At 41.1% G+C, this 56916-nt stretch carries 66 protein-coding genes and 1 pseudogene (1 of these 67 only partly in view); 42 read left to right on the top strand and 25 right to left on the bottom strand.

Annotation, left to right across the window (positions count from 1 at the left end; genetic code table 11):
• A pseudogene (locus D0T51_RS12310) lies at window positions 1-117 on the top strand (ATP-binding protein); the annotation flags it as partial.
• Window positions 118-436: 319 nt separating this feature from the next.
• Here D0T51_RS12310 and D0T51_RS09420 read toward each other — a convergent pair.
• The 22 genes from D0T51_RS09420 to D0T51_RS09525 form a co-directional block, all read right to left on the bottom strand.
• The gene (locus tag D0T51_RS09420) at window positions 437-694 is read right to left on the bottom strand and encodes an antitoxin VbhA family protein (RefSeq protein WP_163728431.1); all 258 of its coding nucleotides are present in this window, start codon (window positions 692-694) and stop codon (window positions 437-439) included.
• Window positions 695-705: 11 nt separating this feature from the next.
• Entirely contained in the window at window positions 706-3813 is a 3108-nt protein-coding gene (locus D0T51_RS09425) for a type I restriction endonuclease subunit R (protein ID WP_163728435.1), read from the bottom strand.
• Window positions 3800-4966: an AAA family ATPase gene (locus tag D0T51_RS09430; RefSeq protein ID WP_163728437.1), complete on the bottom strand. Its 1167-nt coding sequence runs from the start codon at window positions 4964-4966 to the stop codon at window positions 3800-3802. Before D0T51_RS09430 ends, D0T51_RS09425 begins: the two co-directional genes overlap by 14 nt.
• A 1-nt stretch (window position 4967) precedes the next feature.
• Window positions 4968-6146 carry a restriction endonuclease subunit S gene (locus tag D0T51_RS09435; RefSeq protein WP_163728441.1) on the bottom strand — a complete coding sequence of 393 codons (1179 nt, stop codon included), beginning with the start codon at window positions 6144-6146 and terminating at the stop codon, window positions 4968-4970.
• The gene (locus tag D0T51_RS09440) at window positions 6143-7690 is read right to left on the bottom strand and encodes a type I restriction-modification system subunit M (RefSeq protein ID WP_163728443.1); all 1548 of its coding nucleotides are present in this window, start codon (window positions 7688-7690) and stop codon (window positions 6143-6145) included. Before D0T51_RS09440 ends, D0T51_RS09435 begins: the two co-directional genes overlap by 4 nt.
• A 51-nt stretch (window positions 7691-7741) precedes the next feature.
• Complete coding sequence (locus tag D0T51_RS09445; RefSeq protein WP_163728445.1) at window positions 7742-7957, bottom strand: helix-turn-helix domain-containing protein; 216 nt, start codon at window positions 7955-7957, stop codon at window positions 7742-7744.
• A 294-nt stretch (window positions 7958-8251) separates the two neighbouring features.
• On the bottom strand, window positions 8252-8806 hold the full coding sequence (locus tag D0T51_RS09450; protein ID WP_163728447.1) for a hypothetical protein: 555 nt from the start codon (window positions 8804-8806) through the stop codon (window positions 8252-8254).
• A 28-nt stretch (window positions 8807-8834) separates the two neighbouring features.
• Entirely contained in the window at window positions 8835-9767 is a 933-nt protein-coding gene (locus tag D0T51_RS09455; RefSeq protein ID WP_163728451.1) for a relaxase/mobilization nuclease domain-containing protein, read from the bottom strand.
• Window positions 9742-10236, bottom strand: a complete 495-nt coding sequence (mobC, locus tag D0T51_RS09460) for a plasmid mobilization relaxosome protein MobC (RefSeq protein ID WP_239056767.1) — start codon at window positions 10234-10236, stop codon at window positions 9742-9744. Before mobC ends, D0T51_RS09455 begins: the two co-directional genes overlap by 26 nt.
• Window positions 10236-11300, bottom strand: coding sequence for a DUF6371 domain-containing protein (locus D0T51_RS09465; protein WP_203583365.1), 1065 nt, complete (start codon window positions 11298-11300; stop codon window positions 10236-10238). The genes mobC and D0T51_RS09465 overlap by 1 nt, the downstream gene beginning before the upstream one ends.
• Window positions 11301-11519: 219 nt before the next feature.
• Entirely contained in the window at window positions 11520-12902 is a 1383-nt protein-coding gene (locus D0T51_RS09470) for a DUF3987 domain-containing protein (protein ID WP_163728454.1), read from the bottom strand.
• An 11-nt stretch (window positions 12903-12913) separates the two neighbouring features.
• Window positions 12914-13276 carry a helix-turn-helix domain-containing protein gene (locus tag D0T51_RS09475; RefSeq protein WP_163728457.1) on the bottom strand — a complete coding sequence of 121 codons (363 nt, stop codon included), beginning with the start codon at window positions 13274-13276 and terminating at the stop codon, window positions 12914-12916.
• Window positions 13277-13390: 114 nt separating this feature from the next.
• Window positions 13391-14095, bottom strand: a complete 705-nt coding sequence (locus tag D0T51_RS09480; RefSeq protein WP_163728460.1) for a mobilization protein — start codon at window positions 14093-14095, stop codon at window positions 13391-13393.
• The gene (locus tag D0T51_RS09485; protein ID WP_163728463.1) at window positions 14085-15617 is read right to left on the bottom strand and encodes a hypothetical protein; all 1533 of its coding nucleotides are present in this window, start codon (window positions 15615-15617) and stop codon (window positions 14085-14087) included. The genes D0T51_RS09480 and D0T51_RS09485 overlap by 11 nt, the downstream gene beginning before the upstream one ends.
• A gap of 112 nt (window positions 15618-15729) precedes the next feature.
• Entirely contained in the window at window positions 15730-16728 is a 999-nt protein-coding gene (gene rhuM, locus D0T51_RS09490; RefSeq protein WP_203583366.1) for a RhuM family protein, read from the bottom strand.
• A 37-nt stretch (window positions 16729-16765) separates the two neighbouring features.
• Window positions 16766-17866, bottom strand: coding sequence for a site-specific integrase (locus D0T51_RS09495; RefSeq protein WP_163728466.1), 1101 nt, complete (start codon window positions 17864-17866; stop codon window positions 16766-16768).
• Between the two features lie 3 nt (window positions 17867-17869).
• Window positions 17870-18781, bottom strand: coding sequence for a helix-turn-helix domain-containing protein (locus D0T51_RS09500; RefSeq protein ID WP_163728469.1), 912 nt, complete (start codon window positions 18779-18781; stop codon window positions 17870-17872).
• Window positions 18782-19028: 247 nt separating this feature from the next.
• Window positions 19029-20414, bottom strand: coding sequence for a tRNA uridine-5-carboxymethylaminomethyl(34) synthesis GTPase MnmE (mnmE, locus tag D0T51_RS09505; protein ID WP_163728470.1), 1386 nt, complete (start codon window positions 20412-20414; stop codon window positions 19029-19031).
• A gap of 79 nt (window positions 20415-20493) precedes the next feature.
• Entirely contained in the window at window positions 20494-22029 is a 1536-nt protein-coding gene (locus D0T51_RS09510) for a lytic transglycosylase domain-containing protein (protein WP_163728473.1), read from the bottom strand.
• A gap of 7 nt (window positions 22030-22036) precedes the next feature.
• Complete coding sequence (locus D0T51_RS09515; protein ID WP_163728476.1) at window positions 22037-22735, bottom strand: DUF5683 domain-containing protein; 699 nt, start codon at window positions 22733-22735, stop codon at window positions 22037-22039.
• Entirely contained in the window at window positions 22732-23610 is an 879-nt protein-coding gene (locus D0T51_RS09520; protein ID WP_163728480.1) for a ParB/RepB/Spo0J family partition protein, read from the bottom strand. The genes D0T51_RS09515 and D0T51_RS09520 overlap by 4 nt, the downstream gene beginning before the upstream one ends.
• 31 nt (window positions 23611-23641) lie before the next feature.
• A complete protein-coding gene (locus D0T51_RS09525) occupies window positions 23642-24406 on the bottom strand; it encodes a ParA family protein (RefSeq protein ID WP_163728483.1) in 765 nt (254 codons plus the stop codon).
• Window positions 24407-25100: 694 nt separating this feature from the next.
• On the opposite strand from D0T51_RS09525, the gene rpsL reads away from it, so the two are divergent.
• The 35 genes from rpsL to D0T51_RS09700 all read left to right on the top strand — a co-directional run bounded on the left by rpsL (window position 25101) and on the right by D0T51_RS09700 (window position 48151).
• The gene (gene rpsL, locus D0T51_RS09530; protein WP_163728485.1) at window positions 25101-25505 is read left to right on the top strand and encodes a 30S ribosomal protein S12; all 405 of its coding nucleotides are present in this window, start codon (window positions 25101-25103) and stop codon (window positions 25503-25505) included.
• Between the two features lie 174 nt (window positions 25506-25679).
• Window positions 25680-26156 (top strand): 30S ribosomal protein S7, encoded by a 477-nt coding sequence (gene rpsG / locus D0T51_RS09535; protein WP_163728487.1) that lies wholly within the window; start codon window positions 25680-25682, stop codon window positions 26154-26156.
• Between the two features lie 30 nt (window positions 26157-26186).
• Window positions 26187-28316 carry an elongation factor G gene (fusA, locus tag D0T51_RS09540; RefSeq protein ID WP_163728489.1) on the top strand — a complete coding sequence of 710 codons (2130 nt, stop codon included), beginning with the start codon at window positions 26187-26189 and terminating at the stop codon, window positions 28314-28316.
• A gap of 72 nt (window positions 28317-28388) precedes the next feature.
• Window positions 28389-28694 (top strand): 30S ribosomal protein S10, encoded by a 306-nt coding sequence (gene rpsJ, locus D0T51_RS09545; protein WP_005634728.1) that lies wholly within the window; start codon window positions 28389-28391, stop codon window positions 28692-28694.
• A 21-nt stretch (window positions 28695-28715) separates the two neighbouring features.
• On the top strand, window positions 28716-29333 hold the full coding sequence (rplC, locus tag D0T51_RS09550) for a 50S ribosomal protein L3 (protein WP_163728491.1): 618 nt from the start codon (window positions 28716-28718) through the stop codon (window positions 29331-29333).
• Window positions 29333-29962 (top strand): 50S ribosomal protein L4, encoded by a 630-nt coding sequence (gene rplD / locus D0T51_RS09555; protein ID WP_163728492.1) that lies wholly within the window; start codon window positions 29333-29335, stop codon window positions 29960-29962. The genes rplC and rplD overlap by 1 nt, the downstream gene beginning before the upstream one ends.
• Before the next feature lie 11 nt (window positions 29963-29973).
• Window positions 29974-30267, top strand: a complete 294-nt coding sequence (gene rplW / locus D0T51_RS09560) for a 50S ribosomal protein L23 (protein ID WP_163728494.1) — start codon at window positions 29974-29976, stop codon at window positions 30265-30267.
• Window positions 30268-30275: 8 nt separating this feature from the next.
• On the top strand, window positions 30276-31100 hold the full coding sequence (rplB, locus tag D0T51_RS09565; protein ID WP_163728496.1) for a 50S ribosomal protein L2: 825 nt from the start codon (window positions 30276-30278) through the stop codon (window positions 31098-31100).
• A 20-nt stretch (window positions 31101-31120) separates the two neighbouring features.
• On the top strand, window positions 31121-31390 hold the full coding sequence (gene rpsS, locus D0T51_RS09570; protein WP_163728500.1) for a 30S ribosomal protein S19: 270 nt from the start codon (window positions 31121-31123) through the stop codon (window positions 31388-31390).
• A 48-nt stretch (window positions 31391-31438) separates the two neighbouring features.
• Window positions 31439-31849: a 50S ribosomal protein L22 gene (gene rplV / locus D0T51_RS09575; protein WP_163728503.1), complete on the top strand. Its 411-nt coding sequence runs from the start codon at window positions 31439-31441 to the stop codon at window positions 31847-31849.
• A gap of 6 nt (window positions 31850-31855) precedes the next feature.
• Entirely contained in the window at window positions 31856-32605 is a 750-nt protein-coding gene (gene rpsC / locus D0T51_RS09580) for a 30S ribosomal protein S3 (protein ID WP_163728506.1), read from the top strand.
• 19 nt (window positions 32606-32624) lie between these two features.
• A complete protein-coding gene (gene rplP / locus D0T51_RS09585) occupies window positions 32625-33059 on the top strand; it encodes a 50S ribosomal protein L16 (protein WP_163728509.1) in 435 nt (144 codons plus the stop codon).
• A gap of 5 nt (window positions 33060-33064) precedes the next feature.
• On the top strand, window positions 33065-33265 hold the full coding sequence (gene rpmC, locus D0T51_RS09590; protein ID WP_163728513.1) for a 50S ribosomal protein L29: 201 nt from the start codon (window positions 33065-33067) through the stop codon (window positions 33263-33265).
• Between the two features lie 5 nt (window positions 33266-33270).
• Entirely contained in the window at window positions 33271-33528 is a 258-nt protein-coding gene (rpsQ, locus tag D0T51_RS09595; protein WP_163728517.1) for a 30S ribosomal protein S17, read from the top strand.
• A gap of 2 nt (window positions 33529-33530) precedes the next feature.
• Window positions 33531-33896, top strand: a complete 366-nt coding sequence (gene rplN, locus D0T51_RS09600) for a 50S ribosomal protein L14 (protein ID WP_163728519.1) — start codon at window positions 33531-33533, stop codon at window positions 33894-33896.
• Window positions 33897-33914: 18 nt separating this feature from the next.
• Window positions 33915-34235 (top strand): 50S ribosomal protein L24, encoded by a 321-nt coding sequence (rplX, locus tag D0T51_RS09605; RefSeq protein WP_163728522.1) that lies wholly within the window; start codon window positions 33915-33917, stop codon window positions 34233-34235.
• The gene (gene rplE / locus D0T51_RS09610) at window positions 34235-34792 is read left to right on the top strand and encodes a 50S ribosomal protein L5 (protein ID WP_163728525.1); all 558 of its coding nucleotides are present in this window, start codon (window positions 34235-34237) and stop codon (window positions 34790-34792) included. Before rplX ends, rplE begins: the two co-directional genes overlap by 1 nt.
• Window positions 34793-34798: 6 nt before the next feature.
• Window positions 34799-35068, top strand: a complete 270-nt coding sequence (gene rpsN / locus D0T51_RS09615; RefSeq protein ID WP_163728528.1) for a 30S ribosomal protein S14 — start codon at window positions 34799-34801, stop codon at window positions 35066-35068.
• A gap of 61 nt (window positions 35069-35129) precedes the next feature.
• The gene (gene rpsH / locus D0T51_RS09620) at window positions 35130-35525 is read left to right on the top strand and encodes a 30S ribosomal protein S8 (RefSeq protein WP_163728533.1); all 396 of its coding nucleotides are present in this window, start codon (window positions 35130-35132) and stop codon (window positions 35523-35525) included.
• A gap of 16 nt (window positions 35526-35541) precedes the next feature.
• Entirely contained in the window at window positions 35542-36093 is a 552-nt protein-coding gene (gene rplF, locus D0T51_RS09625; RefSeq protein WP_163728535.1) for a 50S ribosomal protein L6, read from the top strand.
• Window positions 36094-36114: 21 nt separating this feature from the next.
• Window positions 36115-36459 (top strand): 50S ribosomal protein L18, encoded by a 345-nt coding sequence (gene rplR, locus D0T51_RS09630; protein ID WP_163728537.1) that lies wholly within the window; start codon window positions 36115-36117, stop codon window positions 36457-36459.
• On the top strand, window positions 36459-36974 hold the full coding sequence (gene rpsE / locus D0T51_RS09635) for a 30S ribosomal protein S5 (protein ID WP_163728541.1): 516 nt from the start codon (window positions 36459-36461) through the stop codon (window positions 36972-36974). Before rplR ends, rpsE begins: the two co-directional genes overlap by 1 nt.
• A gap of 15 nt (window positions 36975-36989) precedes the next feature.
• On the top strand, window positions 36990-37166 hold the full coding sequence (gene rpmD, locus D0T51_RS09640; RefSeq protein WP_163728544.1) for a 50S ribosomal protein L30: 177 nt from the start codon (window positions 36990-36992) through the stop codon (window positions 37164-37166).
• A gap of 24 nt (window positions 37167-37190) precedes the next feature.
• The gene (gene rplO / locus D0T51_RS09645; protein ID WP_163728548.1) at window positions 37191-37637 is read left to right on the top strand and encodes a 50S ribosomal protein L15; all 447 of its coding nucleotides are present in this window, start codon (window positions 37191-37193) and stop codon (window positions 37635-37637) included.
• 3 nt (window positions 37638-37640) lie between these two features.
• Window positions 37641-38981, top strand: coding sequence for a preprotein translocase subunit SecY (secY, locus tag D0T51_RS09650; RefSeq protein WP_163728551.1), 1341 nt, complete (start codon window positions 37641-37643; stop codon window positions 38979-38981).
• Window positions 38982-38985: 4 nt separating this feature from the next.
• A complete protein-coding gene (gene map / locus D0T51_RS09655; protein ID WP_163728553.1) occupies window positions 38986-39771 on the top strand; it encodes a type I methionyl aminopeptidase in 786 nt (261 codons plus the stop codon).
• A 3-nt stretch (window positions 39772-39774) separates the two neighbouring features.
• On the top strand, window positions 39775-39993 hold the full coding sequence (gene infA, locus D0T51_RS09660) for a translation initiation factor IF-1 (protein WP_009318521.1): 219 nt from the start codon (window positions 39775-39777) through the stop codon (window positions 39991-39993).
• 13 nt (window positions 39994-40006) lie between these two features.
• Window positions 40007-40123, top strand: a complete 117-nt coding sequence (gene ykgO / locus D0T51_RS09665; RefSeq protein ID WP_082206710.1) for a type B 50S ribosomal protein L36 — start codon at window positions 40007-40009, stop codon at window positions 40121-40123.
• A gap of 33 nt (window positions 40124-40156) precedes the next feature.
• Entirely contained in the window at window positions 40157-40537 is a 381-nt protein-coding gene (gene rpsM / locus D0T51_RS09670; protein WP_163728556.1) for a 30S ribosomal protein S13, read from the top strand.
• An 11-nt stretch (window positions 40538-40548) separates the two neighbouring features.
• Entirely contained in the window at window positions 40549-40938 is a 390-nt protein-coding gene (gene rpsK / locus D0T51_RS09675; RefSeq protein ID WP_163728558.1) for a 30S ribosomal protein S11, read from the top strand.
• 123 nt (window positions 40939-41061) lie between these two features.
• Entirely contained in the window at window positions 41062-41667 is a 606-nt protein-coding gene (gene rpsD / locus D0T51_RS09680) for a 30S ribosomal protein S4 (RefSeq protein ID WP_163728601.1), read from the top strand.
• A 12-nt stretch (window positions 41668-41679) separates the two neighbouring features.
• Complete coding sequence (locus D0T51_RS09685) at window positions 41680-42672, top strand: DNA-directed RNA polymerase subunit alpha (protein ID WP_163728605.1); 993 nt, start codon at window positions 41680-41682, stop codon at window positions 42670-42672.
• Window positions 42673-42679: 7 nt separating this feature from the next.
• Entirely contained in the window at window positions 42680-43216 is a 537-nt protein-coding gene (gene rplQ, locus D0T51_RS09690) for a 50S ribosomal protein L17 (RefSeq protein ID WP_163728608.1), read from the top strand.
• Between the two features lie 407 nt (window positions 43217-43623).
• Window positions 43624-46620, top strand: coding sequence for a glycosyl hydrolase family 28-related protein (locus D0T51_RS09695; protein WP_163728610.1), 2997 nt, complete (start codon window positions 43624-43626; stop codon window positions 46618-46620).
• Window positions 46621-46666: 46 nt separating this feature from the next.
• Window positions 46667-48151, top strand: coding sequence for a glycoside hydrolase family 30 beta sandwich domain-containing protein (locus tag D0T51_RS09700; protein ID WP_163728615.1), 1485 nt, complete (start codon window positions 46667-46669; stop codon window positions 48149-48151).
• Between the two features lie 1012 nt (window positions 48152-49163).
• Here D0T51_RS09700 and D0T51_RS09705 read toward each other — a convergent pair.
• Both D0T51_RS09705 and D0T51_RS09710 read right to left on the bottom strand, forming a co-directional pair.
• A complete protein-coding gene (locus D0T51_RS09705) occupies window positions 49164-49955 on the bottom strand; it encodes an alpha/beta hydrolase (protein ID WP_163728618.1) in 792 nt (263 codons plus the stop codon).
• Window positions 49956-50098: 143 nt separating this feature from the next.
• Window positions 50099-50920, bottom strand: coding sequence for a lipopolysaccharide assembly protein LapB (locus tag D0T51_RS09710; protein ID WP_163728621.1), 822 nt, complete (start codon window positions 50918-50920; stop codon window positions 50099-50101).
• 183 nt (window positions 50921-51103) lie between these two features.
• Between D0T51_RS09710 and D0T51_RS09715 the strand changes: the two genes are divergently transcribed.
• From D0T51_RS09715 to der, 6 genes are all read left to right on the top strand, one after another.
• On the top strand, window positions 51104-52336 hold the full coding sequence (locus D0T51_RS09715; protein ID WP_163728625.1) for a HAMP domain-containing sensor histidine kinase: 1233 nt from the start codon (window positions 51104-51106) through the stop codon (window positions 52334-52336).
• Window positions 52337-52445: 109 nt separating this feature from the next.
• Window positions 52446-53033 (top strand): DUF177 domain-containing protein, encoded by a 588-nt coding sequence (locus tag D0T51_RS09720; RefSeq protein WP_163728648.1) that lies wholly within the window; start codon window positions 52446-52448, stop codon window positions 53031-53033.
• 12 nt (window positions 53034-53045) lie between these two features.
• Window positions 53046-53231 (top strand): 50S ribosomal protein L32, encoded by a 186-nt coding sequence (rpmF, locus tag D0T51_RS09725; protein WP_163728628.1) that lies wholly within the window; start codon window positions 53046-53048, stop codon window positions 53229-53231.
• Between the two features lie 112 nt (window positions 53232-53343).
• A complete protein-coding gene (locus D0T51_RS09730) occupies window positions 53344-54339 on the top strand; it encodes a beta-ketoacyl-ACP synthase III (protein ID WP_163728651.1) in 996 nt (331 codons plus the stop codon).
• The gene (era, locus tag D0T51_RS09735) at window positions 54320-55213 is read left to right on the top strand and encodes a GTPase Era (RefSeq protein ID WP_163728631.1); all 894 of its coding nucleotides are present in this window, start codon (window positions 54320-54322) and stop codon (window positions 55211-55213) included. Before D0T51_RS09730 ends, era begins: the two co-directional genes overlap by 20 nt.
• A gap of 121 nt (window positions 55214-55334) precedes the next feature.
• Complete coding sequence (gene der / locus D0T51_RS09740) at window positions 55335-56645, top strand: ribosome biogenesis GTPase Der (protein WP_163728634.1); 1311 nt, start codon at window positions 55335-55337, stop codon at window positions 56643-56645.
• A 77-nt stretch (window positions 56646-56722) separates the two neighbouring features.
• Here der and D0T51_RS09745 read toward each other — a convergent pair whose 3' ends face one another.
• Window positions 56723-56916: the 3' portion of a DUF4091 domain-containing protein gene (locus D0T51_RS09745; protein ID WP_163728637.1), read on the bottom strand. It continues 1573 nt past the right edge of the window; only the last 194 of its 1767 coding nucleotides appear in the window; the start codon falls outside the window, past its right edge — the gene reads right to left on this strand; its stop codon occupies window positions 56723-56725.

Here is a 56916-nt window from a genome sequence, read left to right on the forward strand (position 1 = left end):
ACAGGGAAAAGCTACCTGGCTTCGGCTCTTGGATATCAAGCCTGCCTGAAAGGATACAAAGTATTATATTCTAATACTTCCCGGTTGATGGGAACACTTAAAGCGGCAAAAGCTAAATTTATTCTGTTTAGTTCCATTGGATTGTTTTTCAGTGAAACATACAAAACGCACGCACGAATATACTTAAAATGTCACTTCCCGATACAGGATATGTATATATCATATTATCAGCTAAATAGCATTTTTGGCGGTACAAAGCTCAAAAAACAAGTGTATAGAATGTGTTGAGAACCAATTATTTAGCATTTTATCCGGTGCAAATGTACTATTTTTCTTTAATTTGCCAAGATGGCGCATGATTAATGTGTTGAAATACTGTACATTATAATAATTGAGCAAAATAATGGGCGAGGTGAAAACGGAGATTTAGACGTTTTTATAGCTTTTCATCTGTTCCGATCACTTTATCCGCATCATTCTTCTGCTTCCTTTTTGCCTGATAATACGCAGAAATTAACTCTTGCACTTCATCCATTGTTATCTCCCCTTCTATCTGTCTTCGAGCAATTTCAACCAAGTAGTTTGAGGCCTTCAAGCCATCGACTGCTTGCAGACCAATTGCCATGCTCCAGTTAGCGGCTCTTTCTCGCTTTTCTGGGTCGGGGTGTTGGAGGTATTCTTCGAAGTTGGTCATTTGTTTCTATATTATAGTTGCCCTCCCACACCTTTAAACTTCTCAACAAACATTGATATCTTTTGAAAGACACTTTGTTTTTTAGTCAGATACTGCGGATTTAATGGACTCATCTTTGGTAAAATAGCATTTAGTTCTGTTCCGTTTTCGCTTGCAAACTCCCGCTTTAAAGAAGTTGTGATGTAACGCTTTGCCGCTTCCTCATTCAAACTTTCTTCTGTAATTAGTTGCCCCGCCTCTTCTTTTTGTTTGCGTTGGGCATATTCGAAGAATGAATCTATTATATTAGCTTTATCTTGAATGACATCAAGGTTTGTATTGTTAATAAAATCAACGACTAAGCTCTCTTTTGCTCTATTTCCAATACTTGCGCGAATAATCCTACGAATTTCTTCTATCAATGAAACTTTATCTTTGGTCTTTTTATTATGCTCAAAAATAAGTTCAAGAATATAATCAAGGTTTATTTCTTGAGATTTAAGCAGATCTACTTCAAAGACTACATCATCCCAGTCGATTGTCGATTCTTCCGCTTCTTTACTGCTTTTCTCTCGTCTCAACCAATCACGTATATCATTGTATGTTGACCGATAATCCTGAACAGTTCGATTTGGCAACAATTCTATTTCTTGCATCGTGGCAATATCATCATCTGTCACATAATGAGTCTCTTTAAATGTTTCGATAGCTGCAGGGTCGTTTATGTCTATTTCTTGGAGTGCTTTGAGATTTGTAAATTCATCATAGTTCTGCAAGATGTTTTCTACACGCAAATACTCTCCAAATAGTTTTGAAAATTCCTTTTTGTCTTTCTCTGTAACGATTTCATCCGGATTTGGAAACTTTTCGTTCAACTCTTTCACCACTTCAAGATAGCCTCTGCGGGCTTCTCCTGTGGCAATATCCGTAAAACCTTCCAAATATTCTTTGTAGCTCTTTTCAAGAACTACATTTCTCGTACTACTATCTCCAAACAGAGTAATCGCATCAATTGTTGCTTGCTCCAAATTCCTGAAAGTGATAATATTACCAAAAGTCTTTGTCGCATCATAAATACGGTTGGTACGTGAGTATGCTTGCATTAAACCATGATAACGCAGGTTTTTGTCAACAAACAATGTGTTAAGAGTAGGCGCGTCAAAGCCTGTAAGGAACATCCCAACAACAATTAAAAGATCAACTTCTTTACTTTTTACTCGTTTGGCAAGGTCGCGATAGTAGTTTTGAAATTCTTTACTTTCAACACCATAACTAGTCTTGAACATAACGTTATAGTCACTGATAGCCTTAGCTAAAAATTCTTTGGAGCTACTATCCATTGCAGAAGGTTCAAAGGTTTCATCAATTATCTCACCTATGGCATTTTGTTCTTCATTGGCAGCAAATGAGAAGATTGTTGCTATTTTCAGCGGTTTTTCGCTCTCTCGTTGTAAACGATTCAATTCCTCATAATAACATTTTGCAGCATCAACACTACTGACAGCAAACATAGCGTTAAACCCTTTATTACTTCCTTGATTTCTATGGGTTTTTATCTTGAAATTATGTAAGATGTATTGAGAAATTTCTTTGATACGAGCAGGATGGAGCAAGGCTGCTTTGTTTTCTGCGGCACTTAACTTTTTCTCATCATGTTCTGATTCTATTTCCTTAAACTGAGGTCGAACATCATTGTAGTCTACTTTGAACTTCAGTACTTTCTCATCCCTAATGGCATCAGTAATTACATAAGAATGCAATTCACGACCAAATACACTTGTCGTAGTTTCTGCTCCCAAAGCATTTTCAGGGAATATGGGTGTTCCGGTAAAACCGAATTGATAGAACTTCTTAAACTTTTTCTTCAGATTTTTCTGGGCTTCGCCAAACTGAGAGCGATGGGCTTCGTCAAAGATGAAGACTACTTGCTTTTGATAAATGGGTAAATCACCCTCACTTTTCATCAGGTTATTCAGCTTCTGAATAGTTGTAACAATAATCTTATTGTCGTCTTTTTCAATATTTCTTTTTAAGCCCGCTGTACTATCCGACCCGTTTACGCTATCCGGAGAAAATCGTTGGTATTCCTTCATCGTTTGAAAGTCGAGATCCTTCCGGTCGACTACAAAAAATACTTTATCAATAAACTCAAGCTGTGTTGCTAATCTAGCAGCTTTAAAACTGGTGAGGGTTTTACCCGACCCCGTAGTATGCCATATATATCCGCCACCTTCTGCTTTCGACCATTTTTTTGATTGATACGAGCTTTTTATTTTCCATAAGATTCTCTCTGTTGCTGCAATCTGGTAGGGTCTCATGATAAGAAGTGTATCACTTGTATCAAAGACAGAGTAGGTAAGTAGCACATTTAAAAGAGTATTTTTCTGGAAAAATGTAGCCGTAAAGTCTTTCAAATCTTTGATTAGCGTATTATCCGCTTTTGCCCAATTCATAGTAAAGTCGAAGCTGTTTTTATCTCGCTTTACTGTGTTGGCAAAATAACGGCTGTCCGTACCGTTTGAGATAACAAAAATCTGTAGATATTTAAAGAGTGAGTTTTCGCTATTAAAACTCTCTTTGGTATAGCGATGCACCTGATTAAATGCTTCCCTGATAGCAACCCCGCGTTTTTTAAGTTCTACTTGAATCATAGGCAAGCCATTGACCAGTATAGTAACATCATAACGATTAGCATACATTCCTTCTTGTTCGAATTGCGAGATCACCTGCACCTTGTTCCGGGCAATATTCTTTTTATCTACTAAGTAGATGTTTTGGATATGCCCATCATCAAAAACAAAATCGTAGATATAATTATCGTGTATTTTCCTTGTTTTTTCAACAAGGTTGTCACTCGGTTTATCTAAATACTCTTCCACATAACGAGCCCATTCGCTATCCGTAAACTCCATGTTATTGAGAGTCTGAAGCTGTGTCCTTACATTGGCGAGCATAGCTCTGGCTGTAGTGAGGTTGGATGGATTTTCATAGCCTTGACTGATTAAGTCTCGTATAAATTCACGTTCAAGAGCTGACTCCGTTTGATAGACAACGGGCGGTTCACTTACCATTGAATACTTGTTATATTCATCCAGAACAATAAAATTGTTCGATTCTGCTATGGTTCTATATTGCTGCATTTCCTTCAGTTTCGTTATTGTTAATACTTGATCTAAAATGATATGTGGGTATTATTAGGTCATTTACTAAGTACCTTAATACTCTTTTGTCATTTTCTTCTATAATAGAACTCTCTTCACCATGATGTTTAGAATGACTGGAGAGATTAAGTATTCGACGATAATATGCACTACGTGCTTCTTGTGGCAAGAGTTCTTCCCAATTAGTGTATCCGAGAAACGTAGATGTTTTTTCTAAGATATTGCGAAGAAAATTAAAGTGATACTTTTGAATATCGCCAGACACCATTACCTTTTCTAATTCAGATAAAAGAAAAAGATGATAAGAAAATGGAGAGTCCTTAGAGTCTTCAAGCGAAAAAGTTCCGTCGTTCAACTTTTCCAATCTCCATTTTTTTGAATGTTTCACCTTATAACCATAACGTGAGTCAGCATTGTTAAACTCATTAAATAGCACATTGTAAAACAGAGGATTATGCGTTGTTATAATGAACTCTAAATTAGATTGGCTTGATTTGATTAATCCGGCTATATTTACAGCCAACTCAATTAAATGATTATCGTCTAATGAACTTACAGGGTCATCTATAAAAACGTATTTCAAGTCATTAAATTGATCGGTCTCGCGCTCTTCGATCTCTGCTACATTTAATACACTAATAATTTGCTCCAAAAAACTATAAAAAACACTCCATATAAAACAACTTTCCTCGCCCTTAGATATTTTTATATTTCCAGGATGTTCATCATTTCCACGTTCAAAAGAAAAACGAACCTCAGAGAAATCTTCACTGAAAAGAGGCGTTAATCTGTCGCTGGTATAATATTGGAAGTTCGCAACAATATTTGGCTCCTGCCCTTGATCCTCAAGTACCCATTTGGTAAAACTGTTTGGTTGTATTTTTAGTTTTCTGTCTGCGTCTGCATCCAAGTCATTATCCCAATAAAATAGATCTTCGGTAAAGGCGTTATAGTAAAGCATTTTGATTCCTGATTCATTCTCGCCTTCTGCATCTGCATCTTTTGGGGATATCAATTCTTTAAATTCACGCGACAATCGTGTTTTTCCTGTGCCATTAAAGGCGTAAATTAATTGAACTTTCTTATTAGCATCTTTAAGAGTTTGTGCTATTTCTGTTAATGACTGTCCCATATTATGCCTTTAAATTATCTTTGGGAAATGTTAGTAACATGTCTCGGTAATATTCATACTGCTTGTTTCGTAACTCTATCTCTTTAGGAAGACCTTCGCTTATTGAAGTAGTCAGCGTGTCGAATTTGTCAAGAATGAAAACAATACGCTCTTGTTCTTCTGGTGAAGGGACAGGAATTACTGCCGTACTTAAACCTTTAGCGTGAATTGCAGAAATTTTACCTGAAGATATATGTTTCTTAATTTGATCATGGAAACGTTTAGTGCGTGTAAAATAAGCGACATATTTAGGGTTTAACGGGCTTCTGTACGAGAAACAGGCATCATGGATAATAACACCTTTATCACCTAACCAAGCTGTTCCCTTTCCAAGATCTTCAATTGTCTCACCAGCTGCAACAATTACAACATCTCCCTTTTCTGCAACTCTCAATTTTTTAGTTTCAACTAACACTTCACTAAGAAATGATTTGCTTTCGTTTGCCCAAGTACCATAATGAGTATACATTTCACCATAATGTATGCAAGGAACACCCTCTAAAATCATATTGTTCCTTACGAATCGTTTGCCTCTTTGAAACTCTCCAATTTCTCCTAATGGTATCTGCTCAACTTTTTCCTCATCAAAATTGAAAAATTCTTCTCTATAATAATTATACTGTTTTTTACGAGCTGTAAGCTCTGCTGTAAGCTCTGCTGTAAGCTCTGCTGTAAGCTCTGTAAAAGTATCGAGAATACGAACGATTTCTTTTTGGATTTTGAGAGGTGGAATGGGGATATTAAAACGTGCTACATCTTTTGCATATACGTGAGGCACACCACCACCAGATTTTAAGTCATGAACTTTATCTTGAATATTTAGTAAAAAATGATAAACATAACGTGACAAAGCTTGTGATTCATCTGCTTTAATCGAAAAGGCATCTCCCACGAAAATTGGTTCATTCCAATACATTACAAAACCAGCATATGCACCAGACCCAGCAACTGTAATTGTTTCACCTTTGCGATTAAACTGGTCAATATAATATGCAGGCTGTTGTCCACCAGAAATAACGGGATATTGACCTTCATTTGAAGTACTCTTAGTAATCGAAGTGCCTCGTTTTAACTCTGCAACTTCTCCCAACTTCTTCCATTTCACCTCAACCCCCTCTAACAATTTCTCTATGTACCTCATGCTTCAATCTCCTTTATTATAGCATCAATATCAGCACGGAGCGTGTTTATTTTGGCTACGTTTTTTTCTATCTCTGCATTCAGTTGGACAATATCTACTTTCTCACGCATATCCTTCGCTTCCACATAGGAGCTAACGGAGAGGTTGTAATCGTTTTCAGCAATCAGTTTGTTGTCAATAGATTTTGCCACATGCTCAATATCCTCTTTGCGGTCGAACAACTTCATAATCTTTTCAATGTGTTTATCTTCAAGCACATTATTATTGGTTACCTTCTTGAAAAAATCTTCACCGCTTGCGTCTATAAACTGGGTTGTATTCTCGGTTTTATGTTTGGAAAGCACCAGAATATTTACTGCAATTGAAGTCCCATAGAATAAGTTTGGAGCTAAAGAAATTACAGTCTCTACAAAGTTATTATCTACCAAGTACTTTCTAATCTTCTGTTCGGCTCCACCACGATAAAAGATACCAGGAAAACAGACAATAGCCGCCCTACCTTTACTTGAAAGATAACTCAGTGCATGCAATACAAAGGCAAAATCAGCCTTTGATTTAGGAGCAAGCACACCGGCGGGGGCAAAACGGTCATCATTAATCAGCGTGGGATCATCCGAACCAATCCAGTTTACCGAATAAGGCGGATTGGAAACGATTGCGTCGAAAGGTTTTTCATCACCAAAGTGAGGATCTCTCAGCGTATCACCAAGCGCAATATTAAACTTGTCGTAGTTGATGTTGTGCAAAAACATATTCATACGAGCTAGGTTATAAGTGGTATGGTTTATTTCCTGACCCCAAAAACCTTCTTCAATAATATGATTGTCAAAGTGTTTTTTGGCTTGTAAAAGCAAGGAGCCCGAACCGGCAGCAGGGTCATAAATCTTATTCACGCTTGTCTGTTTGTGCATCGCAAGCTGTGCAATGAGCTTGGAAACGTGTTGCGGCGTAAAAAACTCACCTCCCGATTTCCCTGCGTTAGCGGCATAATTAGAGATGAGAAATTCGTATGCATCGCCAAACAGGTCTATCTGGTTATCCTCGAAATTTCCAAAATTGAGTTCTTCCACACCCTTCAATACGGCTGCTAAACGACTGTTTTTGTTTTCAACGGTATTGCCAAGTCTTGTGCTGGTGGTGTCAAAGTCGGCAAACAATCCCTTTATATCTTCTTCGGAAGGATAACCATTTGCAGAACTTTCAATTGCGTCAAAAATAGCTTTTAAGTCTGTATTAAGATTGGGGTTGGTATTGGCGGTTTTGGCTATGTTTACAAAAAGTTGACTAGGATAGATAAAATATCCTTTAGTCTTGACGGCGTCATCTTTTATTTCTGGTGTTATTACATCATCGGATAAGTTTGCATAGCCAATACTGTCATCACCACCTTCAATGTAATTAGTGAAATTTTCACTAATAAAACGATAGAAGAGTGCTCCCAATACAAACTGTTTAAAATCCCATCCATCTACAGCCCCACGTACTTCGTTGGCTATTTTCCATATTTTGTTTTGCAATTCAGCTTTTTGATCTATGCTTGTCATTCTTATATTTGTTTGTAAACCTTTTGATTTTACTTGTCTTTTTATCTCCTTTCAGACATTGTTATTGTTATATGAACGACTTTTAATCAATTCTATCATATCAACTTGTAATATTTCTGCAATTTGGTTCAACACTTCCAAACTCGGTTGCTTTCGATTACACGCATAGGCATTAATCGAACTGAAACTTTTGCCCAGTTTTTCGGCAAGCCAAGTTTGCTTAATTCCTTTTTCATCAAGTATTTCCTTTATTCTATTTAGCTCCATTAGATTGTTTTTCTTAGTGAAATATACAAATTGCTCGCACAAATATAGTGATTTATTTGCGATAAAAATAAAGCAAGGACAAATATCCTCGCTTTATCTATTCTCTTTTTCAGGCTGTTACTTGTTTTTCTTCAATTTGCAATTTCATGTAACACTCTTTATTATTCGTTAATCGCCCAATGACCACTATAGCCGTTCCCAATATAGGCAATGTTCTGTTATTTTCTCTTGAGGGCCTTGAGGTCCACCTTGGGGTTCACTTGTTTTTTTATAGGACCAAATTCTTAAGAACAACTATTTATTTTGCTTCAAATTCTCCGCGTCGCGTCTTAGTCGTTCAGCTTCTTGCTCTTTTAACCTCGCTTGCTCCAAACGCTTGGCTTCTTCCAATACTGCTTTCTCATGTTGTTCTACTTGCTTTCGGATAACTTTTACACTATCTCGCTTATAATCAAAGATAATTTCCAAATTCCCTATTCCATCCGGCGTTATTTCTCCTTGCATCTTAACATAGCGATATTTCAGGTCGTTATCTTTATAAGAGGCAATTCCCTCTCGCTGGTAGTATATCACAAACATACACACAAGCAAGGCGATACCCATACCGATTACACTAAAGAAAATTTTGTTCGAGCCAATACTGAATGTATGGTGGCACTCAGTCTTCACAGGTTTGCGAACCTCGTCTATTGCTTCTTGTAACTTATCAGTTAGCTCACTGATTGCAGATAAGTCTGGCAACTCTATTTCGGGTTGAACAACGGTAGGAATATTATCGTTCCCCTTTTTAATCAATTTCTTGATTTCTTCAAAAAGCGTGTACACTTCGTTTATCTCTATATTTTTCATGATCTTACTGTTTAATTTGTTAATACATTTACATTTGTCGTCCGAACTTTCGTCTCGGTTTCTTCTTTAATCGCTGTTGGCGAAGATATTCGGCTTCATTCTCATCGAAGCCGCTTCCAGGCTGAATATCAAACAATCCACCCAAAGCAGAACCGACTGATCCGATTGTTGATATAACGGCATTACTGGTAGAGTGAGATTGTTCCTGACTTTGACTTACCGACTGACTACGGGCGTTTTGTCCCAACTGATAATCAATTTTCGAATAACTAAACATCTTATCCACTTTAGAACCATTGAACAAATAACCATTCTTCTCAAACCGGACTCCCTGCACTTCATCGGAATTCCCTTTGGTCTTGAATTCGGTTTTTACCCCTTCTTTTTGCAGTTCATTCGTTAATTGTTGCCAGTTCTTGCATTTTGGCACCAATGTTTTGAGAGAATTGTATATCTCGTATTTGGTCTTATCCGGCTCTTTCAAGCGGTGTTCTTTTACGTTCTCTTTGCCGGTGGCGAAGTATAAACCATATTTCTCAGTCAGTTCCTTGCAGATCTTCTCACTTCGGAAACGGTCGTTGCTATCTGTAATCGTCTTGCCATTATTATCCACCCGGTTATAAACCAAATGGATATGCGGATGTTCCTTGTCGAAATGCCTCGCAATGATATACTGTGTGTTCACTATACCCATTTGTTTCATATAGTCGTAAGCAATCCGTCCCATCAGTTGATTAGATAGATTATCTTTATCTTGTGCGGAAAAATCCAGCGAGATATGACAAACCGGTTTTGATACACGGCTATTCAGGCTTGCTTGGGTCACGAAACTCTGAACGATGGAAGCTTTGCTCTTCACTCGAAGCCCGTCAAAATCGACAATCTCCGTATTCTTCTGTTTGTCCAGAATGTAATTGACCACACCCTTGAACGCTTTACCCTTTACTATTTTTGCCATCATCTTCAATCATTTCAATTACGTTATCAATCTTATCTGCCAGATAGAGGTATTCACTTCTTGTATTGATATATCCTTCGGCGTTTGCTCTTCTGGCAATCTGATTCAGGTTGTTTCCCATACCTGATAGCTTTCGGATATAATCGTTCAGTTCAGGTGTGAGGCGTGGACAAATTTTACTTCCAGCCATACACTGACGAATGAAATCACTTCGGCTAATTCCTGCCGATTTGGCTTTCGTCTTTAGCGAAAAGTACTCGCGAGAATCCATCTTAAAGCTGACCATATAGGTGCGCTTCTCGCCTAATCCTTTGGTAGGGCGACCACCTGTTTTTCTCGGTTTTTTATCTTCCATTTTTAATTGCTGTTTTACTATTAGACCAGCGGGATTTCCTCCCATTTTGGGGAGCAAGTGGCGTTTTGGTATGACCAAAACATAAACTTGCTCCGCTAAAAATCGTAGATTTTCCATTAGAGTCTAAATCCGGTCTTCTTACGAGGATTTACCCTGTTCTTTGAAGAATTGTCAAGCACTAACCCAAATTCTTCCATTAGTATTTTCAAGGCAGGATTACGTTTAATCATGTCTTGAAGAATTGCTGTCGGCTGTTTCGCCTCAAGTAGAAAATCGGCGATATCGTACCCCTCTTTCCGTTGCTCCGGCGTTGCTCGTTTCTCCAAGAAATCGAAAATTTCGACTTCTATGTTTAGGCTCTTCATTTTATCGGCTTTCACTTGCCAATCCTCCCATGCCCCCAAATCTGGAAATAGGATTGTCTTTCTGGCTTTAAGAACTTGTAAGTTCTCATCATTGAAGCAGCCATGCTTTCCTCCGGTAGCGATCCATTGAAACTGGGGCATATAGAAAGAAGAGATTAAAGCGGTCTTTTCGCTTTCTACAATTGCTACCGGCAGATTGGATTGACTGGCGAGTAGGTGTTCGCCAAAGAAGCATTGTTTCAGGTTGAAGTTTTCTTGCTTCAGGAGCGAGTGTACCCATGTGATATGATTGTATGGGTGCTTAACTCGCTTTCCGCTCTCCGGATCGTATAACATTACCTTTCCTGTGCGCACTCTTCCGGCAATATCCCTTTGCCAGAAAACAGTTGCTCCCTCCCAATGTTTGGCAGAACCGACCTTATACTTCATCATAAGCTTCATCGTTTCATCTTCTCCGAGCTGAGAAGACAGATATTGGTACAGCTTATTCTTCGGATAGCAAGACAAGGAAGATTCGACTAACTTCGAGTCAATATAGCTTGGCTCTTTTTCTTTCATAGGAGAAAAACTTCTTTGTATTGTAGGCTGATAATCCGAAAAGCTCTCTCGCCGCTCTGGGTTTTCTTCGAAATACTGCTTTGGTATGAAGTGGTACCCACATTTTTCTTCTCGGTCGCATCTACCCACATGATTTGGAAACGAAACCTTATTTTCGGTGTCGATGTAGCGAGAAAAGGACTTCTTTTGTTCACAAGTCGGGCAGGTGTGCCGCGTTGCGATTCCTTTATAGGGTTCTAATATATATCTATAGCTCATTATGTTTTTTACATTTTGTATACTTTCTGCATTTCTCGATAAACGGGACTGTTAATCAATGCTTTACTCTCGTTGAAATGTGTGTGTCGGTTTACACAACCTCGCACTTTAAGTATGGTAAAAGCATGAAAAAGCGGAAAAGTGAATTGTTTTACAAATTGTTATATACCTGAATGTCTTTGATTTAGAATCAAAAGTGTAGAGAATGTGGAAAATGCGCTAAAGCAATTTCCGGTATCGTCCATGTTTGTAGTTATCAAGCAAGCCATCCTTGAAATCACTAAGCATACGTTTGAAGCTATCTGCTGATATGGAAAACTGAGAAGCAACTTGTATTCCTTCCGCTGTAGAGAAGTCTGACGGAAGTGCATTATACAATCGCTGTTTGTCGGAGGGAAGCTGCTCCAAAGTTGTAGAAGAGGCAATAATTTGTTGAACCTTACGTGCAGTCTTCTGATAATAACCAACCAACTCGATAGCCCCTTCTACGCTGACTAAATCAATAGAATCTTTAGAGGCTTCTCCACAGAGCCAGCGAGCGACTTGCAAGATCAGGCAGAAGCGAATAGCATATATTTCCAACTTACTGTAAATACCCATCAACGTCTCGTTGATTTCTCGATTACATTGATCCGTATTCTCTCGTTGCCAGTCGTAGAGTCGCTTCCTAGCATCTTCTTGAAAATATAACTCAACAGGAATTATATCGCCATTGTCATCGGTGAGGTATTCCTGATTGATAAGTTTCTGCATCAGGTTATTCCAAGTAGGAATTACATGCCGAGATAACTGCTGATCGCTCCAATACTGCTTTTCTAAATTGTTTGGCAACACAAATAGAATGCGGTCTAAAAAACCGTTTTGATTACGCTCGCCTTTCGCCATCTCTCTCAACACTCCATGCTGAATGGTGCCGATTACGCCAATGAAGGAGTTTTTGACTGATACAGAGTTTTTGGATCCACGTCGATCCAAAATTATCGGCTTACCATTGTAAAGAGAGAGCCAGAACTGTTCCTCAGAACCCTTTGTGTAGCGATTGAAGTTCTTAAACCAAGAAGCTAGCTCGTCCGTGTATAAACAAATTCCTCGTTTGTTATTTTCGTGGATGAAGGCAAGGCTTTCGGGGGTTATATCTGAAACAACAAACTTTTTCAGAACGGGTTCGTTTGGCTGTTCGCTAATTCCTTTCTCCTCACGCTCTTTCCGACTGAGATAAAGAAGCTGTTCGTATTCCTTAATCTCTTTCTTAAACGTAACGGCATTCTTTGCGTCATGCTCAAACAAAGGATGAAAAGCAAAGCTAAGTGGATGGCTTTTGTTTACTCCCGGACGACCAATCAGGGCGATATAAAGAATCGCTCGTTCTGACCAGCCTTCCTTTAACTTGGCAACATGCGTATTCCCAATTCCAACTGATAGTACAAAACAAAGTGATGCTGCAATGTAATCAATGGGATAGTTGAGGCATTCTCCTGTCGCATAGATAATATCCTGAATCTGATGTGGGAGCACTTGAACCGGATAATCTGAGCCGTACATCTTCCCTTTACAATGTAGAGCTTCGTGGATGATACCCTCTGCTGTAATTTTATTTTCCATAATCGTTGGCTTTAAAAATTACGACGTGCAGGTCGGCGACGGATTCCTTGGTTGACACGGGCTTCAACTTCTTCTTTCAGTTCCTCTATGGTTTTTCGTTTACCTTGAGTAATCCATGCCATTAGTTCATCTTCAAAGAAGAACAGTTTCTTTCCTCGTTTATAGCAAGGAATAAGTCCTTTTCTCGCCAAAGCGTAAACGGTTGGTTTGGCTTTCATAATCAGCCGACACGCTTCTTCAATTTCTATCGGAACTCGCTTTTCTGTCGGTTGACTTTGCTTCGTCTCAACCAAGCTTTTCAGTTCTGATACTTCTTTAATAAGATAAGCAACCGCCTCGGGTAACTTATCGAAAGTAATGTTTTCGTTGCACATAATTCAATTGGTTTTTAATTGTTTCAGTGCAAATAAAAATGGTGTTTCAACGGTGATACGGATCACCAGAGAAACACCAGAAAAACATTTTGAGATAGTGGTTAATACTGTTCCTTACTTTGTATCGCCAGCTTTGTTTAGATTTTCCTGTATTTGAATTGTGCTATTTGGTTCGAATATCTTTAGTTTTTTCTTAATGGTTTTCAGTTCCAGATCTTTCAGTCTCTCTTCAAACACGGCTTTGAGGAATCGGGCGATTCCCCATTGGTCTGTTACGTCGAAGTGATTCCAGATATTCCAACCAAAGTGGCAAATATCAACAGTGGTCAGGTCTTTTACTTTTACCGGCTTGAAAGTGGGCGTATTTAAGTCGCTTCCGGCTGCGTAGATTTCTATGTTTTCACAGAGTAAGTCCATGTCGGCATCTGACACATAGAGGGCTAGTGTTTCTTGCGTGTACCTGATTGCTGTATTTAGCTTTTCAGTATATTGTAGGGTAAGTTCTTTTTGCTTTTCTGCCCGGATTTCATCCAAAGAGAGTTGTTTTACTGGTTCTTCCTTCGGCTTTGGCACTTCTTTTATTTGTTTGCGTTTAGGGAAAAGTAATTTACCTGTTTTATCCAATAAGCCTTTTATTGCTATAGTAAGAACACAATAGGATATTATCCCAAGTCCGGCAATAAGCCAGAAGATGGTGTTTGCCGAGAATGTATCAACCCCTTGAGCAACAACCGTAGCTCTCACAATAAGACCAATAGCAAAGCAACCAATCGCTACTGATAGGTAGATTATGATATATTCATGGTATTTATTCTTCATTATTATCTATTTTCTCTGGATCAAACATTTTAGTTATCTTCCTTTCCATTTCATCTATTATTGAGATTGCTTGTGCCTTCATTGTTTCTGACAATTTGGAATTTGTCATTTTGTATCGAAGATCTTCAAACATTGCATGCCGTTTCTCCATTTGGTCTTTAGATTTCTGTTGTTCTTCTATTTCTACTTGTTTTAGCATAAATATTGTGTAATTATCAATTTCTTTACACAAATGAATGAGATTAAGTGCTCTCTTTACTTCATCCAGTTGGTTTAATTCTTCATAAGCTTCATACCTTTTAAGAATGTTTAGATTTTCATATTCACGAAAATGGATGTAAAGATTTCTACGCGGACTATTGAGGCTAGACGTAAGTTCTTCTAATTTCTTCCTAAGAGATTCCTTTTTGTTTTCGTTGCCATCACGATCACCATTAATATCCATATTCATTAATTGCTGCCATAGGCTTTGGGCATTTTTCTCCTTATTATAGCCATAGAGATATGTTAATCCTGACACTTCTGTTACATATATCCTTCGTAAATGAAGTGACCTTTCTACTCTGGATTTTGAATTCATATATGCTCTAATAGAACAGGTTAGATCACAATGAATAAATCCAATCATCATGCGTAACATAATAAGTTTGTGAAGCGCCTCTATGTTTGTTGCTGACTTTATGTTTTTGGATGCAATAAATTTTTCAGCTCCTTCACACATTAAGTGGTTTTTATACAACGAGTCTATGCTATTGCTTGTTTTTATTAATGACTCGCTAGACAAATATGCTATTCGCTCATCTGAAGAAAGCTTTATTGCTATATTCTCTTCGACAAAAGCCTTTATGTCAAATGCAGGAATCATAGGTTTAATACTTGATGACACATTCTTAGGAACAATTCTTTTTATGATGTCAGTTATTATCATCGAAACTTGCGAAATATGCATATGAATAAGCAAATATTTTGATGTCGCCTTGCAGTATTTATCTTCTTCTGTAATATTATTAACCTTTTTATAACGTTCTATGGGTTGGTCATAATGCGCTGTGCTATGCCGCATTTGCACATCGCAATGCTCTTTTCCTAATATAGCCAATTCATTATCTATTTTTACGACATAAGAATTTAATGACGAATTATTTAGCGCTAAAATCATGGGCTTTAACAAAGACCAAACACCATCATTTTTATTTCCTAAAAAATAACTATAAGCTTCGCATAGGCTGAGATTAATATTCTGTATATGATAGCGTTTCTCATAAATGAAAGTTGTTTCTGGCAGAAATCGCAGTGATGACATCAACTCATGCAAAATAAAGTTGCTCCCCAGTAATAAATCTTCTGTTTTGCTGAGAAAAGCGATAATAGTGTCCTTATACTCTATATCATCAGCTCTTATTTCTGTGAGGCTAATGCGTAATTTCATCATAGCAGGAAAGATATTTTCCAAATCTTTTATAGCTCCTTTGCAATTTTGCACTAGAAGCTTCAGTGAATCTTCGCTTGCCGGTACGCTCATACAATCTCAATTTTTATAGTATAGTTGTTTGTGTCAGCAATGCTGTCGCAAATTGGGGCAACACTGTCCGCACAATTTGTCGCATCAGTGATGATACAATTCAAAGCAACCATCAATTGTTCTTATTGATCAGATTAACAACCACTTTCACCATCACATCTTTCTCTTCTGTCCGGCTTTCGGCAATCATAAGAGTAAGGGCAACTAAGGTGTTGTTTTCGATAAGTTTTGTTCCATCTATTTTATATAATATCCCATTCTTCTCCAGAAACCAAAGGAAAAGAAATGCGGCTATTCGTTTGTTCCCATCACTGAAAGAATGGTTCTTTGTTACAAGATAGAGCAACATTGCTCCCTTTTCCTCTACACTGGGGTAAAGCTCTTGCCCATCAAATGTCTGGTATATCGTATTAATAGAACTTTTGAATGACTGGTCTTTTTCGTTTCCAAACAAGTCACTTCCTCCAAACTTGTTTCTAAGATACTCAATTGCCTCCATTGCACTCTCATAAGTCGCTCGAAAGGACTCCTTGGGAGTGGTTTGTTCCACAGTTAATTCCTGATAGTCGTATCTATCCAATGTGTCCAATGCGTAGGTGTAATCACTTATCACTTGCAATAATCCGGTTGCTTCATCGGCTGACAGTTCTTTAGATTGCAATACATTCGACAAAAGCTTAACGGTCTGCTTTAGATCGCTATATTGTTGTATTTTAATCTTCTCATTTACAGCATACCCTTTTATCAGATACTCTTTTAGAATTCTGTTAGCCCAGATGCGAAATTGGGTGGCATTTTGAGAATTTACTCGATAACCAACCGAGATAATAGCATCTAAATTATAAAATTTAGTTTGATATTGTTGCTTCTCATCATTACCCATATGTTCCAAAATGGAACATGTGCTAAGTTCCTCTAGTTCTCCTGTTTTATATATGTTACTAAGATGTTTTGTTATGGCTGGGCGTTTTGTACCAAATAGTTCTGCTATTTGTTTTTGCGAGAGCCACACGGTATCATTCTCGAGTCTTACATCAAGATTTGCACTCCCATCCGGAGCCTGATAAATAACTATTTGACTATTACCAATGATCTTTTCTTCTTTATTCATGACTGTATTTTATTTTGTCCCAACATTGTTGAAACTTTTATTTCAAACTTATTTTATTCGCTGATTCTCTTTTCTTCTCACTCACCAGTTCCGCATACACCTGAGTTGTACTCACATTTTTATGCGTAAGCATTTTGCTGACAGTATAAATGTCTGTGCCTAAGGCTATCTGAAGGGTCGCAAACGTGTGCCGAAAACAATGATAGGTAATGTTTTTCGTAATCCCGGCTTTCTTGAGCCAGTTTTTTAAGGGGTATTGTGTCATGGAACGCTGTAGTCCTTTGAACACTTTCCCTTTTCCACGTTCACCGCAGAGTTCCAACGCTTCGAAACTGATGGGGAGCGTTGTTTCTGTTTCAGTCTTTTCTGTACGTAACCGTAAGCAGTATCCATTGTCGGCGCCAAGAACAATTTCATCCCACGTCAAGTTGAGAATGTCACTGATCCGTAATCCTGTCAGGCAGGAAAAGAGTGAGGCGTTTTTAAGTACCGGAATATCACATGGCGTATTTGCTAATAGTTTCACCTCATCATGGGTTAGGTATTCTTTGCGAACGTCCTCGTATTCTATCTTCTCTAAAAAGTCATTTACGTTTTCCTTGATCCGTTTATCCCTGTATGCAATTTTTAATAATCCGCGGAAGGTAGAGAAATATCCGGCTGCCGAATTACGAGCGATCTTATGCTTGGGCCGATTCAGTTGATTTGCATTCAATAGATAAGAGCGAAACTTACGACACAAATCTACATTTACATCACCAAAAGTGCACTTGCCATTAACAAACTTATAAAAGTGATCATAAACTCTCAACCATTTCTGATCTTTAGTTTTACTCATTTCGCTGAAGTAAGCTAAGAAATCTCCCTTCATCTTATGTTTATCCAAGAATCCGTATTCCTCATTAATTATAGATTGCACACGGATAGAGCGGATGGCTTCTGCTTTCAAAAGCATTTCATTATTATACTCACGCTCTACTTCATTCTTTGGATGCAAGTAGATATAGATTCCTAAATATTCCCTCCGACTCATCTCCATTGTTTCGGGATTGCGGATGGCCGGATAGAAGTCCAGGTATAAACTCTCCATATCATTTTTGATAGGTCGGCGACGTAAAGTGACTTTTGATATTGACATGGCTTATATAATTATCGGGTTTAATACATTGTCTAATTCCTGTTTGGCAATCTTGATTGACTTTCCAATCTTTACTTTAGGAATCTTATGATACTTCACATAATGATATATCTGATCCCGGCTCATGTTATACTTTTCCATGGCTTCCGGAACTGTATAGTATTCCAGTCTTTCCGGCTCTATTTCTTCTTTTAACTTATCCACATGATATTTCGAGTAAAACACATATTTGCCTTCTTTCTTTTTGGGGATTGAGTTTTCAGAAACGAATGAGTATACGGAATTGATAGTCATATTAAACTTTTCCTTTATATCATCTACAGAATACCATTCGGCAATGCCGGTATGCTGGTTCTTCTTGGAAAAGTAAGCGTCCACATGTTTACGACTGAAATAAGTCTTTCCTTTGTTTAATGTACGAGGAAAGTTGTTTTCCTTAGCTACTTTAAAAATCCATGATTCGTTTACCTTATATTTTTCTTTTACCTCTGCAACCGTACAAAGTTCAGATATGGGCTTGCGATCGGTAGAGGGTTTTGCTTTGTATTCCTCTTTTGCATCAAACATGGTGTCAATATCTTTTCTACGAATAAATGTTTTCCCTCCTATTTGAACTGCCGGCAAACTGCCGGAATGTAGATATCGATATACCGTAACTCTTCCCACGCTCAATAAAAAGGCTGTTTCTGATACAGAGAGAAATTCTTTGTCTTTGATCTTTTCATACTGATCACTAATCATCTCCATCTCCTGCATCGTGCGATAGTTGATAGCCGTCAACTTCATCTGCCGTTTATTATCCTTATACGCTCTTGAGTTACAAGTGTGTGAGCAATAACGGGTCGTAGTCTTGTAAGCATTGAATGTAATGCCACAAAACTCACAGATCTTTAGTATACTTCCTTGTTCTTTCATCTTATTTCGCCAATATTTTGTATCGCTATGTTTCACCTTGTTTCATGGTGTTCCAATCATGCATCGTTTATTTATATTAGAACTTGAAAAACAGACATGAAAACACAGTGGTACAGCCGCGGTACAAAAGTAAGCGAAACAATTGAATTTAACAATAGGGAAGCATTAATTAGATAAAATATAACTGATTTACAATAAGATACTTTGCTGTTAATGATAGTTATTGGAAATGAATGATAATCTCAACTTATTTTCCGATACAAAAGTTCGCAAATATATTCCCTAGTATGTCGTCGTTGCTGATTTGGCCTGTGATTTCGCCGAGGTAGTGCATGCATTCACGGATGTCTTGGCTGAGGAGGTCGCCGGGGAGGGAGGTGGAGAGGCCTTCGGTGACGCGTTGGATGGCGGAAAGGGCGTGGGTGAGGGCTTCGTAGTGGCGGAGATTGGTGACGATCACGTCGTTTGAAGTGAGGTCGGGTAGGGCGGCGGCTTGGAGGAGCTGCTGCTGGAGGGCTTCGGTATTGACCTGTTGTTTGGCGGATATGTAGATGCGGGTGGTCGGAACCTTGCTAAGAAGTTCTTGCTTGTCTTTCAATTCTTCCGGGGAGAGGAGGTCGGATTTGTTGAATACCAGTATCAGGTGTTTGTCTTCGCTGCGGGGCATGATTTGTTTGGCGAGGGTTTCGATTTCGGCGGCCGGGGTGGTCAGATCGATCACCCAGAGCACGATAGATGCCTGATTGAGTTTCTGGAAGGTACGTTCGATACCCAATGATTCGATGGTGTCGGTGGTCTCGCGGATACCGGCCGTGTCGATAAAGCGAAAGGTGATGCCGGAGATATTGATGGTGTCTTCGATTACATCCCGGGTGGTACCGTGGATATCGGAAACGATGGCGCGCTCTTCGCCTACCAATAAGTTTAATAAGGTGGATTTGCCGGCATTCGTTTCTCCGATAATGGCAACAGGGATACCGTTTTTGATGGCATTGCCAACGCTGAAGGAGTTCGCTAGTTTACTTATGAGTTGTTCGATATCCAAAGCCAGTTGCCTCAGACGTGCTCGGTCGGCAAACTCCACATCCTCTTCCGTAAAGTCGAGCTCCAGTTCAATCAAGGAAGTAAAATCCAATAGTTGGCTGCGTAAATGGATCAGTTCGTTACTGAATCCACCCCGCATCTGATTGATAGCCAGGCGGTGTTGTCCGGCGGAGGTAGAGGCGATCAGGTCGGCTACTGCTTCAGCCTGGCTGAGGTCCATTTTTCCATTCAGGAAGGCGCGCTGGGTATATTCTCCGGGTAGTGCCAGTCGTGCGCCTTTGTCTATCAGTAATTGCAGGATTTGCTGTTGGATGAAGACCGATCCGTGGCAGGTGATCTCCACCGTGTCTTCACCGGTATAAGAGTGCGGTGCATGAAAAAGTGTAACAAGCACTTCGTCCAATAATCGTTTTTCCTCTTTTATCTCTCCGAAATGCACCGTATTGGGTGAACAATCCGTTAGCTTTTTCCCGGCAGGGGAGGTAAACACGGTATCCGCTAATTCGATACATCCTTTGCCGGATAAACGTATAACAGCAATTCCTCCACATCCGGGAGGAGTTGAAATCGCACAAATAATAGTTGGCATAATCCCTTCTTTTATACAAAAATAGATTTAAAATGGATAATAGGCAAATGGTCGAACGTCCGTCTTTCTTTTTGCCAGCTTATCCTACGGGGATTTTAAGTTTTTGTCCGGGGCGGATCATTGTGCCTGACAGGTTGTTTGTCTTTTGCAGGACTGAAGCGGTTATGCCCGGATATTTCTTTGAAATGGTATAGAGTGAATCTCCCGATTGTACGGTATAGGTGATAAAGCCCTTTTCCGTTTTTTCGTTTGCCGACGTGTTAGCAGCAGCTTGCGTCGGTGTTGCCGCTTGGGTTTTGGAGGCAAAACGTACGCCTCCGTTGTCGACATACAAGACCAAGCGTTTCCCTTTGCCCACACGATTCGATCCCAGTCCGTTCCATTTCCGGATCTCTTTGGCGGTCACCCCGTACCGGTCGGCAATGGTGTATAGGTTTTCTCCCGCTTGGGCGGTATGGGTGATCTTTTCCCGGGTGGAGGACTGGCCGGAGCTAATCGCGTTGTAAGGTATGCTGTTGGCCAGTAATTCATCTACTCTATGTGTATAAATCGTATCTTCTACCTCTACAAAGGTATAGGTGTCTGCTGCCGGTAATTTCAGGATAGACGCTTTGGTATTGCCCGGAATAATATCCCGTTTGTATTGCGGGTTGAGTGCCCGTAATAAGTCGATATCCACATTTATCAGGTCCGTGATTTGTTCGAAGTGCAACATTTTATTCACCATAATGGTATCTGTCGCTAAAGGCAAATTGGTTTGTACCGGACAGAGATTGTGTTCGCAGTAGAAGTTCATCACATAGTTCGCTGCAATGAAAAGAGGAACATACGAACGAGTTTCCCGGGGCAGGTAATTGAATATATCCCAAAAGTCCGTTTTGCCGTTTGCCCGGCGAATGGCTTTGTTGACAGTGCCGAGTCCGCAATTATAAGCCGCCAGTACCAGGTTCCAGTCGCCGTATATGTTATACATATCTTTGAAATAGCGGCAGGCTGCATGTGTTGCTTTCAGCGGATCCCTTCGTTCGTCAACCAGGCTATTTATTTCCAATCCGTAGCTTTTTCCGGTCGGCAGCATAAATTGCCATAAGCCGGCAGCGCCCACGCGTGAGACGGCCACCGGATTGAGTGCACTTTCCACGACAGCCAGGTATTTCAATTCAATGGGCAGGTCGTGTTCGTCCAGTATTTGTTCGATCAGGGGGAAGTAGAAGTCGGCCATTCCCAACATATACTTGACCAGGTTGCGTCGTTTCTCCGTATACAGGTTGATGCAATCCCGTACCGATTTGTTGTATGTCATAGGAATGATGCGATGGATACTTTCCAAACGCTGTTGGTAGATCGAATCCGGGAAAAAGACATTGGTATTGTCGTCATGGCAAAAGTCCTCTCTTTTTGCAAAGTATTGAACATGCCAGGAGCGTAACAGGCTATCCACGTTGGCATCCAGGCTTTCAGGGATAAGCCCTACTTCGGTCAGGATCGAATCGGTTGACAAAACCGAATATTGTTGTTCGTCGTCCGCCACTTCCTCCAGTGTCGTTTCAGTCTGTGCCTGTAGGGCGGGCATCAGAAAGCAAAGGCATACCCATAGGGAGATACGTTTCTTCATATGTTGTTTAGAATTTTATGCTGCAATTAAAGCCATACGTTTGTGCGCTGTAAGCCGTCTTGGGGGTGACGGTAGGTTCTATTCGCATGGATAAATCCGGCGAGATATCGAAATCAAACAATTGAGCATCGACATAAGCGTCCAGGATACTGATGATGTATACACCGGCTGTAATGATGATACTCAAGTCGCGGAATCGTCTGAAAGAGTCTTTCCGGCGTTTCAGCCCATCTTTGAAGTTGCTGTCGTTTATTTTTGTGGCCGGATCTTCACCGGGTGGAACAAAATTGGTCCAGCTTCCCCATTCTTCCGGTTTCTTATCCGGGTCTTCTGTGAGCAGATCCTTATAGGCATCCCAATAATCTTTGTAATTCCGGTTGTTCCATGATATGGCATAGGTACATCCCATAAGTCCGCCATATACGATAGGCAGCTTCCAGTATTTCCGGTTGTATATTTGTCCCATTCCCGGAATAAGTGCATACAGGATGGCTTTGTTGGGATCCGGTTTAAAGCTTATGTCTATCGGTTTGATATCTTTTATGTCGGCATCCGCAGTCCGGAGAATCGCTTGAACGGTAGAGTCGGCCGGGGAGATAAGGGTGGTGTCGGCCACTTCATAGACTTCCACCTTTTCCTCCTGCGCTTTACCGGTTAAAGGAAAACACATCCAAAGTATCAGAAAGATGATGATGCTGTTTCTCATTTCAGTTTATCCAGTAGGCTGACTAGTTTTTCCAGTTCTTCTTCGGATGCAAAAGGGATGGTGATCTTACCCTTTCCTTTGTTGTTGTAAGATAATTGAACTTTAGACTGAAAGAAACGGGACAAATGTTCCTGTAATAAGGTATATTCTTCCGGGAGCATCGGTTGGGCCGCTTTGGCTTCTTTCTGCTTTTTGGGTTTTTCGGAAGAGTTTCGTACCAGTTCTTCTACGCTGCGCACCGAGAGGCTGCCTGTCAGTATTTCTTCATACAGCGCCAGTTGTACTTCGGGATCGTCAACGGAAATCAGGGCACGGGCATGTCCCATGTCTATTTTTTTGTCTTTCAGACCCATTTGTATGTCTGCCGGTAGTTTCAGTAACCGCAGGTAATTGGCGATGGTAGCCCGTTTTTTTCCCACCCGTTCACTCAGGCGTTCCTGGGTCAATCCGTATATGTCGATCAGCTTTTGATAGGCGAGTGCGATTTCAATGGAATTCAAATCTTCCCGTTGGATATTTTCGATCAATGCCATTTCCATGACATTCTCATCTTCGGCCGTTTTAATATAGGCAGGGATACGATCCAGGCCTGCTATTAACGAAGCTCTGTACCGGCGTTCTCCGGAGATGATCATATAACTGTTCCGTCCGGTTTCTTTGAGGGTGATGGGTTGTATTACACCCAATGCACGGATGGAGGTGGCAAGTTCTTCCAGGGCCTCTTGCTCAAAGACAGACCGGGGTTGATCCGGGTTCGGTTTTATTTTGCTTATTTCTATTTCGCTGATGGACGACGACCCACCGGTCTTCAGGTCGTCCATGGTGATCAACGCATCTAATCCACGCCCCAGGGGCGATTTTTTCATTGCTGTCATAAATATAAAGTTGACAGTTGACGGTTGTCAACTATGAGTTCTTGCTTATAAGTTCTTTTGCCAATTGCATATGATTCAGAGAGCCTTTGGATTCTGCATCATACAGGAGTACCGGTTTGCCATAGCTGGAAGCCTCGCTTACCTTTACGTTGCGTTGAATCACGGTGTCGAAGACCAGATTCTGGAAAGGCCGTTTGACTTCTTCGTATATCTGGTTGGCCAAACGCAGGCGTGAGTCGTACATGGTTAATAAGAAACCTTCTATTTCGAGTGCGGGATTCAACTTTGATTTGATGATCTTGATCGTATTCAGTAGTTTGCCGATACCTTCCAAGGCGAAGTATTCGCATTGCACGGGAATGATTACCGAATCGGCAGCTGTTAGTGCATTGACGGTGATTAAACCCAGGGAGGGCGAACAATCGATCAGGATATAATCATATTTTTCTTTCAACGGCTGCAGGAGTTCTTTCAGGATGCGTTCCCTGTCGGTCATATTCAGCATTTCTATTTCCGCTCCGACCAGGTCGATATGTGAAGGTATGATTTCTAATCCATCCACTTCGGTTGGCAGGATTGCTTTGGAAGCGTCGTCTCCATTTATCAGGCATTCGTAAATAGATATCTCCACCTGGCGGATGTCGATGCCTAATCCGGAAGAAGCATTGGCTTGCGGGTCGGCGTCTACGACTAATACTTTTTTCTCAAGCACAGCCAATGAGGCAGCCAGGTTTATCGTGGTAGTTGTTTTGCCAACTCCACCTTTTTGGTTTGCTAAAGCTATAATTTTTCCCATATGCTCTTTTTATATTTGGGGGACAAAACTAACGATTATATGCAGAATGCAATCGGGACGATTCAAAACAATGTTCGTTTTGTTGATAAATTACCCATACTGTTGATAACTCGCAAAGATAGATAGTTTTTTTTAATTCCTGCGTTAAGGATATATAATGTGGTGCTTGGGACGCTTGGAAGGTGGGAAGGAATGCTCTTGTATCGGTGTTTTTTCGTGTGGGAATGGCTCGGATGTCTTCTGTTTTACTGGCCGAAATTCTGTTGCCGATGCGCATCGACAATGTTGCTGATGCGCATCGGCAATATTGCTGAACAGCATCGTTAATATTGCCGAAGCCCATCGGCAATAAAATACTCCCTTTGAAAGGGGGATATATTGCAGGCTTTGTGTCTTCTTTGTTTGACGGTTGTCTCTATATTAATAATGTATAGAAAAAAAGGAAGGCCAAAGAGTTCGGGCTGTATGCTTAGGGTGTTTGCTTAATAAATATTAATAATAACAAATAAATCAATAACATCTTATAGATATACGGATGAAAATCACTACCTTTGCACCGTTTTGGCAACAGGAATATCGTGTTTCTTAGGTGTAACGTATTGGTTATGCGGATATAATAGGTATGTTTCTGTGTGTTGAAAGTGAAAAGAAATTTATAATTTGAGATATATTAAAAGTTTAAAAAAAGAAAGAAATGCCTACAATTCAACAATTAGTTAGAAAAGGAAGGGAATCTTTGGTAGTAAAAGGAAAGTCACCTGCGTTGGATGCATGTCCTCAAAGACGTGGTGTTTGTGTACGTGTTTACACAACGACTCCTAAAAAGCCAAACTCAGCCATGCGTAAGGTAGCGAGAGTACGTTTGACAAACGGTAAAGAGGTGAACTCTTATATTCCGGGAGAAGGACATAACCTGCAAGAGCACTCTATCGTGTTGGTGCGCGGTGGTCGTGTAAAAGACCTTCCAGGGGTACGTTATCACATTGTACGTGGTACATTAGATACCGCAGGTGTGGGTGGTCGTACGCAAAGACGTTCTAAATATGGAGCGAAGCGTCCGAAACCAGGTCAAGCAGCTGCAGGAGCTAAGAAGAAGTAAAAACATCCCTTCAAACTGAGAATTTAAATTAAGTATTAAAGCTGGTTTGAGTTATTTGGATACGCTATATAGGTTGAGTAAATGATTCGGAGGAATCGTTGAAGACTGAAAACCGGAAGGGTTTTCTTAGAAAAAGAAAGGCAACCAAAGACAAAAACAAAATTTTGAAAACAAATGAGAAAAGCAAAACCAAAGAAAAGACAGATCCTTCCGGATCCCGTCTTCGGTGATGTAAAGGTTACGAGATTCGTTAACCATTTAATGTATGATGGCAAGAAAAATGTTGCCTTCGAAATTTTTTATTCCGCTCTGGAAAACGTTAAGAATAAATTAGCGAACGAAGAGAAGTCTGCTCTCGAAATTTGGAAAGCTGCGCTCGATAATATTACTCCTCAAGTCGAAGTGAAGTCACGCCGTGTAGGTGGTGCTACTTTCCAGGTCCCCACAGAGATCCGCCCGGATCGTAAAGAGTCCGTTTCAATGAAAAACCTTATCCTCTATGCACGCAAGCGTGGTGGAAAGACAATGGCTGATAAATTATCTGCAGAGATTGTAGATGCATTTAACAACCAGGGAGGTGCTTTCAAACGGAAAGAAGATATGCACCGTATGGCTGAGGCGAACCGTGCCTTTGCTCATTTTAGATTTTAATTTTAAGGAAAATAAAGAGGAAATAGCAAAATGGCAAGCAAAGCTGACGAACAATTAAAGTATACCCGGAACATTGGTATCATGGCTCACATTGATGCGGGTAAGACGACTACATCAGAACGTATTCTGTTTTATACCGGATTGACTCACAAAATTGGTGAAACACATGATGGATCCGCTACAATGGACTGGATGGCTCAGGAGCAAGAACGTGGTATTACGATTACTTCTGCTGCAACCACCACTTTCTGGAATTACACAAATGATAAGTATAAGATTAACCTGATTGACACCCCGGGGCACGTAGACTTTACCGTAGAGGTAGAGCGTTCATTGCGTGTGTTGGACGGTGCAGTTGCTGCATTCTGTGCGGTTGGTGGTGTTGAGCCTCAATCGGAAACAGTATGGCGTCAGGCTGACAAATATAATGTACCCAGAATCGGGTATGTAAATAAAATGGACCGTTCGGGTGCGAACTTCTTTGAAGTCGTACGTCAGGTGAAGGATGTACTGGGAGCAAATCCTTGTCCGATTCAGATACCTGTCGGAGCGGAAGAAAAATTCCAGGGAGTGGTTGACCTGATCACCATGAAAGCCCTTTACTGGCATGACGAAACAATGGGTGCGGAATATTCTACTGAAGAAGTTCCGGCTGAACTTCGTGCCGAAGCGGAAGAATGGCGGGATAAAATGCTCGAAGTCCTGGCTGAATGTGATGATGTGTTGATGGAAAAATATTTTGACGATCCTTCTACCATCACAGAAGAGGAAATCCGTGTAGCTATCCGTAAAGGAACATTGGCTATGCAGATCAATCCGTTGATCTGCGGATCTTCATTTAAGAACAAAGGGGTTCAACCTTTATTGGATGCCGTTTGTGCTTATTTGCCAAGTCCTGCCGATGCTGAATCTATCGAAGGTACAGACCCGGATGATTCAGAAAAGATTATCGTACGCAAACCTTTATTCGAAGAACCTCTGACTGCGTTAGCATTTAAGATTGCAACCGACCCTTATGTAGGACGTCTTTGCTTCTTCCGTGTATATGCCGGTCAATTGGATGCAGGTTCTTACGTATTGAATACACGTTCAGGTAAGAAAGAACGTATTTCTCGTTTGTTCCAGATGCACTCAAACAAACAGAACCCAATGGAGGTGATTGGTTGTGGTGACATCGGTGCAGGAGTAGGTTTCAAAGATATCCGTACAGGAGATACGCTTTGTGACGAAGCTCATCCGATCACACTGGAATCTATGGAATTCCCAGATCCGGTTATCGGTATTGCCGTAGAGCCTAAAACGCAGAAAGACATGGATAAGTTGGGTATGGGATTGGCCAAACTGGCAGAAGAAGATCCAACGTTCCGTGTACAAACCAACGAAGATACAGGACAGACTGTCATCAGTGGTATGGGTGAGCTTCACCTGGATATCATCGTAGACCGTCTGCGTCGTGAATTCAAGGTAGAATGTAATCAAGGTCGTCCGCAAGTTACTTATAAAGAAGCTATCTCTCAATCGGTTGAATTGCGTGAAGTTTATAAGAAACAATCCGGAGGTCGTGGTAAGTTCGCAGATATTATCGTACGTGTAGAACCGGCAGATGCTGAATTCGAAGGTACACTTCAGTTCATTGACGAAGTGAAGGGTGGTAATATCCCGAAAGAATTCATTCCTTCTGTACAGAAAGGTTTCGAAAAAGCCATGAAGAATGGTGTATTGGCAGGTTATCCTCTGGATCAATTGAAGGTTACTTTGATCGATGGTTCGTTCCACGCGGTTGACTCCGACCAGTTGTCTTTCGAAATCGCTGCTATTCAGGCGTTCAAAGAAGCATCTGCCAAGGCGGGTCCTATCTTGATGGAGCCGATCATGAAGATCGAAGTAGTAACACCGGAAGAAAGTATGGGGGATGTAATCGGTGACTTGAACAAACGTCGTGGTCAGGTAGAAGGTATGGAATCAAGCCGTACCGGAGCCCGTATCGTGAAAGCGAAAGTGCCGTTGGCAGAAACATTTGGTTATGTAACTGCTTTGCGTACCATCACTTCAGGTCGTGCAACCTCTTCTATGCATTTCTCGCATTATTCACAGGTATCTACAGCTATCGCTAAACAGGTACTGACAGAAGTGCAAGGTCGCGTAGACTTAGTAAAATAAAACAAAGATGGGGGAGAGGAAATGGCTCTTTTCCCCCATTTCAATTTATAATTTATAATTTACAATTAAGTAATGAGCCAAAAAATCAGAATTAAATTGAAGTCTTACGACTATTCTTTGGTAGATAAATCTGCTGAGAAAATCGTAAAGACGGTAAAGGCCACCGGAGCTGTTGTTAGCGGTCCGATACCTCTGCCTACGCACAAGCGTATTTTTACAGTGAACCGTTCGACTTTCGTAAACAAAAAGTCACGTGAACAGTTCGAACTCTCTTCTTATAAGAGATTGATCGATATTTACAGCTCAACTGCTAAAACAGTTGATGCATTGATGAAACTGGAATTGCCCAGTGGTGTTGAGGTTGAAATTAAAGTGTGAGTTATTTAAAAATTAAGTGAAATGCCAGGATTATTAGGAAAAAAAATCGGAATGACATCCGTATTCAGTGCCGAGGGAAAAAATCTTCCATGCACTGTTATCGAAGTAGGTCCTTGTGTTGTTACACAAATTAAGACGCTCGAAAAAGATGGCTATCAGGCTGTACAGTTGGGTTTCCAAGACAAAAAGGAAAAACATACGACACAACCGGAAATGGGTCATTTTAAGAAAGCCGGTGTAACTCCCAAGAGATACTTGGCCGAGTTCAAGAATTTTGAAACTGCATACAATCTGGGTGATGTAATCACCGTAGATTTCTTAGAAGATGCAGGTTTCGTAGATGTAGTAGGTACATCAAAGGGTAAAGGTTTCCAAGGGGTTGTTAAACGTCATGGTTTTGGCGGGGTAGGTCAGTCTACTCACGGTCAGCACAACCGTTTGCGTGCACCCGGTGCTATTGGTGCCTGTTCTTATCCTGCGAAAGTATTCAAAGGAATGCGCATGGCTGGTCAAATGGGTAACGAACGGGTAACTGTTCAAAACCTGGAAGTGATAAAGGTAATTGCGGAGCATAATCTTTTATTGGTTAAAGGATCTGTTCCAGGAGCAAAAGGTTCAATCTTATTAATTGAAAAGTAATGGAACTGAGTATATTGAATATTAAAGGTGAAGATACCGGAAGAAAGGTTACTTTGGATGATGCGATTTTTGGCATTGAACCTAACGACCATGCTATCTATTTGGATGTGAAACAATTTTTGGCAAACCAACGTCAAGGAACACATAAGGCAAAAGAAAGAAGCGAAATCGCTGGTAGTACCCGTAAACTGATTCGTCAGAAAGGGGGAGGCGGTGCCCGTCGCGGTGACATCAAATCACCTGTATTGGTAGGTGGTGGCCGTGTATTTGGTCCGAAACCAAGAGATTATAGTTTCAAACTGAACAAAAAAGTGAAAAGTCTGGCCCGTAAATCGGCTTTGGCTTATAAAGCAAAAGAAAATGCAATCTTTGTTGTAGAAGACTTCTCATTCGAAGCACCTAAGACAAAAGAATTCATTGCTATCACTAAGAACCTGAATGTGGCTGATAAAAAGCTACTTATGGTATTGCCGGAGAAAAATAATTTTGTATATTTGTCGGCTCGTAATTTAGAGAAGGCAAATGTTATAACAGCTTCAGAATTAAATACCTATGGAATTTTGAATGCAAAGAGCCTGGTGTTGACAGAAAGCACAGTAGCTGTTATTGAGAAACATTTTAACGCATAAGGAGTAGAGAAATGGGAATAATTATTAAACCTATCGTAACTGAGAAACAAACAGCGATCACTGAAAATATGGCGAATCGTTATGGTTTTCGTGTTTCTCCTGATGCTAATAAGCTGCAAATAAAGAAAGCTATTGAAGACATGTATAACGTAACCGTAGTAGACGTGAACACCATGAACTACGATGGTAAACGTAAAAGCCGTTACACCAAATCAGGTGTTATTAACGGTAAATCTGCGTCATTCAAGAAAGCTATCATCACGTTGAAAGAAGGAGAAACAATTGATTTCTTTAGTAATATCTAAAAAAAGAAATGGGAATACGTAAATTAAAGCCCACAACACCGGGGCAGAGACACAAAGTTATTGGTGCATTTGATAAAATCACTGCAAGTACACCAGAGAAGTCTCTTGTAACAGGTAAAAGACGTACAGGTGGTCGTAACAATACCGGTAAAATGACAATGCGTTATATCGGTGGCGGTCACAAGAAAAAGTTCAGATTTATCGACTTCAAGAGAAATAAAGATGGCATTCCTGCAACAGTAAAGAGTATTGAATACGATCCAAATCGTACTTCACGTATCGCTTTGTTGTATTATGCGGATGGAGACAAGAGTTATATCATTGCTCCAAACGGATTGGAAGTAGGCCAGACAGTGGTTTCAGGTAGCGATGCCGCTCCTGAGGTAGGGAATACGTTGCCTATGGCAAATATACCTGTCGGTACAATTATTCATAATATTGAGCTTCGTCCGGGACAAGGTGCTAAAATGGTACGTTCTGCCGGTGCATTTGCTCAGCTGACATCCAAAGAAGGTGCTTATGCCATTATTAAGATGCCTTCTGGTGAAACAAGAAAGATTCTTGCTGCTTGTAAAGCTACAGTAGGTAGTGTTGGAAACTCAGACCATGGTCTTGAAAAATCAGGTAAAGCCGGACGTACCCGTTGGTTGGGACGCCGTCCTCGTGTTCGTGGCGTTGTTATGAACCCGGTTGATCACCCAATGGGTGGTGGTGAAGGACGTGCTTCAGGAGGACATCCTCGTTCACGCAAAGGCTTATATGCTAAGGGCTTGAAAACAAGAGCTCCGAAAAAGCATTCTTCCAAATATATCATTGAAAGAAGAAAGAAATAATCTGATTAATTAAAGAAACTATGAGTCGTTCACTAAAAAAAGGCCCGTATATTAACGTAAAGCTTGAAAAGAAAGTTTTTGCTATGAATGAATCAGGCAAAAAGACAGTCGTTAAGACATGGGCAAGAGCTTCAATGATTTCCCCTGACTTTGTAGGGCATACAATTGCAGTTCATAATGGTAATAAATTTATTCCTGTTTTTGTAACCGAGAATATGGTAGGTCACAAGTTAGGCGAATTTTCTCCTACGCGTACTTTCCGTGGTCACGCCGGTAACAAGAAAAGATAATATCGGTAACAGGAACTCAAGAATCTGAAAATAAAAGAATCGAATAAAATGGGTGCTAGAAAAAGAATATCAGCTGAAGCAAGAAAGGAAGCCCAAAAATCCATGTATTTCGCGAAATTGCGGAATGTGCCTACTTCTCCTCGTAAAATGCGTCTCGTAGTAGACATGGTACGTGGGATGGAAGTATTCCGTGCATTGGGTGTTTTGAAGTTTTCGAATAAGGAAGCTGCAGCAAGAGTAGAGAAATTGCTTCGTTCAGCTATTTCCAATTGGGAACAAAAGAATGAACGTAAAGCAGAAACTGGCGAGTTGTATGTATCTTCAATCAGCGTAGATTGCGCTACTACATTGAAGAGAATGCGTCCGGCTCCTCAGGGTAGAGGTTACCGGATTCGTAAACGTTCGAACCACGTAACTTTGTTTGTAGATACACTAAGTAAAAACGATAGTCAAAATTAATTGTAGATGGGACAAAAAGTAAATCCGATTAGTAATCGTTTGGGAATTATCCGTGGTTGGGATTCCAATTGGTACGGCGGCAAAAATTACGGAGACACTTTGTTGGAAGACAGCAAGATCCGTAAATATCTGAATGCTCGTCTGGCCAAGGCTAGTGTATCGCGTATTATCATTGAGCGTACGCTTAAGTTGATTACCATAACAGTTTGCACATCGCGTCCGGGCATTATCATCGGAAAAGGTGGTCAGGAAGTGGATAAGTTGAAAGAAGAGTTGAAAAAAATTACCGACAAAGAAGTTCAAATCAACATCTTTGAGGTAAAAAGACCTGAATTAGACGCTGTCATTGTCGCAAACAATATTGCTCGTCAACTGGAAGGCAAAATCGCTTACCGTCGTGCGATCAAGATGGCTATCGCCTCTACCATGAGAATGGGAGCCGAAGGTATCAAGATTCAAATCTCTGGACGTCTGAATGGTGCTGAAATGGCTCGTTCAGAAATGTATAAAGAAGGTCGTACTCCGTTACATACTTTCAGAGCTGACATTGATTATGCTCTGGCAGAAGCGTTGACAAAAGTGGGATTGCTCGGTGTGAAGGTTTGGATTTGTCGTGGTGAAGTGTATGGTAAGCGTGATTTAGCGCCTTCTTTTGCACAACAGAAAGAATCTGGTCGCAGAAACGACAATGCCGGAGCTGGCAACAGAGACAGAGGAGACAGAAACTTCAAGAAGAGAAGACCTACTAATCGTTAAACATTAGAATTTAGAAAAGATGTTACAACCTAAGAAAACCAAATTCAGAAGGATGCAGAAAGGCCGTATGAAGGGCGAAGCCCAACGCGGTAATCAACTCTCCTTCGGATCATTTGGAATAAAATCGTTAGAGAATAAATGGATTACCGGTCGTCAGATCGAAGCTGCCCGTATCGCTGTAACTCGTTACATGCAACGTCAAGGACAAGTATGGGTACGTATCTTCCCGGATAAGCCAATCACTAAAAAACCAGCCGAAGTACGTATGGGTAAGGGTAAAGGTAATCCGGAAGGATTTGTGGCCCCTGTTACTCCCGGACGTATCATTTTCGAGATAGAAGGTGTTCCTTTTGATATAGCTAAAGAAGCCTTGCGTTTAGCTGCGCAAAAGCTTCCGGTAACAACCAAGTTTGTTGTCAGACGTGATTATGACATGCAAAATCAAAATGCGTAATTGTTATGAAGATTGCAGAAATTAGAGAATTAAGTACAAATGAGTTGCTGGAGAGAGTAGCGGCTGAAGTAGCAGCTTACGATCAGAAAGTGATCAACCATAGCATTTCTCCTATGGATAACCCTGCTCAGATTAAACAACAACGCAGGACGATTGCGCGCCTAAAGACAGAGTTGCGCCAGAGAGAACTTAACAACAAAAAATGAGCCTGATGGAAACTAGAAATTTAAGAAAAGAAAGAACGGGCGTGGTTACCAGCAACAAGATGGATAAAAGCATCACGGTGGCTATTAAATGGAAGGAAAAACACCCCATGTACGGTAAGTTCGTTAATAAGACGAAAAAATATCATGCTCACGACGAAAAGAATGAATGCAACATTGGCGATACTGTAAAAATTATGGAAACTCGCCCGTTGAGCAAGACTAAGAGATGGAGATTGGTACAAATAATCGAAAGGGCTAAGTAAGAATGATACAATCAGAATCAAGATTAGTAGTTGCTGATAACAGCGGCGCTAAGGAAGCTTTATGTATCCGCGTATTAGGCGGTACGAGAAAGCGTTATGCCACGGTAGGAGATGTGATTGTTGTCGCAATCAAGAGTACAATTCCTTCCAGTGATGTTAAAAAAGGTGCGGTTTCAAAAGCCATTATAGTTCGTACGAAAAAAGAAATACGCCGTCAGGATGGATCTTATATCCGTTTCGACGATAACGCGTGTGTGTTGTTGAATGCAGGGGGCGATATCCGCGGTAGCCGTATCTTCGGCCCGGTAGCTCGTGAACTTCGTGCAACGAACATGAAAATTGTATCACTTGCACCTGAAGTGCTTTAATTTGTAAATCGTAAAGTAATGAGTAAATTACATATCAAAAAAGGCGATATAGTATTTGTGAATACCGGAGAGGACAAAGGCAAGACAGGTCGTGTTTTACAAGTATTTGTAAAAGATAGCCGTGCTATTGTAGAAGGTATTAATATGGTATCAAAGCATACCAAGCCAAATGCGAAGAATCCGCAAGGAGGAGTTGAGAAGAAAGAAGCTCCCGTTCATATTTCTAACCTGAATGTGATCGATCCTAAATCAGGAAAACCGACACGTATCGGTCGTAAGTTGAATGATAAGGGTGCTTTAGTACGTTACGCTAAAAAATCAGGGGAGGAAATAAAGTAATGACTAATACAGCCAGTCTTAAAAAAGAATATCAGGATAGAATTGTTCCTGTTTTGACAAAAGAGTTTGGATATAAGTCAACGATGCAGGTTCCTGTATTGAAGAAGATTGTTATCAATCAAGGTTTGGGTATGGCTACAGCCGATAAGAAAATTATCGACGTGGCAATCACCGAACTTTCAAATATCACTGGACAAAAAGCGGTTGCCACCGTTTCTAAAAAGGATATTTCAAACTTCAAATTGCGTAAGAAAATGCCGATCGGTGTGATGGTAACATTGCGTCGCGAGCAGATGTATGAATTCCTGGAAAGACTTGTTCGCGTAGCTCTTCCTCGTATTCGTGACTTCAAGGGTATCGAAAGTAAACTGGACGGAAGAGGTAATTATACCCTCGGAATCCAGGAACAGATCATATTCCCTGAAATTAATATTGATAATATTACCAAAATATTAGGAATGAATATTACCTTTGTGACCTCTGCGAAAACAGATGAAGAAGGGTATGCTCTTCTGAGAGAATTTGGTTTGCCTTTTAAAAATGCAAAAAAAGACTAAATAGATATGGCAAAAGAATCAATGAAAGCCCGTGAGGTGAAGAGAGCAAAATTGGTTGCTAAGTACGCCGCTAAAAGAGCTCAGCTTAAGGCAGACGGTGACTACGAAGCTTTGCAGGCTTTACCTAAGAATGCTTCTCCTGTACGTTTGCACAACCGTTGCAAAATTACAGGTCGTCCGAAAGGCTATGTACGTCAGTTCGGTATTTCACGTATCCAATTCCGCGAAATGGCCTCTAACGGTTTAATCCCGGGCGTAAAGAAAGCAAGTTGGTGAGAAAGATTTTATTTATTTAAATATTGTCCCGGTAGACGGGATCAATTTAATTATTTTATATATGACAGATCCTATAGCAGATTATTTGACGCGATTGCGTAACGCGATCAAAGCGAAGCACAGAGTAGTAGAAGTGCCAGCGTCAAATTTAAAGAAAGAGATCACAAAGATCCTTTTCGACAAGGGCTACATCTTGAATTTCAAGTTTGTAGAAGACGGTCCTCAAGGTACAATTAAGATTGCCTTGAAGTATGACTTGGTAAATAAAGTAAATGCGATTAAGAAACTGGAAAGAGTTTCTACGCCTGGTTTACGTAAGTACACCGGTTACAAAGACATGCCGAGAGTATTGAATGGTTTGGGTATTGCTGTTGTTTCTACTTCTAAAGGTGTGATGACTGACAAAGAAGCCCGCGATCTGAAGATCGGCGGTGAAGTATTATGTTATGTTTATTAATTAGGAGGAAAGAAGAATGTCAAGAATAGGAAAATTACCCATTCAGGTACCGGCCGGTGTAACAGTTACCATTAAGGATAATGTAGTAAAGGTAAAAGGCCCGAAAGGAGAACTTTCTCAGGAAGTGAATCCGGATATCGCTATTAAATTAGAAGATGGTGTTATCGAAGTTTCTAGACCGACCGATGAACGTAATCATCGGGCATTACACGGTTTGTATCGTTCACTGATCAACAATATGGTGATCGGCGTATCTGAAGGATATCAAAAAGAACTGGAACTCGTAGGGGTTGGTTACCGTGTATCGAATGCAGGTCAGTTGTTGGATTTATCTTTAGGTTATACACACAACATTTATTTGATGTTGCCTCCTGAGATCAAAGTTGAGACTAAGAGCGAAAGAAATAAGAATCCTCTTATTATCCTGGAATCCGCTGATAAACAATTAATCGGACAAGTTTGTGCAAAGATTCGTTCATTCCGTAAACCTGAACCATACAAAGGAAAAGGTATCAAATTCGTGGGTGAAGTAATTCGCAGAAAGTCTGGTAAATCAGCTGGTAAGTAATCTACGTAAACTGAAATTAGCATGACAACGAAAGAATTAAGAAGACTTAAGATAAAGAAAGGCGTACGTGGTAAGATCTCAGGAACACCTGAGTGTCCACGCCTGACTGTGTTTAGAAGCAATAAGCAAATCTATGCACAGGTTATAGATGATACGACCGGTAGAACGTTAGCCGCTGCTTCTTCTTTGAAAATGGAAGAAAAGTTAGCTAAAAAGGAAATGGCTGCGAAAGTAGGACAACAAATTGCAAAGACAGCGCAGGAAGCGGGTGTGCAAGCAGTTGTTTTCGATCGTAACGGCTATTTGTATCATGGGAGAATTAAAGAATTAGCAGATGCAGCACGTAATGGTGGCCTTAAATTTTAATGCAGATGGTAAATAGAGTTAAATCAACCAACGACATAGAGTTGAAGGACAGATTGGTGGCTATCAACCGTGTTACGAAAGTAACTAAAGGGGGACGTACATTCAGTTTTGCTGCCATAGTCGTTGTAGGAAACGAAGACGGTATCATCGGTTGGGGCTTAGGCAAAGCCGGTGAAGTAACAGCAGCCATTGCAAAAGGTGTTGAAGCTGCTAAAAAGAACCTGATAAAGGTTCCTGTTCATAAAGGAACAATCCCTCACGAACAATTCGCTAAATTTGGCGGTGCACAGGTTTTCCTTAAACCAGCCAGTCACGGTACCGGAGTAAAAGCCGGGGGTGCGATGCGTGCCGTATTGGAAAGTGTGGGTGTAACTGACGTTTTGGCTAAATCAAAAGGATCTTCTAACCCTCACAACTTGGTGAAAGCGACTATCGTTGCACTGGGTGAGTTGAGAAGTCCTTTTATGGTTGCTCAGAACAGAGGTGTTTCTGTAGAAAAAGTGTTCAAAGGTTAATTGGGAGGAAAAATTATGGCAACTATTAAAGTGAAACAAGTTAAGAGTAGAATTAAATGCCCGAAAGACCAGAAAAGAACATTAGATGCACTGGGTCTGCGGAAGATGAATCGTGTAGTAGAACACGAAGCAACTCCTGCTATTTTGGGTATGGTGACAAAAGTGAAACATTTGGTTTCAATCGTAGAGTAATAATTGATTAAAACATATAAAGATATGAATTTATCAAATTTAAAACCGGCTGAAGGATCTACCCAAACCAGAAAAAGAATCGGACGTGGTCCGGGTTCTGGATTAGGAGGCACTTCAACAAGAGGTCATAAAGGACAAAAGTCTCGTTCCGGATATTCCAAAAAGATTGGTTTTGAAGGGGGACAGATGCCTATCCAGAGACGTTTGCCGAAGTTTGGTTTCAAGAATATTAACCGTGTAGAATATAAAGCGATAAATCTTTCCACCTTGCAACAATTGGTAGATGCGAAGCAGATGACCAAGATAAGTGTAAGCGATCTGATTGAAGCAGGCTTTATCTCTACCTCTCAGTTAGTTAAAATTCTTGGCAATGGTAGTCTGACTGCAAAGATAGATGTGGAAGCACATGCTTTCTCTAAAAGTGCAGAAGCTGCTATACAAGCCGTAGGTGGAACAGTTGTTAAACTCTAAGTCATGAGAGCAGTTGAAACAATAAAAAATATTTGGAAAATAGAGGATCTGAGAAATCGGATCCTCACCACTCTTTTGTTTGTGGTGATCTACCGTTTCGGTACATATGTAGTTATCCCTGGGGTTGATCCTCAGTCGTTGACTGCCTTGCAAGATCAGACAAGAGGTGGTTTGTTAGCCTTACTGGATATGTTTTCCGGAGGAGCATTTGCGAATGCTTCTATCTTTGCATTAGGGATTATGCCTTACATCTCTGCTTCTATCGTGATGCAGTTGTTGGCAATCGCTATTCCTTCTTTCCAAAAGATGCAAAGAGAAGGTGAGAGCGGCAGAAGAAAGATTAATCAGTGGACACGTTACCTGACAATTGCTATTCTTCTGTTCCAAGGACCTACTTATCTGGTGAACTTAAGCGTTCAACTACGATCGGTGGGTGCTGCTTTACCGGGCGGCATGTTCTTCAGTATTTATGCTACAATAATCTTGGCTGCAGGAAGTATGTTTGTCTTGTGGTTAGGAGAAAGAATCACAGATAAAGGTATTGGGAATGGTATTTCATTCATCATCCTTGTGGGTATTATTGCCCGCTTACCCCATTCTTTGTTCCAGGAATTTTATTCTCGTATAGCAGAAAAGGCCGGTGGGCTGATTATGTTCTTGGCTGAAATGGTATTCTTGTTGTTTGTGATTGCAGGAGCAATCCTGTTGGTACAAGGAACACGTAAAGTGCCCGTGCAATATGCAAAAAGAATTGTTGGAAACAAACAATATGGTGGAGCCAGACAGTATATCCCTTTAAAGGTGAATGCTGCCAATGTAATGCCTATTATTTTTGCACAAGCGATTATGTTTATCCCGATTTCTATTGTAGGTTTTTCTAATACGGGTGAAGTAAGTCCGATTTGGAGTGCCTTTATGGATAATACCGGATTTTGGTATAACTTCGTTTTTGCCGTACTGATTATCCTGTTTACCTATTTTTATACTGCCATTACAATTAATCCGACGCAGATGGCTGACGATTTGAAACGTAATAACGGATTTATTCCCGGTGTAAAACCAGGCAAAGCAACCAAAGATTATCTGGATGGTATAATGGACCGTATAACTCTTCCTGGCGCATTCTTCTTGGCTTTGGTGGCTATTATGCCTGCTTTCGCCAGAGTAGCCGGAGTAAGTATGGAATTTTCTCAATTCTTTGGAGGAACTTCTTTATTGATCTTGGTAGGGGTTGTGTTGGATACATTACAGCAAGTAGAAAGTCATTTGTTGATGCGTCACTATGACGGATTGTTGAAATCTGGAAGAATTAAGGGACGTACAGGTTCAGCTGCTGCTTATTAAACATATGATCTATCTAAAGACAGATGAAGAAATAGAGTTGATGCGGGAAGCCAATCAACTGGTAGGTAAGACGCTTGGCGAATTAGCAAAGCATATTGCCCCGGGAGTTTCTACGCTTCAACTGGATAAGATCGCAGAAGCGTTCATTCGGGATCATGGTGCGGTTCCTGCCTTTTTAGGCTATGGTGGTTTTCCGGGTTCATTATGTACTTCTATCAATGATGTGGTTGTGCATGGTATTCCTTCTGATAAAATAATTTTGAAAGAAGGAGATGTAATCTCGGTAGATTGCGGTACTACGTTGAATGGTTTCACGGGCGATTCGGCCTATACTTTCTGTGTAGGTGAAGTGGCTCCGGAAGTGAAAGAGTTATTGAAGACAACTAAAGAGTCTCTTTATCTCGGTATTCAACAAGCCGTAGAAGGAAAACGTATAGGGGATATTGCGTATGCTGTTCAGACTTATTGTGAATCCAAAGGATACTCTGTTGTCAGAGAACTGGTAGGACATGGTATTGGTCGGGAAATGCATGAAGAGCCGGAAGTCCCCAATTATGGCCGCCGCGGTTATGGTCCTTTATTACGCAACGGAATGTGCATATGCATAGAGCCGATGATTAATTTAGGACGTCGGAATGTAGTCATTGAAAAAGACGGGTGGACTGTACGGACGAAAGATAACAAATGTTCAGCTCATTTTGAACATTGTATCGCGATACGTCCCGAAGGCCCTCAGATTTTATCTTCATTTGATTATTTAGAGGAAGTATTAGGTAATAATGCAATATAATTTATGGCTAAACAAGCAGCAATAGAACAAGACGGAGTAATTGTAGAAGCGTTGTCAAACGCTATGTTTCGAGTTGAGTTGGAGAATGGACACGAAATTACCGCTCATATTTCAGGGAAGATGCGTATGCATTATATAAAAATCCTTCCCGGTGATAAGGTGAGAGTAGAGATGTCTCCATACGATTTGTCGAAAGGAAGAATTGCTTTTAGATACAAATAAAAATAAACAAGATATGAAAGTAAGAGCATCTTTAAAAAAGCGTACCGACGATTGTAAGATCGTAAGAAGAAAAGGTCGCTTATACGTGATTAACAAGAAAAACCCGAAGTTTAAACAACGTCAGGGATAATTTATTAATTTTGCAAATTAATTAGTAAGTAATATGGCTATAAGAATAGTAGGGGTAGACTTGCCACAAAATAAAAGAGGAGAAATAGCGTTGACATATATCTATGGTATAGGTCGTAGTGCTTCAAACTCTATCTTGGAAAAAGCGGGTGTTGATCGCGATATCAAAGTGAAAGACTGGACAGATGACCAGGCTGCAAAAGTGCGTGAAGTAATTGGCGCAGAATACAAAGTGGAAGGGGATCTTCGCTCTGAAGTACAATTGAACATCAAACGTTTGATGGATATCGGTTGTTACCGTGGAGTACGTCATCGTATTGGTCTGCCTTTGAGAGGACAGAGTACAAAAAACAATGCACGTACACGTAAGGGTAAAAAGAAAACAGTTGCAAACAAGAAAAAAGCTACTAAATAATAAGAGTTAATATGGCAAAGAAAACAGTCGCAGCAAAGAAGAGAGTAGTAAAGGTTGACGCTTATGGTCAAGCTCATATTCATTCTTCTTTTAACAATATTATTGTAACGCTTGCCAACAGCGAAGGTCAGGTAATCAGTTGGTCTTCTGCGGGTAAAATGGGATTCAGAAGTTCTAAAAAGAACACTCCTTATGCCGCTCAGATGGCAGCACAGGATTGCGCAAAAGTAGCGTTTGATCTTGGCTTGAGAAAAGTGAAAGTATACGTAAAAGGGCCGGGTAACGGACGTGAGTCTGCTATCAGAACCATTCATGGTGCAGGAATCGAAGTAACTGAAATTATTGACGTTACTCCGCTGCCACATAACGGTTGTCGTCCTCCGAAAAAGAGAAGAGTATAATTAACTATAAGTTTCTTTATTAATGAATCCCGGATTGTGAATAGATTGCATATTGACCTTATCCTCTCTGTAATCGCGGCTGCACGGTTCTTGATTCATACGGAACATTAAAACAATTAAAAAATGGCAAGATATACTGGACCAAAAACAAAAATTGCCCGTAAGTTTGGTGAACCTATCTTCGGACCGGACAAAGTACTTTCTAAAAAGAACTATCCTCCGGGACAACACGGTAATTCTCGTAAGAGAAAGACCTCTGAATATGGTATACAGCTGAAGGAAAAGCAAAAAGCAAAATACACTTATGGCGTATTAGAGAAGCAATTTAGAAACCTTTTCGAAAAAGCTTCCCGCTCTAAGGGTATTACCGGTGAGGTGCTTCTTCAATTATTAGAAGGACGCTTAGACAATGTAGTGTATCGTTTAGGTATTGCTCCTACACGTGCAGCTGCTCGTCAGTTGGTTTCTCACCGTCATATTACCGTAGATGGTAAAGTGGTAAACATTCCTTCTTATGCTGTGAAAGCCGGACAAGTAGTGGGTGTGAGAGAAAAATCTAAATCTTTGGAAGTTGTTTCTGAAGCCTTATCTGGTTTCAATCACAGCAAATATCCATGGATTGAATGGGATCAGGCTTCTATGACCGGGAAATTACTGCACTTGCCCGAAAGAGCCGACATTCCTGAAAACATCAAAGAGCAGTTGATCGTAGAATTGTATTCTAAATAATAATTGATTTCCATGGCGATATTAGCATTTCAAAAACCCGATAAAGTATTAATGTTGGAAGCGGACAACTTCTACGGAAAGTTTGAATTTCGTCCGTTAGAACCCGGTTACGGTATTACTATAGGTAATGCTTTGCGCCGTATTCTCCTATCATCTCTTGAAGGTTTTGCTATTACATCCATTAAGATCGAGGGGGTTGAACATGAGTTCGGTACCATCCCCGGTGTTATTGAAGATGTAACAAACATTATCCTGAACCTAAAACAAGTAAGGTTCAAACACATTGTAGATGACATTGAGAATGAAAAAGTAAGTATTACTGTTTCGGGCTCCGAAGTGTTCAAGGCCGGTGATATAGGTAAGCAACTGACAGGGTTTGAAGTCTTGAATCCTGACTTGGTTATTTGTCGTTTAGAACCGAATGTGAGTTTTCAAATTGAATTAACCATCAACAAAGGACGTGGTTACGTGCCTGCTGATGAAAACCGGGAACTTTTTGCCGATCTTCGTGTCATTGCGATCGACTCAATCTATACGCCGATCCGCAATGTGAAGTATGTAGTTGAAAACTTCCGTGTGGAGCAAAAGACAGACTACGAAAAGTTGGTTCTTGAAATTGAAACTGATGGTTCTATTCATCCGAAAGAAGCGTTGAAAGAAGCAGCGAAGATTCTGATACATCATTTTATGTTGTTCTCAGATGAAAAGATTGCTATCGAAACGGCCGATTCGGACGGAAACGAAGAGTTCGACGAAGAAGTACTCCATATGCGTCAGTTGTTAAAGAGCAAATTAGCCGATATGGATCTTTCTGTTCGTGCTTTGAATTGTTTGAAAGCAGCAGATGTTGAAACACTGGGTGAACTGGTGAAATTCAATAAGAACGATTTGTTGAAATTCCGTAATTTCGGTAAGAAATCGCTCACTGAGCTGGATGAATTGCTTGAGAGCCTGAACCTATCATTCGGTATGGATATCACAAAATATAAATTAGATAAAGAGTAAGTAAACGATGAGACATAATAAAAAATTCAACCACTTAGGTCGTACAAACACTCACCGTGCAGCGATGCTTTCCAATATGGCCTGTTCTTTGATTAAACACAAAAGAATCTTTACAACAACAGCCAAAGCAAAAGCTCTACGTAAGTTTGTTGAACCGATTATTACCAAGTCTAAAGAGGACACTACTCATTCCAGACGTATGGTATTTAGCAGTTTGCAAGATAAAAATACTGTAACAGAATTATTCAACGAGATTGCTCAGAAAGTGGGCGATCGTCCAGGTGGATACACCCGTATCATTAAAACTGGAAATCGTTTGGGTGACAATGCTGCTATGTGTTTTATCGAATTAGTTGATTTCAATGAGAATATGGCGAAAGAACCGAAGAAGGCTGCCGCTAAAACAAGACGTTCTCGTAAAAAATCAACAGAAGAGGCTCCTAAAGCTGCCGCTAAAGCAGTAGAAGAAGCAGCACCTGTAGTAGAAGAGGCACCAGTTGTAGAAGCTGCTGCTGAACCAACAGAAGAAAAAGCGGCTGAATAAATAAGCGCTTTCTATATAAAAAAACGACTGGTATGTTTTCATACCGGTCGTTTTTTATTTGTATCAACCTCTGCGCATAGGAAGTATCCGTCTGAGGTCGGTTTTTATTAAATGCCTACTTTTCATAAACAATAGTCTTTGGATTTAAATTGTTTCTTTATATTTGCAGTAGATCGGATGTGTCTTGGCTATTTCAACTAGATGTAAAGGCATGCGACTTTCGTTTTTACAATTCCAAAATCTTTTATGGTTACTGATTATTCTGTTTTATATATGTAGAACAATGCATGAGTTGTGTATATATATATGATCTTACAAGAAGATATTAACTACTAAAACCCACACACACATGAAGTAAGTTGATAAATGAGTAAGAAAAATGAGTATTAACAGTAAACCCAAGTACGATGAGTAAAAAGTACCTACTAATGATCGTGTTGCTATGCAGCATGGTAACTTTGTATGCCCAAATCCCAGGTCAATCCGTTTATACGGAAAAACCGAATGATCCCGAAGCATTTTATTCCCCTGTATCAGACGGAAAGCAGGATGTCAGTGATGCCCTGCAGCAAGCCATCAATGAGACCAGTAAAAAGTATAATTTCGGTATTGTTTTCATCCCGGAGGGAACCTACCGTATCTCCAAAACCATTTATGTGCCTCGGGCAATCCGCTTGATTGGTTACGGAAGCAAACGCCCCCTGATTGTATTGACTAAAAACGCCCCTGGTTTCCAGAACGAGGTGCCTGATGACAAAGGCAAAGCCGCTTATATGTTCTGGTTCACCAGTTCCCGCGTAGAACCGAGAGGTCCCATCCACGACGCAGGTGCCAGCACCTTCTATAGTGCCATGTCTAATATCAACCTGAAGATAGAAGATGGTAATCCGCATGCAGTCGCCCTGCGCACCCACTTCGCCCAACATAGTTTTGTCTCTCACCTGGATATTCATATAGGAAAAGGCAAAGCCGGCTTGTTTGAAGTGGGAAATGAAATGCATAACGTCCGTTTCTTTGGAGGAGAGTATGGCATTTATACCACGAAAACATCCCCCGGCTGGCAGATGATGGTTGTGGATACCTATTTTGAAAAACAACGCAAGGCCGCTATCCGTTCCCAGGAAGGTGGCATGGCTATTGTACGTCTGCAAGCCAAAAATGTACCGACGGTAGTCGATATTGAAGAAAACTATCTTGATAAATTGGTCATGGAAGATTGTTATTTCGAAAACGTCCAAGACCAGGCGATCCTTATCAGCAACGAGAACAATGCGGCGAATCAGATCAGTCTCCGCCATATCGTGTGTAAAAATGTACCTGTCATCGCCTATTACCGCCGCAGTAAGACCCAGACAAAAGGTGGAACCGCTCTTTACCAGATACAAAACTTCCGCCACGGTTTGCATATGGACAACCTGATGGCCCAGCCGGAGATGCGTACCGTTTCCGAATGGGAACCCCTGAAAACCCTTCCTGTTTTTGCGAAAAGCGATATTCCCGCTTTGCCGCCTATGTCCTCCTGGGTGAATATCCGCGATTTAGGAGCAAAAGGGGACGGGCAGACGGACGATACCCAGGTATTTATCGACGCCATTGACAAATACGAAACGATTTATGTACCGCAAGGATGGTACATTCTCTCCGAATCATTGGTGTTAAAACCTCACACCAACCTGATCGGATTAAACCCTATATCCACCCAGTTTATTTTGAAAGAAAGTACACCCGCCTTCAGTGGCTTTGGTGCGCCTAAACCATTGGTGGAAACACCGCAGAAAGGAACAAATATAATAAACGGTATCGGTCTCAATACCGGAGGGTATAACTACCGCGCTGTGGGGTGTAAATGGATGGCCGGAGAACATTCTTATATGAACGATGTGAAATTTGTCGGAGGCCATGGAAGCATGGCAAGACCTCGTCCGCAAGAAGAAGGTGCTCCGCAAAGATACCGTCAGGCGGGACGAATCAGTTCCCCCTCCAACCCGGTTGCCACCCAAGGCAAAGACCTCGCCTGGGATAACCAATATTGGAGCCTGTGGGTGACCAATGGCGGAGGCGGAACCTTTAAAGACATATGGACTGCTTCGACTTATGCAGCCAGTGGGTTGTATGTGAACAATACCTCTACGTCCGGTCGTATTTATGCCATGTCATTGGAGCACCATATGCGCAACGAAGCCACATTTAAAAACGTATCTAATTGGAAAGTCTATGCTTTTCAGTTGGAGGAAGAGAGCCGGGAAGGGCAGTTTTGTCAACCATTGGAGCTCGTCAACTGCTCGGATATGCTTTTTGCGAATCTGTATATGTTCCAGGTGATCCGTGTGAATACACCATTTTTCAGTTCTATCCGTACATGGGATTGTAAGGATATTGAATTTTTGAATGTACACAACTACGCACAAACAAAATATGCCGCCATTCTTCCTCTGTACGATATCAATAAAGAGATACAGGTGCGTCCCTGGGAAATCAATCGCCTGTATATAACCGGAAAAGAAATGCGGCGGGAAGCCTTGACGGGGCAGATTGGGAAAGTAGAACGCCTGGGCACCGGATTTGAGTTTGCCGAAGGAACCACGAGCGACAGCAAAGGCAATATTTATTTCTCTGAACAACGCCTGCGCCGTATTTACAAATGGTCGACAGAGACGCAATCTTTATCCCTTGTTGCCGATTTCCCCTGGGAACCGTTGTCTTTGGGTTGTGATACGGAAGATAATCTGTTGGTGATTGTCAAGTATGCTCCGCAGCCGGGCTATCTGGTAGACGGCAAACAAGAGACGGCTATGCACTACCCGGATACGCAGGGAACCTCTTTCGCCGGATGGGGAAATGCCGGTTTCGAAACGAAAGTATACGCTATCCATCCGGATAATCCGGAGGAGACATTCCGGGTATTAAATAAAGTGCCCATGGGATCTGTTGCTCCTGTCTACAAAGCCCTTTATCCCTCCAATAGGTGGCGCGATTTTCATGACTTTAATACAGTCGTTACTTTCAAACCGGCTGCTTGCTTTCTGGCGCCGGACGGGAAAACGATTATCCCCGACCAATACGACCTGGCTCGTGCCTCTTCGGTATTGGAAGCCTTCCCCGGCAAACCGTTCTATGCCTCGGATGAATACGACAAACGCATGGTTCGCATGGAGGTCGATACCGATGGAACCCTTTCCCGTATGCAATATTTCGTTGAAATGGGTGAGTTTGGATCGGCTGTGGATAAAGAGGGGCGTTTGTATGTGGCCGACGGGCAGGTATATATCTTCGACACAGACGGAAAAAGGGTAGGGGATATAGAAATACCGGAACGACCGCTTACCCTTCGTTGGGGTGAAAAAGATGGGCAAAGCCTGTTTATCAATTCCCATAAGTCGCTCTTCCGGGTGAAAATCAAATAAGTAAATAAAACCAGACAGTATGTATAAACCATTTAATACTAAATTTATGAGTAAGAAGTTAATCTATTCCTTGTTTTTTAGCGGTCTGTTATTGACTGCCAATGCACAAAATGCACCTTCGTTCGAGATCGAATCCTGGGTGACACAGCCTGATCGCTCGGCTTTGTTTGAAAAACAAACAGAGAAAATCCCTTTCACAACCCAGGGGCGTCGTGGGGGAGCTACCATCGTGATTGATGAACAACAAACGATGCAAAGTGTAGACGGTTTCGGTTTTGCCCTTACCGGAGGAAGTGCCGAGTTGATGATGTTGATGACTCCCGCAGCAAGAACCGCTTTGTTGCAGGATCTATTCTCCACGAAAGGAAATAATGCCGGTGTGAGTTATATTCGTCTGACGGTCGGCGCCTCCGATTTGAATAGTTATGTTTTCTCTTACAACGATTTGAAGCCAGGGCAGACGGATGTGAACCTGGATAAGTTCGATCTGGCTCAGGATAAAAAAGATGTTATCCCTGTGATGAAAGAAATTCTTTCCATCAATCCCGATATCCTGATCCTGGCTTCTCCCTGGTCGGCTCCTACCTGGATGAAAACAAACGATAAGGTGAAAGCCGGCTCTTTGAAACCGGCCTATTACGAGGTGTATGCCCGTTACTTTGTCAAGTACATACAGGCAATGCAAAACGAAGGGATTCGTATCGATGCCCTTACGATACAGAACGAACCTTTGAATGCAAACAATACCCCGAGCATGCGTATGACAGCGCAGGAGCAGGGTGAATTTATTAAAATGCACTTGGGTCCTGAGCTGGAGAAGGCGGGCTTGAAAACCAAGATTGTTTTGTTTGATCACAACCTGGACCGCCCGGATTATCCGTTGACCGTGTTGAATGATCCCGATGCAGCCCGTTATGTAGACGGCTCCGGTTTTCACCATTATGGAGGGGATATGAGTGCCATGACGGTGGTGCATAATGCTTTCCCGGATAAACACCTGTATTTCACCGAACAAATGATCGTGGAACGTCCGGGTAGCCCCCATATTGCCATCGCAGCGCAAGTCAAACGAATGATCGTGGATGTGACCCGCAATTGGAGCCGCAACGTTATCCTTTGGAATTTTGCTGCCGACCCGCTGAACGACCCACATACCGACGATGGCGGCTGCTCCATGTGTCAGGGAGCGGTGACTATCGATGGCGATAAGGTGACAAAGAACCTGGCGTATTATGTCATAGCCCATGCTTCGAAGTTTATCCGTCCGGGTTCGGTTCGTATCGGTTCAACAAATGCAGGCGATATGTCTGTCAGCCTGACTACGGACGAGGAACGCCGGGAAGTAGTACGCGTTGCTACCCATGCCAGTAACGATGTCTTGCCGAATGTGATGTTTAAAACGCCGGAAGGCAAATATGTATTGGTGGTTACCAATACGAGTTGGCATACCTCCTTCTTTCGTATTCAGTTCAGAGGCCAATATGCCAATGTCAGACTGAATCCGGGTGCGGTAGGTACTTATGTGTGGTAATGTATGTAGGGGGATAAGATAACGATGAACGATTAGTGATTAACGATTAATTATTAGTGTTTAGTGATAAGTGTTTAGTGATGAGTGTTTAGTGTTTAGTGTTTAGTGATGAGTGGATTGAAGATCGTTAGGCGAAACGTGAAAAATTATAATTAACAATTTATAATTAACAATTAAAAAGAGATGTTGCCCGTACCGGCAACATCTCTTTTTTTATGGGGTTATTTTACTGTTGATAGCTGTCGTCAGTACTGTCGATAGCTATCAACAGTACTGTCGACAATTATCAACAGTACTGTCGACGATCGTCGACAGTAAAATTATCCCTGCATAGAACTGCATTTTTCTTCAAATTGGTTGAGAATGGATTTATAACAGAATGGTGTTTGGGGGTGATGGGAAAGTGTTGGGGTGATGGGAAAGTGTTGGGGTGATAGGAAAGTGTAGGGGGTAACAGGAAAGTATATCGAATGACAGGACGGTTTTGGAGTGATAGAAAAGGTTTTGGAGTGATAGGTAAGGTATCTCGGCTCCTCTTCTTGGAGAAGAAGAGGGGGACCGCCGGCGTAGCCGGGGGTGGAGCAGTTTGATGTGTTTTGATGTATTATTGTATTGAATATCAAATAGATATGTAATAATGGAATAGCTGTAAATAGTTACTCAAAAATAGGTATATACATTTATAAAGAATTCAAACTGCTCCACCACTGCAAGCAGCGGTCCCCNAAGAGGAGCCAAGATAGTGCCAGTCACTAATAATTAATTGTTAATTATAAATTGTAAATTATAATCTTTCACGCTTCACTAATCACTAAACATTCATCACTAAATACTTATCACTAAACACTAAACACTTATCACCAAACACTCATCACTAATAATTAATCGTTAATCACTAATCGTTCATCGTTAGTATTCCATCCTTCATTTTGCTTTCCGCTTCGCGAAACTTTTTTGATTGCTTTCCGCTTCGCGAAGCGATCATTGATTCCATACCCCTTAAAGCGTACTTTTAAAACAATTGATTGACGTATTCAAGCAATTGAGCAGGGTATTTCAGGGGAGCTTCTATGTGTTTGCCTTCGTATAACCAGAAACTTTTAGGGCAGGAGGCTCTTTCGTATACTTCACGTGCACCAGCAATTGGTATTACATCCTCTTCGGAATGGATCACCAATAGTTTGGTGTCTTTTAATTCTTGTATATCTTCTTTGGCTGCATATGGGGAAGTAACGTATTGCCGGACATATTCACGTGCTTCGACAGGGGAGGTGGCAACGGCTATATCGGTAAAGGAGGCCATCATCCCGTCCAGGATTAAGGCGGATATCTTATCCTGGTTGTTTTTAGTCAGATGGGTGGCTACCTGTGTGCCGATGGATGCACCATATACCCACAGGGGAGTTTGGGATATATCCTTTCGGAGGATTAACAGATCGAATAGTTGTTGAGCATCGGCGGCTATACATAGATGGGTCGGTTTGCCGGTGGATTTGCCGTATCCTCTGTAATCCATCAGGCAAATGCGGAACCCGTCTTCCACCAAAGGTTTTACGTGGTTGATCCATTGGGAGGCATTGGCCCCATTGCCATGAAAATAAAGGATGGTTGCTTTTACCTCTTTATCCGGTTCTAACAGGATGGAATGAATGGTGTCTGCATCTGCGGTAAAGAGGATTTCTTCGTAGGTCAGGGATTCTATCGGTGCCCATTGTTTATTCGGATGGTAGAACTTCTCATCCCATTGCCCTTTTACACTCTGAATAAATAAAATAGAAACTAAAACAAAAATAATCTTTTTCATAACTCTATTAATTTGTGTTGATTTGTATGCAAATATAGAGTCGTATGACAGGGTGAAAAAATAAATGGGACAGACAGCTGCAAATGTGACAAATGACTGAAAATTAACCGTTCGTCACAGTTTTTGTGACGAAATGCAAGCCTTTAAAGAACCATTCGCAATAGTTCGGCAATGACTTCAGGGTCATAACCCATTTCTTGCGCTTTCAGAAAATCCGTCTTGGCAGCTTCTTTTTCGTACAAGGCTAATTTTACTTTTCCGCGCAGGATATGCAGGCTGGCTGTCGGTGTGCTTTCTACGAATATCTTATTGATATCGGCCATTGCCCGGGCATTTTTGCCCATCAGGAAATAAAGGTCGGCGCGTCCCTCGTATAAGTTCCAGTTGCGAGGGAATTTACTGATCAGGTAATTGTATATGATTTCACTTTCGTCGTAATTGCCCCGCATCTTTTCGAGGAGGGCAAATCCGAGTCTGCCCCGGACGGTTTTGTCGTTCAGTTCGAGTAGTTTGTCAAAATCGTTTTCCGCAGCGAGGAAGTTTTTCACTTGCAGGAAAAGCAATCCCCTGTTATATAAAGCCTCCTGGTTCTCTGTTTCGAGCATCAAGAGGGTGGTGTAATCCTGTATGGCTTTTTCTGTTTCTCCCATTTCGGCATAGAGGGAGGCACGATTGTCTAAAAGCATAATACTGTTGGGCAAGCGGCTGAGAGCCGAATTATAAGAGACGAGCGCTTCATCATACTTCCCTTGCCGACGCAAGACGGTGCCCAGGTTGGTCAATAAAGCGAAGTTGTTCGGGTTGGCCGGCTCCAGGCGCATGGCGGCACGTATGCTTTCTTCGGCCGCTTGCAGGTCGTCCTTCTCCAGGAAGTCGTAACTTTTTTCGATCCACTCGGTATAGGTCTGGCTATATCCTGTGAAAGAAAGGAAGGAGAAAAAGGCGAGGCATATGAAAAATCTCATGGGGTCAGTTATTAATAATCAATACTAGTCATTATTTGTTCGGCAAAGCTATAAAAAAACAGAAAGCCTTGCAGGTATTTAGGACAGTATAACATTTAGAAATTCAATTTGGCACTTCCTGCAGAGATAATATTCCGTATCTTTAGCCGTTAATATTCTATTGGGTAAGAATGAAAAGAGGATATGAATAGCATATATGATTCCCGGCAGCGCCTGAAATTTGTATTTATTATTGTTGCAATGGCTATTGCGGCGGCTTCGTTGGTGGCATCGGATATATTGGTGAAGAACCTGGCTAAAGAAGAGCGCCAGAAGATGGAGCTTTGGGCCGAAGCGATGAAAATCCTTATAAATTCCCAGGAAAAGATAGAGGATGCCCCTATGCAGGATATGACTTTGGTGTTGAAGATTGTAGAAGAAAACACGACCATTCCTCTGATTCAGGTAGATGAGAATGATTCTATTCTCAGTGTACGTAATTTGGGTTATGAAATTCCGGTGGAGATAAGTGAGAATGATTCTATCACTACGTATAATTACCAGGACAATGTAGGTCGGGGGCAGCAGGAAAATGAACGCAAGAGGCTTGAAAAGCTAAAAGCCAAAAGAGCGCCTATTGTGATCGATCTGGGAGATACCCGGGAATATCTTTATTACGATGATTCCATCATATTGAAACGACTCAATATATATCCTTATGTACAATTGACCATCCTGTTTGTTTTTGTGTTTGTCTCTTTTCTGGCTTTAGCCAGTACGAAAAAGGCGGAACAAAACAAGGTATGGGTCGGTCTGTCTAAAGAGACGGCTCATCAGTTGGGTACTCCTATATCTTCCTTGATAGCCTGGGTGGAGTATCTGAAAACCAAAGAGATCGATCCGGCTTTGTTGAATGAAATGAATAAAGATGTCGTGCGGTTGGAAACAATAGCCGATCGTTTTTCGAAGATAGGTTCTAATCCGGAGCCGATCCCGGTCAATATCAATCATTCCATCCTGTCGGCATTGGATTATATGCATACCCGTATCTCTTCCAAGGTGAAAATACATACGATCTTGCCGGATACCCCTACCTTGGTGCAAATGAATGATGCCCTTTTCGCCTGGGTGGTGGAGAACCTGGTGAAGAATGCCGTGGATGCTATGGATGGGCAAGGGGATATTACGTTTAAAGTAGAAGAAGTGAAGAACAAAGTGCGTATAGATGTGTCCGATACAGGCAAAGGCATTGCTAAGTCTAAATTTAAAACCGTATTCAGTCCCGGTTATACTACCAAAGCCCGGGGCTGGGGGTTGGGGCTTTCTTTGGTTAAACGTATTATCGAGTCTTATCATAAAGGACATATATTTGTGAAAAGTTCGGAGGCCGGAAAGGGCACAACCTTCCGTATCGAATTGAAAAAATACGGACATTGATGGCTTTGGATGCGGAATTATCGGTGGTTGACTGCAAAATATCTTATTATATGTTGTATTTGTGTTTAGTTTTTTCATACCTTTGCAAGGTTTTTACAATAAAAAGGCTTTGGGTAAGTTTGATGCATACAAAATAGATCTGAAAAATCTCGCCCCGGGAGTGCATACTTTTGAGTATCAGCTGGGTAATGATTTTTTTGTGGCTATCGATGGAGATGAAGTGCAAAAAGGCAAGGTGAAAGTGATTGCTACTGTCAAACGCACATCCGTTGCATTTGAGATGGATTTCCAGCTTCAGGGAACGGTAGTCGTTCCTTGTGACAGATGTCTGGACGACATGGAATTATCCATAGACACCCCCAATAGGCTGGTTGTCAAATTAGGCAAAGAGTATGCCGAAGAAAGTGACGAAGTGGTCGTTGTTCCGGAAACCGAAGGGGCTATTAACCTGGCTTGGTTTCTTTATGAATTTATCGCTTTGTCTGTTCCTATGAAGCATGTACATGCTCCCGGGAAATGTAATAAGACCATGTCATCGAAACTGAAAAAGCATGCTTCACGTACGGCGGATGATTCAGAAGATGAATATGAAGAAGATGCATCGGAGGATGATATTTCAATGGATGAAGGAAGTGCAACTGCTTCCGATCCTCGTTGGGATGCATTGAAAGGATTAATAGAGAATAATAATAATTAAATAAATAATAAAATGGCACATCCTAAAAGAAGACAAGGAAAATCAAGAACAGCTAAGAGAAGAACCCATGATAAAGCTGTAACTCCGACAATGGCTATATGCCCTAATTGTGGAGCATGGCATATTTATCACACCGTTTGTGGTGAATGTGGTTATTACAGAGGGAAATTGGCAATCGAAAAAGAAGCAGCTGTGTAATCACCGGCTTCTTTTTAGGTAAAAGGTAAAAGAAATAGCCCTAAAAGTCCCTTTTAGGGCTACTTTTTTTAAGAATGAACTTGTATAGATTGACAAGTAAAACATGTATAAGATGATAAATGCGGTTATAACAGGAATTGGTGGATATGTTCCGGAAGATGTGATCACAAACGATGACCTTACGAGATTGGTAGAGACGTCTGATGAGTGGATTACAACGCGTGTCGGTATCAAAGAACGCCGGGTGCTGAAAGGCGAAGGACAAGGTTTGTCTGTGATGGCTATTCAGGCAGTCAACCAATTACTTGAAAAGACAGGTGTGAATCCTGAGGAGATAGAAGTGATATTATGTGCAACGACTACTCCTGATTTTGGTTTTCCGACAACAGCTTCTATTGTTGCCCATGAAACCAAATGTACCCGTGCCATGACTTTCGATATGCAGGGTGCTTGTTCCGGTTTTTTATATGGCCTGGAAACAGGAGCGAATTATATTCGCTCGGGACGATATAAGAAGATCATTGTTGTTGCAGGAGATAAAATGACCTCCATAACAGATTATACCGATCGAAATACTGCGCCTTTATTTGGTGATGGCTGTGCGGCTGTTTTACTGGAGCCGACAACGGAAGCCTTAGGAGTGATGGACACTCTTTTGCGCACGGATGGCACAGGAATGCCTTATTTGAATATGAAGGGGGGCGGTTCGGCTTATCCGGCAAGCCATGAGACGGTTGATAAACATATGCATTATGTGTATCAGGATGGAAAATATGTATTCAAACATGCTGTCATGTATATGGCGGATGCTTCTGTCGAAATCGTGGAACGCAATCATTTGAACAAAGAAGATATAGATTGGATTGTACCTCATCAGGCGAATTTGCGTATCATTGATGCAACAGCCAAACGATTGGGTGTAGAAGATAAAGTAATGATCAATATCTATAAATACGGAAATACCAGTGCCGGTACGATACCTCTTTGTTTATGGGAGTATGAAGATCAATTGAAAAAAGGAGATACATTGATTCTTACCGCTTTTGGTGCAGGATTTACCTGGGGAGCAATGTACCTTAAATGGGGATATGACGGAAAAAAAGCATAAATCAGGATTTGTAAATATCGTTGGTAATCCCAATGTAGGTAAGTCTACATTGATGAACCGACTGGTAGGGGAGCGTATCTCTATCATCACGTCGAAGGCGCAGACCACGCGTCACCGGATCATGGGGATCGTGAATACCGACGATATGCAAATCGTATACTCGGATACACCGGGGATCCTGCAGCCTAATTATAAGTTGCAGGAGTCTATGCTGCATTTCTCCCAGTCGGCATTGGGCGATGCCGATGTTCTTTTGTATGTGACCGATGTAGTGGAAACAATCGATAAGAACGAATCTTTTCTGGAACGGGTGAAAAAGGTGGGTTGTCCTATCTTGTTATTGATCAATAAAATAGATCAATCCAATCAGGGAATGTTGGAAAATTTGGTAGCCCATTGGAAAGAGATCTTACCGCAGGCGGAGATAATTCCGATTTCGGCTCTTTCTAATTTTAATATAGACTATGTCAGACAACGCGTGGAGGACTTGATGCCGGAGTCGCCGCCTTACTTTGAGAAAGATGCGTTGACAGATAAACCGGCTCGTTTCTTTGTGACAGAGATCATCCGTGAGAAAATACTTCTCTATTATCAAAAGGAAATACCTTATTCGGTAGAAGTCATAGTAGAGATGTTTAAAGAAGAAGAAGAGCTTATCCGTATCAAAGCATTGATCGTGGTAGAGCGTGATTCGCAGAAAGGAATCATTATCGGGCATAAAGGACAGGCATTGAAGAAGGTAGGGGCGATGGCACGTAAAGACATTGAACGTTTCTTTGAAAAGAAAGTCTTTCTGGAAATGTTTGTGAAAGTAGAAAAGGACTGGCGTAACCGCGATAATATGTTGCGTGGATTCGGATACCAGCTGGATTAATTCCTATGGGCAATGGTGCTTGGTTATCATAGTCCTGTTCTTCATATAGAATTAATAGTAATCATTTAATTGTCAATTGTCAATTGTCAATTGTCAATTTACGTAATACGAGGTAACGAGTATGAGTATAGTAGCAATTGTTGGTCGGCCTAATGTCGGAAAATCAACCCTTTTTAATCGTTTAACCGGGACTCGCCAAGCGATCGTGAACGAAGAGGCGGGTACCACCCGTGATCGTCAATACGGCAAGGTAGAGTGGGGCGGAAAAGAATTTTCCCTTATCGACACAGGAGGATGGGTGGTGAACTCAGAGGATGTGTTCGAAGAAGAAATCAATAAACAGGTGCAGATTGCCATCGAAGAGGCTGATGTGATTCTCTTTGTCGTAGATGTACTGAATGGCATTACGGATTTGGACCTGGAAGTCGCCGCTATCTTGCGTCGGGCAAAGAAGCCGATTATTGTAGTGGCCAATAAGGCAGATACCTTTGACCGTCATCCCTATGCTGCGGAATTCTATTCCTTTGGATTGGGGGATCCTTTTTGTATATCTGCGATTAACGGCTCTTCAACAGGTGACCTGCTTGATAAAGTCGTGGAGATAATGCCGGCTGAAAAGCAAGAGGTGTTTGATGAAGAATTGCCTCGTTTGGCAATTATCGGACGACCCAATGCGGGGAAGTCATCGCTTATCAATGCCTTTATCGGAGAAGAACGCCATATAGTAACGGATATTGCCGGAACGACGCGGGATTCTATTTATACCAAATATAATAAATTCGGATTGAATTTTTACCTGGTAGATACTGCCGGTATCCGTAAGAAAGGAAAGGTGAATGAGGATCTGGAATACTATTCAGTGATCCGTTCTATCCGGGCTATTGAGAATTCGGATGTATGTGTGTTGATGTTGGATGGAACCCGGGGGATTGAAAGCCAGGATTTGAATATTTTCTCTTTGGTGCAGAAGAACCGCAAAGGTTTGGTTGTCTGTGTGAATAAGTGGGACCTGGTAGAAGATAAGAGCCAGAAAGCCATCGATCATTATATCAATTCGATTCGGGAACGGTTTGCTCCTTTTACGGATTTCCCGATTCTCTTTATTTCTGCGTTAACCAAACAACGTATACTGAAAGTGTTGGAGGTTGCCAAAGAGGTGCATGAGAACCGTAAGAAACGGGTGCCTACGGCTAAATTGAATGAACTCATGTTGCCGCTTATTGAAAGTTATCCCCCTCCGGCATGGAAAGGGAAATATATTAAGATTAAGTATGTTACTCAGTTGCCTGCTGGGGCTGTGCCTTCTTTTGTTTTCTTTTGTAACCTGCCTCAGTGGATCAAGGATCCTTATAAGCGTTTTCTTGAAAACAAATTGCGGGAGAACTGGGATTTTACAGGTACTCCGATTAATATTTATGTACGCGAGAAGTAATCGTATACATACAGAGATATACAAAAAAAGGCTGGTTCATTGCGAATCAGCCTTTTTTGTAATCGGATATTGTCCAATTAGAAGGCGTTCAATATCTTCCTGCCTTCGTTTATCATTTCACCGGCATTCTCTTTGGTGAGGTTTTCAGGTACGAATTTAGCTACTGTATTGTTTAGTTTCTGCAATTTGTTTTTTTGGTTTTTTGCTGTGAACTCTTCGCGTAAGAGACGGATTTTCTCACAATCCTGTAAACCTTCTATCATCCGCTCCA

It is taken from the genome of Parabacteroides sp. 52 (assembly GCF_010500925.1).
Classification (GTDB): Bacteria; Bacteroidota; Bacteroidia; order Bacteroidales; family Tannerellaceae; genus QVMG01.

Coding starts and splice junctions, on each gene's coding strand:
- D0T51_RS09420 (WP_163728431.1), bottom strand. CDS start 694: ATGACCAACTTCGAAGAATACCTCCAACACCCCGACCCAGAAAAGCGA.
- D0T51_RS09425 (WP_163728435.1), bottom strand. CDS start 3,813: ATGCAGCAATATAGAACCATAGCAGAATCGAACAATTTTATTGTTCTG.
- D0T51_RS09430 (WP_163728437.1), bottom strand. CDS start 4,966: ATGGGACAGTCATTAACAGAAATAGCACAAACTCTTAAAGATGCTAAT.
- D0T51_RS09435 (WP_163728441.1), bottom strand. CDS start 6,146: ATGAGGTACATAGAGAAATTGTTAGAGGGGGTTGAGGTGAAATGGAAG.
- D0T51_RS09440 (WP_163728443.1), bottom strand. CDS start 7,690: ATGACAAGCATAGATCAAAAAGCTGAATTGCAAAACAAAATATGGAAA.
- D0T51_RS09445 (WP_163728445.1), bottom strand. CDS start 7,957: ATGGAGCTAAATAGAATAAAGGAAATACTTGATGAAAAAGGAATTAAG.
- D0T51_RS09450 (WP_163728447.1), bottom strand. CDS start 8,806: ATGAAAAATATAGAGATAAACGAAGTGTACACGCTTTTTGAAGAAATC.
- D0T51_RS09455 (WP_163728451.1), bottom strand. CDS start 9,767: ATGATGGCAAAAATAGTAAAGGGTAAAGCGTTCAAGGGTGTGGTCAAT.
- mobC (WP_239056767.1), bottom strand. CDS start 10,236: ATGGAAAATCTACGATTTTTAGCGGAGCAAGTTTATGTTTTGGTCATA.
- D0T51_RS09465 (WP_203583365.1), bottom strand. CDS start 11,300: ATGAGCTATAGATATATATTAGAACCCTATAAAGGAATCGCAACGCGG.
- D0T51_RS09470 (WP_163728454.1), bottom strand. CDS start 12,902: ATGGAAAATAAAATTACAGCAGAGGGTATCATCCACGAAGCTCTACAT.
- D0T51_RS09475 (WP_163728457.1), bottom strand. CDS start 13,276: ATGTGCAACGAAAACATTACTTTCGATAAGTTACCCGAGGCGGTTGCT.
- D0T51_RS09480 (WP_163728460.1), bottom strand. CDS start 14,095: ATGAAGAATAAATACCATGAATATATCATAATCTACCTATCAGTAGCG.
- D0T51_RS09485 (WP_163728463.1), bottom strand. CDS start 15,617: ATGAGCGTACCGGCAAGCGAAGATTCACTGAAGCTTCTAGTGCAAAAT.
- rhuM (WP_203583366.1), bottom strand. CDS start 16,728: ATGAATAAAGAAGAAAAGATCATTGGTAATAGTCAAATAGTTATTTAT.
- D0T51_RS09495 (WP_163728466.1), bottom strand. CDS start 17,866: ATGTCAATATCAAAAGTCACTTTACGTCGCCGACCTATCAAAAATGAT.
- D0T51_RS09500 (WP_163728469.1), bottom strand. CDS start 18,781: ATGAAAGAACAAGGAAGTATACTAAAGATCTGTGAGTTTTGTGGCATT.
- mnmE (WP_163728470.1), bottom strand. CDS start 20,414: ATGCCAACTATTATTTGTGCGATTTCAACTCCTCCCGGATGTGGAGGA.
- D0T51_RS09510 (WP_163728473.1), bottom strand. CDS start 22,029: ATGAAGAAACGTATCTCCCTATGGGTATGCCTTTGCTTTCTGATGCCC.
- D0T51_RS09515 (WP_163728476.1), bottom strand. CDS start 22,735: ATGAGAAACAGCATCATCATCTTTCTGATACTTTGGATGTGTTTTCCT.
- D0T51_RS09520 (WP_163728480.1), bottom strand. CDS start 23,610: ATGACAGCAATGAAAAAATCGCCCCTGGGGCGTGGATTAGATGCGTTG.
- D0T51_RS09525 (WP_163728483.1), bottom strand. CDS start 24,406: ATGGGAAAAATTATAGCTTTAGCAAACCAAAAAGGTGGAGTTGGCAAA.
- rpsL (WP_163728485.1), top strand. CDS start 25,101: ATGCCTACAATTCAACAATTAGTTAGAAAAGGAAGGGAATCTTTGGTA.
- rpsG (WP_163728487.1), top strand. CDS start 25,680: ATGAGAAAAGCAAAACCAAAGAAAAGACAGATCCTTCCGGATCCCGTC.
- fusA (WP_163728489.1), top strand. CDS start 26,187: ATGGCAAGCAAAGCTGACGAACAATTAAAGTATACCCGGAACATTGGT.
- rpsJ (WP_005634728.1), top strand. CDS start 28,389: ATGAGCCAAAAAATCAGAATTAAATTGAAGTCTTACGACTATTCTTTG.
- rplC (WP_163728491.1), top strand. CDS start 28,716: ATGCCAGGATTATTAGGAAAAAAAATCGGAATGACATCCGTATTCAGT.
- rplD (WP_163728492.1), top strand. CDS start 29,333: ATGGAACTGAGTATATTGAATATTAAAGGTGAAGATACCGGAAGAAAG.
- rplW (WP_163728494.1), top strand. CDS start 29,974: ATGGGAATAATTATTAAACCTATCGTAACTGAGAAACAAACAGCGATC.
- rplB (WP_163728496.1), top strand. CDS start 30,276: ATGGGAATACGTAAATTAAAGCCCACAACACCGGGGCAGAGACACAAA.
- rpsS (WP_163728500.1), top strand. CDS start 31,121: ATGAGTCGTTCACTAAAAAAAGGCCCGTATATTAACGTAAAGCTTGAA.
- rplV (WP_163728503.1), top strand. CDS start 31,439: ATGGGTGCTAGAAAAAGAATATCAGCTGAAGCAAGAAAGGAAGCCCAA.
- rpsC (WP_163728506.1), top strand. CDS start 31,856: ATGGGACAAAAAGTAAATCCGATTAGTAATCGTTTGGGAATTATCCGT.
- rplP (WP_163728509.1), top strand. CDS start 32,625: ATGTTACAACCTAAGAAAACCAAATTCAGAAGGATGCAGAAAGGCCGT.
- rpmC (WP_163728513.1), top strand. CDS start 33,065: ATGAAGATTGCAGAAATTAGAGAATTAAGTACAAATGAGTTGCTGGAG.
- rpsQ (WP_163728517.1), top strand. CDS start 33,271: ATGGAAACTAGAAATTTAAGAAAAGAAAGAACGGGCGTGGTTACCAGC.
- rplN (WP_163728519.1), top strand. CDS start 33,531: ATGATACAATCAGAATCAAGATTAGTAGTTGCTGATAACAGCGGCGCT.
- rplX (WP_163728522.1), top strand. CDS start 33,915: ATGAGTAAATTACATATCAAAAAAGGCGATATAGTATTTGTGAATACC.
- rplE (WP_163728525.1), top strand. CDS start 34,235: ATGACTAATACAGCCAGTCTTAAAAAAGAATATCAGGATAGAATTGTT.
- rpsN (WP_163728528.1), top strand. CDS start 34,799: ATGGCAAAAGAATCAATGAAAGCCCGTGAGGTGAAGAGAGCAAAATTG.
- rpsH (WP_163728533.1), top strand. CDS start 35,130: ATGACAGATCCTATAGCAGATTATTTGACGCGATTGCGTAACGCGATC.
- rplF (WP_163728535.1), top strand. CDS start 35,542: ATGTCAAGAATAGGAAAATTACCCATTCAGGTACCGGCCGGTGTAACA.
- rplR (WP_163728537.1), top strand. CDS start 36,115: ATGACAACGAAAGAATTAAGAAGACTTAAGATAAAGAAAGGCGTACGT.
- rpsE (WP_163728541.1), top strand. CDS start 36,459: ATGCAGATGGTAAATAGAGTTAAATCAACCAACGACATAGAGTTGAAG.
- rpmD (WP_163728544.1), top strand. CDS start 36,990: ATGGCAACTATTAAAGTGAAACAAGTTAAGAGTAGAATTAAATGCCCG.
- rplO (WP_163728548.1), top strand. CDS start 37,191: ATGAATTTATCAAATTTAAAACCGGCTGAAGGATCTACCCAAACCAGA.
- secY (WP_163728551.1), top strand. CDS start 37,641: ATGAGAGCAGTTGAAACAATAAAAAATATTTGGAAAATAGAGGATCTG.
- map (WP_163728553.1), top strand. CDS start 38,986: ATGATCTATCTAAAGACAGATGAAGAAATAGAGTTGATGCGGGAAGCC.
- infA (WP_009318521.1), top strand. CDS start 39,775: ATGGCTAAACAAGCAGCAATAGAACAAGACGGAGTAATTGTAGAAGCG.
- ykgO (WP_082206710.1), top strand. CDS start 40,007: ATGAAAGTAAGAGCATCTTTAAAAAAGCGTACCGACGATTGTAAGATC.
- rpsM (WP_163728556.1), top strand. CDS start 40,157: ATGGCTATAAGAATAGTAGGGGTAGACTTGCCACAAAATAAAAGAGGA.
- rpsK (WP_163728558.1), top strand. CDS start 40,549: ATGGCAAAGAAAACAGTCGCAGCAAAGAAGAGAGTAGTAAAGGTTGAC.
- rpsD (WP_163728601.1), top strand. CDS start 41,062: ATGGCAAGATATACTGGACCAAAAACAAAAATTGCCCGTAAGTTTGGT.
- D0T51_RS09685 (WP_163728605.1), top strand. CDS start 41,680: ATGGCGATATTAGCATTTCAAAAACCCGATAAAGTATTAATGTTGGAA.
- rplQ (WP_163728608.1), top strand. CDS start 42,680: ATGAGACATAATAAAAAATTCAACCACTTAGGTCGTACAAACACTCAC.
- D0T51_RS09695 (WP_163728610.1), top strand. CDS start 43,624: ATGAGTAAAAAGTACCTACTAATGATCGTGTTGCTATGCAGCATGGTA.
- D0T51_RS09700 (WP_163728615.1), top strand. CDS start 46,667: ATGAGTAAGAAGTTAATCTATTCCTTGTTTTTTAGCGGTCTGTTATTG.
- D0T51_RS09705 (WP_163728618.1), bottom strand. CDS start 49,955: ATGAAAAAGATTATTTTTGTTTTAGTTTCTATTTTATTTATTCAGAGT.
- D0T51_RS09710 (WP_163728621.1), bottom strand. CDS start 50,920: ATGAGATTTTTCATATGCCTCGCCTTTTTCTCCTTCCTTTCTTTCACA.
- D0T51_RS09715 (WP_163728625.1), top strand. CDS start 51,104: ATGAATAGCATATATGATTCCCGGCAGCGCCTGAAATTTGTATTTATT.
- rpmF (WP_163728628.1), top strand. CDS start 53,046: ATGGCACATCCTAAAAGAAGACAAGGAAAATCAAGAACAGCTAAGAGA.
- D0T51_RS09730 (WP_163728651.1), top strand. CDS start 53,344: ATGATAAATGCGGTTATAACAGGAATTGGTGGATATGTTCCGGAAGAT.
- era (WP_163728631.1), top strand. CDS start 54,320: ATGACGGAAAAAAAGCATAAATCAGGATTTGTAAATATCGTTGGTAAT.
- der (WP_163728634.1), top strand. CDS start 55,335: ATGAGTATAGTAGCAATTGTTGGTCGGCCTAATGTCGGAAAATCAACC.